Below are 57671 nucleotides of genomic sequence, written 5' to 3'. Positions count from 1 at the left end.
TCCCGGACCTTGTAAGACAGGTCATAAAGGACGCTCAGGGAGACAAGAATTCCTGATTGCTGAGCAAAGCAGTCAGGATTGAGTGCGTTCTGTGACCGCGGTCACAGAGCAAAAACGAGAGAAACAAACGAGGAAAGGACAGACCAGACAAAAAGAAAGACCCCCCGAAATCCGGTTTTCCGAACTCCGAAGGGTCCTGCGGTAGTCTTGTAGCAAACTCTACCTAGGACATTTTCGAATCATTTTCAACACCGATTTCGGTGAACGGTCTCCGTTTGTCTTCTGAGAATCGAGCATGATGACAAAAATGTCCGCGAATGAGCAGCGCGGGCACTGGACTTCCTGTGGCCAAGCGACCGGGGCGCTCAGCTCCGGAATCGACCGCTGGGACCTTCTGGAGTGCGTAGCAGAACTCCGGAAGCCTCTTGGTGTCTCCGATCGCGATCTCAGGATTCTCCAGGCCCACCTGTCTGTTCTGCCGAAGGGCCCCCTTCTGGCAGCCAATCCCAACGTCAGCTTCATGAGCGGGGCAGAAGTTTGTCGCCGCGCCGTGGGGGTTGAGGAACACACACGTCTGAGGGCGGAGCAGCGCCTAGAGAAGGCCGGTCTCGTAACCCGACGCATGAGCGCCAACCGGCGTCGCTTCGCCGTGCGAGATGGTGAGGGCAAGGTACGTTCCGGCTACGGCATCGACCTTTCCCCTCTTGTCGAGCGTGCGGATGAACTGATGCAACTCCGCGAAAGATTCCGCGCGGCAGAAGCACATAAGGCTGAAATGCGCTCTTCCTTGCGAGCCAAGCTACGAGAGCTCGAGGACCTCACTCTCGCAGCGGTGAACGACACGCACGCGCTTATTGAGCGCATTAAAGCATGGCGCACGGTCCTTCGCCGCCGAACTCTGGCTTTGTTGGATCTCAAATCTATGGCTGCAGAGATCGAAGCCATCGAAGCCAAGATCAAACCCGAAGAACAAGAAGCTACAGCGCTGGCCAGAACAGAGACTCTGTACCGCTGTTCCGACGCGCAGTCCGACAAAAAGGCGGTCGATGACGAGCAAAATGTCGGACACATAGAGTCTGACCAAAAAGATTCTAACAAAAGAAACTCAGTGCATTCGGGCCGAAGCAATACGCAGACGCCAACGCTGCATCATTGCAACGAATGGAACGAGCTGAAGGAACTCCAGGCTTTCTATCCACGCCCCCCAACAAGTGTCCGCGATCTCCTCAGCAAGATCTTTGAGTTCGGAGGCTTCCTTGGTCTCAGAGAACCAGTCCTGTCAAACACCGTCGCTCGCCTCGGACCCGATGGCACTGCCATCCTTCTCGATTACATCGCTGGGCAGATCGGCCGGGTCCCAAATCCGGAGGGGTATCTGAAAAGCCTTCTTCGCGCCAATGCGCGTGGGGAGACAATCGCTGGCGGCAGACTACACAGCGGTAGAGCGTCGATATGAGTGCGGTCTCTCAAATCGACGCTCCACGTGAAGGACCCCGCTCTCTCGCTCTGTGGTACTGATCGCAGTGCGAAGGGGACCGTACGAGTATGCCTTGAGGATTTGTGACCGCGGTCACAGTTCAACGGATTTAAGATTCACGAGTGGGTTGCTTGCCAGAGAGGCGTTTGTGACCGCGGTCACAAATCGGTCTGGGATCCCTACCCTTGCTCCCGGCATCTGCCTTGAACCTTTTGAGCTACGGCCACAACAGTCCATCTGTGACCGCGGTCACAGTATTTTGCCCTTCTCGTAAAACTGCGATTTTTTCCCATGCAGCCCATCGGACTTCCTGTTCGTTTCATAAAAATTCTGGGGTGCCTCTGCCCAAAAGAGCGCGGATCACGGACGAGTCGCACATCGATCCCACTCCGATCTCTTGACGCCAGCCTGAAACCTCGGTCTCGAGACGCAACGCAAAAGAAAGGTCTAAGTACGCACCTCAGTGCGCCGTGGCACTGTTCGTGTACGTAAGTGAAAGACCTTGACCTTCATCTTCCAGGAATTAGAGAAGCGGGCCGCGATGATCTGCCCTAGCTTCCTCCTGTCGCACGCTGTCCCTTCCCGACCCAAGAGACGACCCAGCTATCGAGTCAATAACTCCTGTGGCAACAGCGCGTGCCTAATGCGTCAGCGAAACAGATGAATGAGAATGGCTGGAAGGCTGGAATTGGCGCCGGTCGGGGCCGATGCGATCCTCCTTCTTCAGAACGTCCATCAGGGTATGGACGAGTATGTGGCGCTTGATCTTTCGACCGTATGGGATGTACGCGCAATCGAAGTAGACCACCATGTGAACCGCGGTACTCCCTGAGAATTCTGGAGTTGGGCTCGCAGTGCCGACACTTCGAATTCACTATCCGAACATCAGCCTCTACGGCTCACTCACGACAATGTCCCCGACGTCCGTACTTGCAAGGACCGCTGGCTATGTGCCGTTGGAACGAGGCCACCGAAAGGGTCACGCTGTTCCGATCGAAGGCCGTAGCGACGGCCGCAATGTATATGCCCATCAGTTGCGGCGACGGGGCAGGGGCCCCGCATGCGGTCCCAGCGAAAAATATGCGCCCAGCGTAGGCCCTCAACATGTCCTCCGAGACCGCGCCGTGTGCACAGTACCACGCCGTGTCGACCTGCCGGTCTATGTGGCCGAATTCTGCCACCTAGACGGCACGGAGATCACCAAGATACTCTCGCCCCCCTGACTGACGGGCAAGGGGCCTGCAGCTCTGAGAGCGAATGCGGGATGTTATACACACTTCTTTCGGGGCTATTTTAACTGACCAAAACTAGAACGTTTTGGGGCAAGCCAACTCTGATCGCGAACACGACTTTCAAGCCCAGAGATTTGGCAATCGTCATTCCTTTCATTCTCCGCGATGTCCGGCCCTCTCTGAGGACATGCGGGCCGGCGTAAGACCCAAGGAGAAGGGGCTGTGATCATCTCGGCGATCCCAGGGCCCGTCTCCTGCCGCTAATTGATTTATCTAAGTATCTGAAATATAGTTAATTAGTTAAGAAATTTCGCGACTTCATGCCACTAATTTGTGCCACTAATCCGGGCCATGCCGCCGGACCTCTTGAAGTCCCGAGGGCGCCGGAACCGTTGCATGAGATTAACAGAGACCGGGCAGTGCTGTGGCGGCGGGTCGCGCGCACGGATCAAGGGACCGCGATCGGTGCAAGACTTCGCATAATGCAGTTGTAGATACAAATGGCCCTACGTGAGATTCTGTTCGACAAACGCAGCATGGCCGACTGACACTCCCTCCGGGTCGTGAGCCAAGGAAAGGGGTGGCAGAGATTGGCCGCCATTGGCGCGCCAGGCATTGTTCATCGCTTGGAAGCTGGCCGCGGGCGTCTTATCTGCGAACGGGGCCGGGCAGGGAGCTCGGTCCGGTGAAAGGACGACAATGCAGCGCTGCGACCCGGCCTTCGGAGCCCGAGGACTACTTCACCGAGGCGCGGGCGCGCATCGAGAGTCATGTCGCGTCGACCTTCTCCTTCGCGGGATCGGCCCGTCTGCATCGCAGGGCCCTGGGCCTTGATATCCTCTGTGTCCCGCTCAACGTCGTCCTGGCGCCCCTGCATGCGGTCCTCCGCCTCGTCGCGCTCCTGATGCGGGTGGTGCGCCTGAGACGCGCTTCATGCCTTCTGGGGCGCATCCACCTGATCCTGCCCACGCGCACGGCTCGCGCGGTGGAGGAGGGGCTTCTCGAGCATGTCTTTGCCCTGACGGGCGGTCCGGGGCGCTCCATCGTGGATCGCGTCGCCGAGGCTCCTCCGCTTCGCGATGACGCGTCCCTCAGCGAGGCAGAGACGCGCAGGCGGGCAGAACGCGCCGCCGCGACCATCAAGACCTACACCGGCACCCGGTCGGCCGTGGCCGAAATGACCACGGTGCTGCTGACAATCTGCTTCGGGGCCTGGCTCTTCCATCGCCTGACCCCGGGCATGCAGTCCCTGGCGCCTGCGCTGGCCGATACCTACGCCATGGACGCCGCGATCGGGAACTTCCCGCTCGGGCGTGGACTGGGCGGTCTCTGGTACGGCGCCTTCCCAGTCGGCGCCTCGCCCCTGGCCATTGTCACGGTCGCCCTGATGCCCATCGTCACGGCGGCCGTCGTCACGGCCTTTGCGGGCATCCTGGCCGATCCCGTCCAGACCCGGCTCGGTGTCCATCAGGCACGTCTGCTCCGGTTGGTCACCGCCGTGGAGCGGGACATGACAGGGTCGGATACCGCTCCCTTCGCGGCGCGCGAGCACCTCTATGCGCGGGTCTTCGACATCGCCGATATCGCCGGTGGGCTGTTCAGGCACTTCCGGTGAGGACAGTCTGGACTATCCCTGGACGAGCGTCATGGCCCGAGTGCCAAGAGTACCAGGCGCACGGCATGGGTCTATACCTCGTTTGATCGAGCGGCAGCGTTGTATGCACTCTCCTTGCGAGCATCTTTTGGGCGGAATCGCAGCCCTCAACCGTGATGCTGGTAACCTTCCCCCCACCGCAGCTCGAGTAGGGGTACCCGCGCTTGGTCGCGAGCTCATTCCTAGACCTGATGATTGCGGAGTGAGCTGACTTGGCACGGCAGACCGCGTTACATACTTCAGCGTTATCCGACCGGGCACTCCTTTGGGCATGAGACAGACGCAGAAGAGGGCTCGAAAAATTCAAGAACCACATACTGTTAACCCACAGGCCGCGTACGCACCTGGAGTCATTTGTCGCTTCGTAAAATTTGGGAGGCTTCCCTGTTCAAAGGTGTATTATCTTGGGAAGGGCCGCCGACCCAGTCAGCCCACTCCGCGATCATGGGGTCTATGGGACGCGGGCCTCTGAGGAACCACGGGGACGTGGTTCTGGCGATGCGCCGGGACCGACTGATGCCAGTCCAGACAGCGAGCACGCAATTGCGATGGGCACGTCTTGATTCTATTGAATCAGCATCGTGTTGGCAGCTGCCGCGCTGACCACCGACCGAAACACGCATCCCAGCGGCCCTAGCAGTGAGGCCGCGCTCTAGGGAAGGACGGCGACCTAACTGGACTTAAACCCCACTCCGACGGACCAAGCCGCTTGTGCCGAAGGCGATCGACGAAGATGGCCCCGTGACCGAATTCAGAGCCAAAGTTCGCTGCCGACAATGGGGCTGGCTCAGATGCTCAGCACCTCGAAGTCCAAAATTCAGGAGGGCGTGTTTGGACCAATGTCATCCGCGTCCGGCACGGCCACTTGTGTTCTGTCGATGGTCTTGAAGCGCGGCTTGTGCGGCGGAAACTTGGCGCGGTCCTCTTCGAGCAGGCCCGCGTCCGTGATGATGAGGTCGATGGAATTGATCGGCACCGTGCGGTGCAGGGCGCAGGACATGAACCTGCTGCTGTCGGCGATGAGCACGACCTCTCTTGCGGCGGCGGCCATGGCTCGCTTCATGTGCCCCAGTTCCAGATTGGTTTCCGACGTGCCATTCTCGTCGATTGCGGTGGCCGAGGTGAAGAAGATGTCGCAGTGGATATTCTTCAGGAAGCCCAGCCCGGGCTCTCCCAGCAGGCTGAACGAGCCGACACGACACGCGCCTCCCGGCACGATCAGGGTGATGTTGTCGCGGTAGGTCAGCTGCTTGGCCACGTAGAGATCGTTGGTGATAACGGTAAGCGGAAACTCGATCTTTGCGATCTCGTCGGCCAGGCGATGACAAATGACGGCGCCGGTATCGATCAGGAGGGACTGGCCCGGTTCGATGAGCGTGAGCGCCTCGCGCACTATGGCCAGCTTTTCCTCGACCGCTGTTCGCTGCGACAGGTCGGTGGACGGCTCGTAGCTCGAGCGGGACCGGATCGCCACCGCGCCGCCATGGGTGCGCCGCACGAGCCCCTCGCCTGCCAGGACGTCCAGGTCCCGGCGAATGGTCGATACTGAAATCCCCAGCATCCGAGCAAGATCCTGACCGGATCCCGCCTGGTTCTGCTTGAACCAGTCGATGAGATGTTGCCGCCGCTCTGCCGGCAGCATCTCTTCATTCAATGTGTCCTCTGACTTGCGCAAGGGGACCTCCTAATCTGGCATTGGGTCGGTTTGACCTGACTATCGGTAACTAAGTGCGTCAAAGCAGGCTAGGTAACCAAAGGACGATCTGCGGGAAAACCGCGAGAATGACCGTTCCGAGACACAGCAGCAGGAAGAAAGGCATCGTCGCGCGCACGGTTTCCCCAAGCGATCGCTGCGTGAGGCCCTGCAGGACAAAGAGGTTCAGTCCCACTGGCGGTGTCAGGGCGCTCATCTCTATCATGATGACGAGGTAGATGCCAAACCACAGCGGGTCGAAACCGGCCTGCACGATGAGCGGGACCGCGATGGGTACCGTCATCACGGTCATCGAGGTGCCGTCGAGGAACATGCCCAGCACGATGTAGAGACCGGCGAGGATCAGCAGAACGCCATAGGGCGACAGATCGAGCGACGAGATTGCCTGCGTGATCTGATTGGGCAACTGCAGGAAGGCGATTGCTGCCGACAGGAAAGAGGATGCGGCGATCAGCATCAGGATCATGGCCGAGACGCGGATGGTCGCGGCAAGGCTGTCACGCATGAGTTTGAGCGTGAACTGACCGGTGACGATGGTGATCACGATGGCCCCGAACACGCCGACCGCGGCGGCCTCGGACGGCGTGGCGATGCCCGAGTAGATCGACCCGAGCACGACGAACATGAGCAGCATGATCGGCAACAGTTCGACAAAGCCGCGCGCGATCGCGCGGGCGTCCACCTTGCCTTCGTAGCGCGGGGCACGTTCGGGGTGCAGCAGCGAGACAAGCGCGATGTAACCCGCGTAAAGTCCTGCCATCATCAGGCCGGGCAGCAGGCCGCCGGCAAAGAGCTTGGCAATCGAGACTTCGGCCAGGACCCCGTAGACGATCATGGCAATCGAAGGCGGGATCAGCAGCCCGAAGGAGCCGGCACCGGCCAGCGAGCCTGCGGCAAGGCGCAGGTCGTAGCCGCGCGCCTGCAGTTCGGGGATGGTGATCTTGCCCACCGTCGCCGTGGTTGCTGTGGACGAGCCCGAGATCGCGGCGAAGACCGTGCAGCCGAAGACGTTGGTGTGCAGCAGGCCGCCCGGGATGCGCGCCACCATGGGCGCAAGGCCACGGAACAGCCGCTGCGAGATGTCGGTGCGGAAGATGATGTCCCCCATCCACATGAAGATCGGGATGGCTGCAAGCTCCCACGAGATGGCGGAGGAAGAGATCACCTTGGTGGCAATGGTCCCGATGCGGGCAGCGCTGAAGTCGAGGACAAAGTACATCGCCGAGGCCCCGACCAGCATCAGGCCGGAGAAGATCCACGCGCCGGAGCCGAGAAAGAGAACGAGCAGCAGCAGGATGACCGTGGCGGAAAACGTGATGGACATGGAAATCTCCCGATCAGAGGGTCAGGGCGCGTTCTTCGGCGTGACCGACCACGATGAGTCGGAGCGCCCGTACGAGCATTTGCAGGAGCAGCAGGATGAGGCCCACGAAGAAGAAGCTCTCGGGGATCCAGAGCGGGATCGGGATCAGGTGTTCGCTGACCGAACCGCGCTCGAAAAGCTTCGCCACCGACTTCCACTGGTGCATGGCGAGGAACCCCATGATGGCCGCGGAAGAGCCGAGGGCGAAGGCCTCCACGATCCAGCGCAGCGGACCGGAGAGCGTGTCGGTTAGGGCTGTCACGCGGATCATTGCGCCTTCCTCCAGCGCCCAGGGCGCGGCGAGGAACGTGATCGCGGCAACGCCGAAGCCCACCAGAACATCGGCCATATAGGTCGAGGTGGAGAACATCCGCATGCAGATCTCGAGCAGGATGAGAAGGGTCATCGCGACCAGAAGGGCCGCCGAGATGACGGCCGCGGTCCTGTTGAGGATCGTCGACAGCCGAGCGATGGAGGCAAGCCAGGCCGGATCGTCGTTGCGGTCGGGGTGGTGGTGCTCTTCGATCTCGGGGAGTTCAGGCTTCTCTACGGGACTCACTGCACGCTCCATGGTTTGTCATTCCTAGGGGCTCCGCGCCCCGCTGTGCAGGGCGCGGAGGATAGCAAGGATCAACCCTGCTGGGACTTCAGTTCCTCAAAGCGGGCCAGGATGCGTTCGCCGCGCTCGCCTGTCTCGGCCAGCCAGGTCTCGCGCACCTGAACACCGGCCGCTTTCAGGAAGTCGAAGACCTCTTGCGGCACGTCCGCGCTGCGGGTGATGTTCATGCCGTTCTCGGCCATCTTGGTGTAGGCCTTGTCGATCGAGGCGCGGATGATATCCCAGTTGTAGGCGTCGCAGGTCTCGATGGTCTCGAGCATGGCGGCCTGAACGTCCTCGGGCAGGGCGTCGAACTCGTCCTTGTTCACGTGGCACATGAACAGGCCCATGGCGTAGCTGAGTTCGGTGAAGTCGCTCAGGTAGTCCCAGATCGACAGCTGGATCGCGCCGTCCGCAGAGGTGAGTACCGCGTCGAGACCGCCGGTCGACAGCTGCGGGATCAGGTCGGACCAGGCAACCTGCAACGGCGCAGCGCCCGCGTTCTTGAGGGTCTGGGTGCCGTTCACGTCATAGGTGCGCACGCGCAGGCCCTTGAGGGCATCTTCCGAGGTGATCGGCATCTTTGCGTGGATGCCGGAGGGCGCGTTCGGCATGGCCCAGAGCAGCACCATGTTGTTCTCTTCGAAGACCTTCGCATATTCTTCGCGGGCGGCCTGCCAAAGCAAGTAGGCTTCGTCGAGATCGGAGGCGATGAAGGGTAGCGACGACAGGTTGAACAGGGGATCGATGCCGCCTAGTTGCGTCATCAGCGTGACCGCCGCTTGCACGCCGCCATCCTGCACGGCATCGAAATGGTCAATCGACTTGTAACCGAGGGCGCCGCCGCCCTGGTAGTTGATGCTAAGCTTGTCGCCGACCTTCTTGCTGACTTCCTTCACAAAGAAATTGCACGCCTGGCCAGAGAGGGACGTGGCGCCGTACTCATCGGACATGTCCCAGCGGACGTTGGCGAGGGCGGGGCCGGTCAACGCGACGAGCGCGCCGGTAGCGGTGGCGGTGCGCATGAACGCGCGACGAGTGAATGTCATGGTAAAGCTCCCTGCGATTGCTTTCGTTTCGGGCGGATACGTTCGCCGCACCGATCATTGAGGCGTGCACAATGATGCGTGTATGCAGGCACATTTGGACCCTATTCGTCAAGAAAGTTTCACTTACCGCCATAGAATCTGATGGATGATGCTCATATTTGACTTTTTTTCTGTAAAATTCGGCATGCCTTAGCCAGTATCCCGACATTCTGTCATCGCTGAAAACTTTTTCGTTCACTTTCGACCACAAATGAGCAACGGTAGGCTCCGTAGCGGGGATGATCGCGATTCTCCGGTACCACCTAGGAGCAAGGTAGTGATTCATGTCGTCGAATACCCAAATCCTGCTATTTCTGCGTGGCGCGAGTTTGAGCTCTATGCCAAATGCACTCGGCGCCTTGCTCCGCTTGGGAGCAAGCGCGGTGCAGGGGCGCCGCCGGAACTGCGGCTGACTTGATCTTACCTTGATGCTTCTTGATCGTTTCTATTGCGCGTTTTTCCCAACGTTCAATTTTGGGGTGAGCGGGAACGAACCGACTTTTCGTGTACATCGAGAGCGGAGGTCTTTCCCTCGAGAGCAGCAAAGGACGTCGTCGCGTGTCGCGCGGTGGCGCGACATATTCCAGAAAGCGGCCGCGCGCGCGGCCTGAACAAAAGGTAGGAAGGCAGAAATGGCCTGGAGAATTGGCGTAGATTCCGGAGGCACGTTCACCGATGTGTGTCTCTTCGATGAAGACAGTGGCAAGGTCGAAATCTGGAAGGTCTCGTCCACGCCAGACGATCCTTCGCGCGGCATCACCACGGGTGTGGTCGAGGGCCTCGACCAGGTCGGCAAGACCGCCAAGGACCTGTCCTTCCTCGGTCACGGAACCACGGTTGCCACCAACGCGCTGATCGAGCTGCGCGGCGTGAAGACCGGTCTCATCGTCTCCGACGGCTTTCGCGACCTGCTGGAAATCGGCCGTCAGAAACGCCCGAATCTCTATGACATGAACGCCGAGAAGCCCGAGCAGCTGGTCTCGCGGGATCTGCGTCGCGAAGTGCCCGAGCGCATGAAGTACGACGGCACCATTGATGTGCCGCTCGACGAGGCCGCGCTTCGCGCCGAGCTGCGCGAACTTGCCGGTCAGGACATCAAGTCGCTGGCCGTGTGCTTCCTCTACGGCTTTCTCAACACTGAACATGAAGAGCTCGCCAAGCGCGTGATCGCCGAGGAGCTGCCGGATGTCTTCGTGTCGACCTCGCATGATGTCGCGCCCGAGTTCCGCGAGTTCGAGCGTCTGTCGACCACCGTGGTCAATGCCTACCTCGGGCCGGTCATGCAGCGCTACATCCGACGCCTGAAGGAAAACCTCGCAGAGATCGGTCTGGAAATCGCGCCGCAGCTCACCCAGTCGAACGGCGGCGTGATCGGCTTCGACACCGCCGCGAACCTGCCGGTGCGCACCGTGCTCTCCGGTCCCTCCACCGGCGTGGTTGCTGCGCAGGCCATCGGCAAGATGTCGGGCTTTGACAACATTATCACCTTCGACGTGGGCGGCACCTCTTCCGACGTGGCGCTGCTGCAGAACGGTGTCTGCCAGCTTACCGGCGAGGCCGACGTCCACGGTTACCCGATCAAGGCGCCGATGCTCGACATCCACACGGTCGGCGCTGGCGGCGGCTCCATCGCCCATGTCGATAGCGGCGGCCTGCTGAAGGTCGGCCCGCGCTCGGCTGGCGCTCATCCGGGGCCGGTCTGCTATGGCCTGGGCTCGACAGAACCGACCGTGACCGACGCCAACATCGTGCTTCAGACGCTGAACCCCGTCGAGATCCTCGGAGGCCGCATGAAGGTGCGCCGCGATCTGGCTGTTGCGTCCGTACAGCGCCTCGCCGACAAGCTCGGCCTGGGCGTGATGGAAAGCGCGCAGGGCATCATCTCGGTGGTGACCGCAAACATGGCGAAGGCGATCCGGGTGATCTCGGTGCAGCGCGGCCACGACCCGCGCGACTACGCGCTGATGGCCTTCGGCGGGGCGGGCCCGCTCCACGCCGCACGTCTGGCCCGAGAGCTCGACATGGGCAAGGTGATCGTGCCGCTGACCCCGGGAACGCTCTGCGCGCTCGGACTGCTGCTCACTGACCTGCGTGCCGACTTCGCGATCTCGCGCCTGCTGCCGCTAGACGACAGCGCGCTTGCCTCCATCGATGCAGGCTTTGCCGACCTCATGGGGCAGGCGGGCGCATGGTTCGATGCCGAGGAGATCTCCGAGGACCGCCGCGTGATGACGCGGACCGCGGACATGCGCTACATGGGCCAGAACTACGAGCTTTCCGTCGCTGTGCCTGCCGGTCCGATCACCCCGGAGACCTTCAAGGCACTTGAGGAAGGCTTCGAGGCGGCGCACCGCCAACGCTTCGGCTTCGTCGCGGAAGGCGAGCAGATTCAACTCGTCACCCTGCGTCTCGAGGCGGCCGGCGTCGTGAACAAGGCCCAGTTCAAGCCGCAGCCGGTCGAGGGGCACGATGCCTCTGCCGCGCAGATCGACACCCGCGATGTCTATATGGCCGAAGCTGGCGACTTCGTGTCCTGCGCGGTCTATGCGCGGGACAGGCTGCGCCCCGGAAACGTCATCCAGGGCCCTGCAATCGTTGAACAAATGGATACCACCACGGTTATCCTGCCAGACATGTCGGGCACCGTGGACACCTATCTCAACCTGATCCTGGAGGTGAAGGCATGACCGCGACCGAAAAAATGACCATCGATCCGATCACGGTCGAGGTGATCGGCTCGGCACTTCAGAGCATCGTCGAGGAGATGGGCGAGGCGCTGGTGCGCGCGTCCTACTCCACCAACATCAAAGAGCGGCGCGACTGCTCCACCGCGCTCTTCGACCATCGCGGCAACACGCTGTGCCAGGCCGAGCACATCCCGATGCACCTCGGCTCATTCCTTGGCGTGATCCCTGCGATTCAGGCCCGCTTCGACATGGCCGACATCAAGCCCGGCGACGTGTTCATGGCCAACGACGCCTATGCGGGCGGCGCCACGCACTTGCCCGACATCGTGCTGGCGGAACCGATCTTCGTCGAAGGCACGCTGGTCGCATGGGCGGTCAACACCGCGCACCACTCCGACTTCGCCGACCGTGGCCACGAGCACATCTATCAGGAAGGCATCCGCATCCCGCCGGTCCGCCTCTACCGGGAGGGCGTGCTCAACAACGACCTGCAGGAGATGTTCCTGCTCAACTGCCAGGTCCCGCGCGAGCGCATCTCGGACCTGCGCGCCCAGATGTCCGCGAACCGCCTCTGCGTGCAGCGGATGAGCGACCTCTGCGTCAAATACGGCACCGCAAAGGTGCTCGCCGCCGGGGACGCGCTGCAGGACTACGCCGAGCGCAAGATGCGTGCTGCAATCGAGGCGATCCCCGACGGCACCTACAGCTTCGAAGACCAGTTCGACAGCAACCAATGGTCCGGCGCGATGACCTTCAAGGTCGACATCACCGTCACCGGCGACGAGATGCTGCTGGCCTTCGATGGCCCGCCGCAGGTTCGCGGCGGCCTGAACCTGATCTACACCTCGCTTCTGGCGGCGGCCTATTTCACGGTGAAATCCGTGCTTGATCCGACCGTCCTGCCAAACGCGGGTCTGGCGCGGCCGCTTACCGTGACGGCGCCCAAGGGATCGATCCTCAACTGTGCCCATCCGGCGGCGGTCGAGGGACGGATCGCGGCCTCGCAGCGGGTGACCGATCTGGTCTACGGCGCGCTCGCCAAGGCGCTTCCGGGAAAGGTCATGGCTGCCGGCAACGGCTGCTGCACCGGCGCGATCTTCAACGGGGCGGACGACGACGGCAACATGTGGGTCTACCTCGAGACGATCGGTGGCGGTGGCGGCGCTCGCCCCGGCGCGGACGGGCTCTCGGGCATCCATGTCGGCCTGACCAACACCTCGAACCTGCCGGTCGAGGCGCTGGAGCTGGAATACCCGCTCACGCTGCTGCGCTACGAACTCGTGGACGACAGCGCAGGCCTGGGCCAGTTCCGCGGTGGCATGGGAGTCAGGCGCGTCTACCGTGCCGAGAAGGCCTGCCGCTTCACCGTCGAGAGCTCCCGCGTGGGGTCGCAGCCCTGGGGCCTCGACGGCGGCCATAGTGCCAAGGGCACCACGCTCGACTTCGGCGACGGGCGCACGACTTTCGCGGGGATGGTCGACCTGAAGCCCGGGCAGATCGTGTCGATCACCACCCCGGGTGGCGGTGGCTACGGTGATCCGGCGAAACGCCCCGAAGAGTCCGTCCTGCGCGACATCGCGGAGGGCCGCGTCAGCGCCGCGGCCGCCAAGGCGACCTTCGGTCTCGGCGCCTGACGGACCTAGCAGCGCATCGAGGGACGGTCACGGAACATGATCCGTGGCCGTCCCGCAGACACGCCGCGAACAAACTCCTCCTGAGCAAAGAATTTATGATGATTAACAGTGAAACCAGAGGGTTCGTCCCCTCGCTGAACACGGTCGCGAGCGAGTCCGAGCTTCCGGCCGAAACTGATGTGGTGGTCATCGGCGGCGGCACGGCGGGCGTGTCGACCGCGCTTTTCCTCGCGGAGAAGGGCGTCCGTGTCACCCTGTGCGAAAAGGGTGAAATTGCCGCCGAGCAGTCGTCGCGCAACTGGGGCTGGACCCGCCAGATGGGCCGTGATCCGCTCGAGATGCCGCTGACAATCCAGAGCCTCAACCTCTGGCGCACGCTCAAGGATCGTTTCGGCATCGAAGCGGGCTACAAGGAAACCGGCATCGTCTACGTCTGCAAGAAGGACTGGGAAGTCAAACAGGCCGAGGGCTGGGCGAGGACCGGCAAGGAATACGGCCTGCCCCTGCGTGAACTGACCGCCCGCGAAATCGAGGAGATCGTGCCGGGAATCGCGCCGGGTCAAAGCTACGGCCTGCACACGGCGACGGACGGGCGCGCGGAACCGGCGCTTGCCGTCCCTGCCTTTGCCGACGCCGCCCGCCGGCTGGGGGCAAAGATCGTCACGCAATGTGCGGTGCGCGGCTTCGAGAAGTCCGGCGGCGCCGTCTCTGCGGTGGTCACCGAAAAGGGCACGATCAAATGTTCTGCCGTGGTGGTTGCCGGAGGCGTCTGGACCCGCCCCTTCCTGCTGAACATGGGTGTGCACCTGCCGCAACTGAACATCATTGCCGCCGCCGCGCGCGTTGAACCCGTCTCGGGAAATCTTCACAACGGCCCTGATTTCCCCATGGGTGGCGCAGCCTTTGGCCTGCGCAAGCGGATGGACGGCGGCTATACCGTGGGTCCGCGCAATATCAACATCGCGCCGATCACGCCGGATAGCTTCCGCCTGTTCACCGACTATCTGCCTGTCTTCCTCAAGAGCTGGCGTGAACTGAGCCTTCGCTTCGGCAAGGACTTCTTCGAAGAGCTCATGTCGCGCAAGCGCTGGAGCCTCGACCAGATGACCCCCTTCGAGGCGGTGCGGGTGTTGAACCCCGAACCTTCGGACTGGATGCTCGACCGCGCCCTGAAAGGGATGCGCGAGACCTTGCCCGCCCTGCGCGATGCGCGGGTGACGCATGCCTGGGGTGGTGCGATTGACGCCACGGCGGACGGCGTGCCGGTGATTGACGGGGTCGAACAGATCCCGGGCCTTTATATCGCGGCGGGCCTCTCGGGTCATGGCTTCGGTGCGGGTCCCGCGGTTGGCCAGCTGATGGCGGAACTGGTGGCGGGGGACCGTCCGACCGTTGATCCGACCCCCTTCAAATACAACCGCTTCCGCTCCACGAAGCGCTTTGCCGCATGGGAGCCAAAGCAGGCCTACGCCTGATTGCCAGGCCCGCGCGCTGCGTCCCACACGAACTGACGAGACCAAGGATGGAAGGACAATCCATGACCTATTCGCCAAGCGAAACCCGCTACGAAAACATGATCTACAACACCTGCGGCGCAAGCGGGCTGAAACTTCCGGCGATCTCGCTGGGTCTTTGGCACAACTTCGGCCACGACACGCCGCACGACACCAAGCGCGCGATTTGCCAGACCGCCTTTGACCTCGGGATCACCCACTTCGATCTCGCCAACAACTACGGCCCGCCCGCAGGTTCCGCCGAAGAGGCGTTCGGGGAAATCCTGCGCACCGACTTCAAGGGCTACAGGGACGAGCTGTTGATTTCGTCGAAGGCGGGTTGGGACATGTGGCCCGGGCCATATGGTGACGGCGGTTCGCGCAAATACCTCATGGCGTCCTGTGACCAGTCGCTGAAGCGTCTCGGCGTCGATTACGTCGATATCTTCTACTCGCACCGCTTCGATGCGAACACGCCGCTCGAGGAAACCATGGGCGCTCTCGACAGCATCGTGCGGCAGGGCAAGGCGCTCTATGTCGGGATCTCGAGCTACAACTCCGAGATGACTCGCAAGGCCGCCGCCATCCTACAGGAGCTCGGGACGCCCTGCCTCATTCACCAGCCCAGTTACAACATGCTCAACCGTTGGATCGAGCGCGACGGCCTGAAGGATACGCTGGCCGAACTCGGCATGGGTTCCATCGTGTTCACGCCGCTGGCGCAGGGCATGCTGACCAGCAAATATCTCAACGGTGTTCCCTCCAACAGCCGTGGCGCCCGTGGCACAACGTTGAGCGAGGGCTTCCTCTCGGAAGAGAATATCGAAAACATTCGTCAGCTGAACCGCGTTGCTGAAGGGCGTGGCCAAACACTGGCGCAAATGGCGATCGCGTGGTGCCTGCGAGGCGGGGAGATTACCTCTGCCCTGATTGGCGCGTCCAAGGCACAGCAGGTCATCGACTGTGTCGGCGCGCTGGAAAACCTCGAATTCACCGCCGAGGAATTGGCCGAGATCGACTGCTACGCCGTCGAGGGTGACATCAACCTCTGGGCCGGTGCCACCAGCAGCTGACCGGAAATTTCCCGATCCGGGTCCGCCCCCTCCAATCGAGGGGGCGGGCCATCATGCGGACTGGACGTCCGCCCAGGCACCGTTGGCCTGGCTCACAAAGGTCGCGTCAAGGACTGTTGACCTGCTCGTGACGCTCACCGCAAAAATGGTAGGGTCAACTCTTGCATCAATGGGACAGAGACGGCGCATACGATTTACCTAGTTCGGCAGGATATGCATTTTGCTAGCGGGGCCATTGATGCGCCGGCCTTCTGAGTCGAAGAGGTGCAGCACAGTTGATGCTGCGCCGAGCTTGATCTGGGCGCCGCGAATTAAAGGAATCTCACCTGGCAACTTGGCCACGAGTAGATCCGAATGTTCACCAATTTTGCTGTGGACAAGCTGCACCTCGCCCAGATGCTCCACATGGTCGATTGTGGCGTCAATCAGCGCATCCTGCGCGTGTGCGAGCGTGAGATCCTCAGGGCGGACGCCCACCTGAACCGCTTCCCCGACCTGCATCTCACCCCGCTCGATAGCAACCTTTGCTCCGTTGAAGAGGCGGACCGAAATGGTTCCGTCGGACTGGTCGGCAACTTCTCCAGAGAGGATGTTCATAGCGGGGGAGCCGATGAAGCGCGCGACAAATACGTTGGCAGGATTGCGGTAAAGGTCCTGCGGACTGCCGACTTGCTCGATCCGTCCATCCTTCAGAACCACGATACGATCCGCCAGGGTCATGGCCTCGACCTGATCATGGGTCACGTAGATCATTGTTGTGTCGGGCATCGACTCTTTCAGTTTAGCGATCTCGATCCGGGTCGCGACACGCAAGGCGGCGTCAAGGTTCGACAGTGGCTCGTCGAACAGAAACACACGAGGATCGCGCACGATGGCGCGACCAATGGCGACACGTTGGCGCTGTCCACCGGAAAGCGCCCTTGGATAGCGATCAAGATATGGTGTCAGCTTGAGGACTTCGGCTGCGCGAGAAACGCGCGTCTTTATCTCAGCCTTGGGAACGCCCGCGATTTTCAGACCGAAGGCCATATTGTCGAAAAGGGTCATGTGTGGATAGAGCGCGTAGCTCTGAAATACTTTCGCGATGCCGCGCTTGGATGGCGGCACGTCGTTCATAAGTTGGTTTTCTATGCGCAATTCGCCAGCGCTGATGTCCTCCAGCCCCGCAATGCACCGCAGAAGTGTCGACTTGCCACAGCCGGAAGGTCCTACAAAGACCATGAATTCCCCTGTGTGAACATCGAGATCGATGCTGTGGAGCACATCGAATGTGCCATAGGATTTCTTGAGCTGTCGAATGGTCATCTCGGCCATTTTGGGGCACTCCGGTGTCGTTCGGATTTTTGCTCGTGGCCGGGGACAAGGTCCGACAGGTAACGCACGAGTGGATTGGGTTGCCGATTGCGGATTTCCGCGGCATTGCGACGTCTGACCGCCGCGCGTACAATACGGGCGCCAATGTAGCGGATCGGTTCCGGTGGCAGTGTCCTTCGCTGTGCTAGGCCGACAAGCCCGCTCCGGCTCCATTCGTCGCTACGGCCCAACGCCATACTGGCCAGAATACGCGCGACGACGGGAGCCTGCGCGATCCCGGTCCCGTTCAGGCCAAGCCCAAAGATAATGTTCCTGTGCCCTGTAAGACTGCCACACGCAGGCACGTGGTCCGGGGTGCAATCGATGGGTCCCGCCCAGTCATGGGTGATGCGGGTATCCCGAAGGTCGGGGTAGAGCCTCTTGAGTTCTTCCCGGTTATCGCGACCGCCCTCCTTGCTTCGATTGAATTCGGCGCCGAAAGCATCGTTGTAGCAGATCCGTCCGCTGCCATGACCGAAGATCAGCCGGCCGTTTCGATCGCGCTGATAGTAAATCACCTGTCTTTGGGAATCGCAGACGGCGACACCTTCCTGCAATCCGAGACGATCCAGAAAAAGTCCTGTCGGCTCAGTAGCGATAACCTGGCTCTGCACCGTGAACATGTGGCGGTGAAGCTCCGGGATACAAGACAGCCAAGCGTTAGTGGCAAGCACGAGCGTGTCCGCCGTTAGCGTCCCAATCCCGGTTTGCAACTCGCAAGGAGAGCCAGGAACAATGGTTCTTACTACCGAGCCTTCATGGATCTTGACGCCGCGGGAGATCGCAAGATCGCGGAGCCCGAGCGCAAGTTTGGCCGGTTGAAGCGAGCCGGCGCGTTCCTCCGAAACGCCGAGATAGGAGGCTGGGGAGCCGGTCCGTTGCAGGATTTCTTCCGCGCTAAGCGGCCGGAACGTGTTGGTGGCACACTTCTCCGTCATCTCGACAGCGCTGTCCCAGGCACCTTCCTGGGCCGTCGAGCTTGCCGTCCATAGCCATCCGCGCAGTCGCAGGTCCATGTCGATCGTACCGCTCGCCTGCAATTCCGCGAGTTCCTCGATGGCTTCGGCTGTCGCCGCGCAAAGCCGTTGGGCCTCTTCGATCCCGACTACTGATGTCAATGCGTCGATTTCGGCGTACCACGAATGCACTTGCCCTCCGTTGCGCCCCGAGGCGCCGCTTCCGCAGGTGCCCGCTTCTAGAACGGTGACTGAGCGCTCCGGCGCCAACGCCCGCAGGCGGAGTGCGGTCCAGAGGCCGGTATATCCACCTCCGACGATGGCGATGTCCGTCCTGTGGGCACCCTCCAGTGGCTTTGTGACCGGCTTCGCACCGATATCCTGAAGCCAGAAGGACCGGTCTCCGGGGGCCGCGAGAACAGGTGTGCGCAGAGGAATGGCGGTCATCTGGAGGTCTCCTTCGTGCCCGCAATCAAGTCTTTGTATTTCGAAGGCAACCAGCCGGGCACCTTTCGCAATGGCTGAGGGAAGCCTCCGGCATGCTGACAGGTGAGCGCGGCTGCTTCTGTTGCGGCCGCCATTGCAATTTCAGGATCCAGGCCTGCGACGGCAAAGTCGGCAAGGAAGCGTGCAATGAAGCTGTCGCCTGCGCCGCAGGTATCGACGACCTGCACGGGATGGGCGGGTGCAGAGCGTCTCAGACCGCCCTTCGAGAAGAAAGCACCTCGTGGGCCACAGGTCAGAACCACAGTCTCGGCACCGTCGGCGTGCAGGCGATCCAGGATCGGAGACACTGGTTGTGCCTTGTCCTCAGGTCCAGAGGCAAAGACGATGCTGACGCCGGCAAGAGAGAACCCGGTACGCTCCGTAGAGATGTCGATACTGAACGGAATAGCGTCGGCAACCAGTCGGTTTACAAGTCTCGGGCTCGAATGGGTGCCCAAGTGAACCCACCCAGCCTGCTGAAGTGCCGCGTAGCTTTCCGGGATGGGCTCGTAACATTCGCCTACGCCAAGGTCTTCTAGGAGGAAACGTCGATCACCGTCACGCTCACGGATCAGGGTGACGGCCGTGCCGCCTGTTCGACGCTCGATCCCGTCGGTGGATAGGCCGGTGCGGGAGATCTGCTCAAACATGATGTCGCCTTCGGGATCGTTTCCGATCGCTCCGAGGTACAGGGCAGGATGCCCTGCTCGGGCCCATTGCACGGCCACGTTGAGTGCATTGCCGCCTACTGCCATCAGGTTCTTGTCCACGTACACGTCGAGACAGTTATCCCCGACCGTGATCAATGGAGCGCTTAGGGAATTGCTTACGGAAGGTCTCATGCAGCGTCCTCCGTGCGATCCATGAAGGGCGTAATCGCAGTCAGGTTGCGCTGCCAAGCCCCCATCGGATCAAGTGCGTAGGATGGTGCTCCGATAGCTTCGAAGGTCAGCGTTCCGGCGTATTTCGCCTGCGTCAATTCAGTGATCACGCTGCCGAGCGGTAGCGTGCCATCGCCCCATACGAGATGGCCCGAAGGCGTACCATCGACGATATGGACATGGGCAAGGCGATTCCCGAACCGAGAGAGATAGTCCGCGACGGAGTCTCCAGCTACCGCGATCGCAACGGTATCGAGCACGACGTCGAAATTGTCGCCGGGAAGCTCGCCGAGAAGTTCTTCCAGTTCGGCCGCACTATTGGCGACGTTCGACTCCACCCGTTGTAACGGCTCGAGAAGGCACCGTAGCCCAAGCTCGGATGCGCGGGCTGCAATTCGTGCCAGGGCGTCGCTCGAGCGGCTCCAGGCGTCCTTGGCAGGCGCATTTTCGTATCCGCGTCCCGGCGTGAGAAACAGATAGTCAGCTTCTAGTTCGGCCGCGAACTCGGCAGCGCGAAGGAAATGCGCGATGCTTGCGTCTCGCCAGCTCGGGTCGCCGCTGGCGATGTTGACCGGATAGGCAACTTGTTCTGGCGTCAGGCAGCGCACGCCGATCTTGGCCGCCCTAAGAACCCGGTTCAGCCGGGTCACGTCGGACCCGGTGGCGCGCGAGACATCCAAGTGGGGAGCAATGCCCCATAGTTCGATGCGGGTGAAGCCAAACTTGTGCATCGCGTCTAGACAGGCATCGAAAGTGTGGTGCTGGAAGGTGAAGTTCGCTCCGATCAGCTGAGAAGAGGCGAGGGTTGTCATTTCGGTCCTATTTTCAGGGCTCATTTTCCGATGCCTTCGGTCAGGCCGCGGATGAAGTATTTCTGCATCGCGAAGAAGAGGAGCACGATCGGCATTGCAGAAATGGTCATGGCAGCGAAGACTTGGGCGTAGTTCGTCCCATGCTTGGCCATGAGCGAGGTCAATCCGACGGGCAGGGTTTGCACGTCTTGCGCGCTCGTGAAGATCATCGCGAAGAGATATTCGTTCCACGCGAAAAGCACGTGCAGGATAACGCTGGAAACGATGATCGGCGCACAGAGTGGCAGGATGATCCGCCAGAAGATTTGTCCCTCCGACGCTCCGTCCATGCGCGCGGCCTCGTCCAGATCAGAAGGAAGATCTAGCATATAGGCCCTGATCAGGAAGGTCGTGAAGGGAATACGGAACGCGGTGTAAAGGAGAATCAGTGCCCAGTGGGTGTTGTAGAGCCCGAGGGACTGCATCATGCGGACTAGGGGAATGAGCGCGACCGTCGGGCTCAACATCATGCCGCCGAGTATCATCGCGGTGACCAGTGGTTTTCCGGGCATGCGAGAGCGACTCAGCCCGTACGCCGTCCATGCGCTGATGAACACCGTGCAAGCAGCTGAGGCCGATGTCACCACGAGGCTCGAGACAAGGAAGCTCTGAACGCCCTGGTTCCACGCGGCCACGTAGTTTTCGAGCCCCCATGACCGAGGGAACGCGAAAGGTTCGTTGAAGATTTGCGCGTTGGACTTGAAGCCACTGAGCGCCATCCACAGAAGTGGATAGATCACCACGATGGCGAGGCAAACCAGAAACGACAAGATGAACGTCTTGCCAAGAGCGTTCCAGAAACGGTCGCCATCGGTCTGGGTCGAACTAGGAGAAACGGTCATAATTTGACCCTCCGCTTACTTGTGTACCAGACCTGCAAGGCGCCGGTGAGCATGGTGACCGCGAATATCACCGCCGCGATTGCTGCTCCGTAGCCGAACTCGTTCTGGATAAATGCCTGTTGGTAGAGCCATGTTCCGAGCACCTGGCTGCTGTTGTTCGGTCCTCCGGCGGTCATAACCATGATTTCGTTAAACACCTGAAAGGCCCCGGTGATCGTCACGATGACCATTAAACCGGTCATTTCGCGGGACATCGGGAAGGTGATGGAAAACAGGCGCCTGATCGGTCCTGCCCCATCCATGATCGCCGCGTCATAGAGCTCGCGCGGGATCTTTTGGATCGCGATGGAGAACAGAAGCGTCGAGTATCCGAAGCCCTGCCACTGACTCATTGCAATGATCCCAAAGATCGCGGTGTTCTCGAGCGCTAGCCATGGTTTCGAGAGTGCCCCGAGACCCATAGCGTTTAGGCCGGCGTCGAGTAGTCCGACCTCGGGCTGGTAAAGGAAGTAAAACAAGAGCCCCGTGACTGTGGTCGAGATCGCGGAAGGGACGAAGTAGATTGCCCGGCAAAGGTTGCGGGCGCGCCGGCTCTTTAACCCCTCGATCATCGCTGCAAGGAGGAAAGCGCCGAACACCTGAAAGACAATGGAAAGCCCGGCGTAGAGCGTATTGTTGAGCAGAGCTCGCCAGACCACCGGGTCGTCAAGCAAGCGTTGGTAGTTCTTCAGTCCTACCTGACTGATCTCGCCGGTAAAGATGTCGCGGTTCGTCATGCTGACCCGAAAATTGTCGACGATGGGCACGTAGATAAAGGCACCGATAATAAGGACAGCCAGCACGACCCAGCGCAGCGACAGGGTGCGGATGACTACCCGCCGCAGCAGAGTAGAGCGACGGATCTCGTGGGTGGTGCCGCCTGAAGCGGCGGCACCGGGGAAATGGGGATCGGTTGGAACCATCTTGTGCGGCCTAGTTCTTTGCCGCTGCAGAAGTCTCGCGCACCGCGGCTATCAGTTCCTCGGAGCTCATCGATCCGCCGACCAGAGCCTGAAGGCCTGACAGCCAGGTTGCCGCAACCCGCGGATGGTGGACGGTATCGAGCCAAGGCATGAGATAGCTTGCCTCGTCGATATCGGCCATGCCGGCCACGACGCTGGCGTTCATCGCCTGCGGATCCGAACCGCCGATAACAGCGCTCGGCTGCCCGTAGGGACTGGCCGAAAGCACCTTGCCCATCTTCTGCGTTGTGAGGAACTTCAGAAAGTCGATTGCTAACGGGATCTGATCAGAGGTCGCACTGACCATGTAACCTTCGGGCGCACCTTCGATCGCGTGCGGATCTCCCTGCGCATCCTCAGGTGCCGGGAGAACGAAGTAGCCAAATTCCTCGGGCTGAAGCTCGGTGTCGGAATTGGCCGAGCCATCGAACTCGATGATCTCCTGATAGTACATGGCGGCCTTTTCATCGCTGAAGGCCTGAACCGCAGCTTCATAGGAGGTGCCGTTGGGCGCGCCGCTGGTGCAATGCTCGATGAAGGCCCTGAACTGGTCGAGGGCGGTCACGTAGCCTGGGTGATCAAACTTGGAGATCTTCGGATCGAAATCCTGCTCCAGTGTGTCGACGGGTACGTTGTAGACGAGAAGCTGACCAGCATAGTGCACTGCGGGCCAGGCCTCCTTGTTGCCGAAGGAGACAGGAACGATGCCGGCCGCGTTGATGGTGTCGCAGGCGTCCAGAAGTGCGTCGAAGGTCGTCGGGCGCTCAATGCCGAGATCTGCAAATATAGTCTTATTGTACCCCATGAATTTCGCGTCAAGATAGAGCGGTACACCGAAATTCTTGCCGCCGTAGCTGAACGCGTTCAGCGCGGCGGGAGTGAAGGTTGCGCCCCACTCGGTCCCAGACCCGACCACCGGGGTGAGGTCAACGGCGCGGTTCCCGCGGATGAAATTGCCTCCCCAGGTGCCGGTCCAACTGAAAAAGATGTCGGGCATTGAGTTGGTGGCAACCAGCGTCTTGGTCTTTCCCTTGACGCTGTCATCGGTCTCCTGGATCAGCTCAAAGGAGACCGAGGGGTGCAACCCAGAGTATTGTTCGGCAACTTTCTCAAAGAAGGGTGAATGCTGTTGCGAACCGAACTTGGTAAGGATTGAAAGGGTGCCATTGTAATCGACTTCGGCCTCTGGATTAGCGGTGACGAGGTTTGAGCCCGCCGCGAGCATTTGCGGGGCGGCGAAGCTCAGGGCCGACGTCATGGTCAAAGCCGAAGTAATTATTTTTGCGAGCTTTTTCATTTTTTATCTCCCTGTTGGTTTCTGGATCAGCGCATCAGTATTCGACGCGCTTGTAGTATCGACGGGTAGTCAGCGGGTGGTTGCGGAGCACCTCGAGATGCGCACTCAGTCGCTCGAGGAGCGTTGCAAGCACCACCGGCGAGATCATCGATCGGGTGGTGTCGCTGATGCCGGGAAGGCTGACGGCCTTGGTGTCCAGAATCCGCAGCTTATCGGTATAACGTGGTGCGAATTTCTCGACCCTATCTCCGAGCGGACGGTAGGGATCTTCGCCCTTGAACAAAAAGACGCTGACACCCGGTTCCACCAGTTCGAGCGTACCGTGGAAGAAATCTGCAGCGTGTACCGGACGGGTGCGGATCCACTGCATTTCCTCGAGGATGCACATCCCATAGTAGTGCGCTTCCGGCCAGGCTGACCCGGCTCCAGTAAAGATGTGGTAGGGCTCGTCCTTGATCGCCTCGGCCAGCTTTGCCGCCTCAGGCTCGAAAGCCTCCTTGGCGTCGCACAGCAAGCCGGGCAGGAGCTGCAGTTCGGCAACCAGCGCGTCATAATTTCCGATTTCGCCCCGGGCGTCGAGGATCGACAGAACCAGAAGCAGGGTTTGCAGATAGAACATCTCCGAGGAGGTGTCGTCTTCAGCGAAATTTGTGAAGTTGTGGTCGGCGTCCCGAGCCAACGGAGTGTCGGCATGCCCGGTGAGTGACAGGGTCTTGGCGCCCGTGCCCTTGAGGAATTCCAGAAGTTCGACGCTTTCCTTGGTGGTGCCCGAGAGTGAGGGGAGCACGACAAGGGCTTTTTCGTTGAGCCCGGCGGGCGGGGCGATCACGGTCTGAGCGGGGTATTGAGCGCCAATAGGGAAGGTGGAGTAGCGTCCGGCAAGTTCGATCGCCGGCAGTGTCAGTAATTGCACGCCTCCGGTGCCCATAAAGAATACCCGCTCAATCCCCGAGGCGAGCAGGTCACGGATCAGTGCGCGCATCTCTCCGGCAATCCCGAGCGCGCCGCCCTGAATGGAAAGAAACCGGTCCTTGTCGAAATTTAACATCGTTTTTTCGTCCCTTAATTTAGGCACAGGATGCCCGGCCGGATGCGGCGCTATGCCGAAGCCGCTGGCGAGCACCGCCTTGGAAGAGTTTGAAAGGAGATCGATCTCAAAAAAGAAACGGCACGCGTCTGTGGTGATGTGATACCGATCTCATAATCACGTTGTCACAGCTTCAGAATCTTCGCAACAAAAACATGAAAAAATTTCTAACATCCTGTTAATATTGAATTTATAGAGAAGAGGCGCGGCTTCTCGTTGCGCCAGTCAGGGATACGGAAGACCCGACTCCAATGGAGAGGGTGCTGCGCACCATGGATCAGGAGCCGTCGACATAGGGGGCCTTCTTTCCGCTAACCGCACTGGCAGCGCTGTCGGGAACATGCCAGAAGGACTGAACCCAATCGTCGAAGGGAGTGAACTGAGTGTCGCGCAAGCCGGTCACGATCAAGGATGTCGCCGCCGAAGCGAAGGTGTCGAGGGCGACCGCAGCGCGGGCGCTGAACAATTACGGCTACGTCGGCGGCTCCGCCGCCGAGCGGGTGCGCGAGGCGGCGGACAGGCTCGGGTATCGCCATAACCGCATCGCACAGGCCTTGCGCCGGGGTGATTTGCCGCTCGTCGGTTTCATTCCCGGTGATATCCAGAACCCTTTCTTCGCGCGTATTGCACATGATCTGGACAAGAGACTGCGCCAGCAAGGTCACAACCTTCTCATCGCAAGCAGCGAAGAGGACCTCGAACAGGAGCGCGAGCTCGTGGAGAGCTTGCGTTCCCTTAGCGTGCGCGGGCTTATCGTGGCACCGACCTCGACTCTCGATACGGTGCATTTCCAGTCTCTGGCCAAAGACAACTTGCCGCTGGTGGTAATCGACCGCTACTCCGGCAACGTAGCCTGCGACAGTATCGTGGTGGATAACGAGGGGGGCGCGCGCAAGGGAGTTGATCTGCTCGTTTCCAAGGGACACAGGCGCATCGCTTTCCTCGGCGATGAGGGGCAGATCTTCACGGTTCAACAACGTCTTGCAGGTTACCGATCAGCGTTGAAGGCGCATGGGCTGGCGGTGGACGAACGGATGATAGCGCTTTCAGGCTCCACCACCAAACTCGCTGTCGAGGCCGTGATACGCCTGTTCCGCCAAACGCCAGCACCAACCGCCATCTTCACCGTCGACAGTCTGATGACCACCGGTGCGATGATTGCGATGCGCAGCATGGGCCTACGGGTTCCGCGCGACGTTTCGCTCGTGGGCTTTGACGATTTTGATCTCGCAACTTTCACCGATCCGCAAATTACCGTCGTATCCCAACCGATCGAGCGTATCGGGCCCCTCGCAGCTGAGATCATGCTACAGAGGGTTTCTGGAGACCGGAGCGAGCCAAAGCATCATGTTTTTCCGACAGAACTGATTGTGAGAGGATCTGTGGCCGCGACTTAGATCGCGGCCACTAAGGTCCGGCCAGCCTCGCGGATCAGTTCGCGAAGCGCTCGGGACGGAAGGGGTCGAGGAGCGGGTGGCGCAGCTCCAGTGCCATTTCCTCGGCCAGAAGTTCGCCGGCGAGCAGGCCCAGAGTCGCGCCGCTGTGCGAAAACGCCACGAAACAGCCTGGCAGTTTTTCGAGCTCGCCGAACACCGGCTCACCGCCGCCGGGTATCGGCTTTGGGCCAAGGTGCACAGCCTTAACTTTGAGTTCCGGCGCGCCGCTGAGAACCTTGCGGGCTTCGTCGACTAGCTCCGAAACGGTCGAATCCAGCGCTTGGTAGCTGCCGTCTTCGTGCACGACCACCTCTTCTTCGGACCAGCCGGAATCGAGGAAGAAGGCCCCGTCGGGGGTTGGGCGGATGGCGACACGAGGAGTGTTGAGCACGGCCTGGAGCGGATGCGCGACTGGATGGGTTTCAACGAGCAGCGCCACAGGCGTGTCGTCACCGATGGTGATGCCCTGTCCAGCCAGCATGGCGGGAACGGCGGGGCCAGTCGCAACCAGCACTCTATCGGCATGGAAGCTGCGACCGTTGGCGCAGACCGCGCCGGTGCACCGGCCGTCTTCCACGGTCAGCTTCGCCGTTCCAGCATCGGTGATGATAGTCCCGCCCGAGGCAGTGATCTCGGAGGCGAGCTGCGCGATCAGCGACGGCAAGTCGACCCAGCCTTCGTTGCCGTTGAATATCGCGCCAGCGCTGGTCACTTGGCTGCCATCAACACCCTCGATCCGCGCGCTGACTTCCTCTCCCGAAAGTAGCTCGGAAAGGTAACCCAGCTCGCGTTCGTAGCGGTGAACATCTACGATCTCGTTGCTGTTGTCTTCGGCGTCCCAGGTAAGTCCGCCGGCGAAGGAGAGCCAGCTGACACCGGGATTGCGGTCAGCCAGCACGCGATAACGTTCGATGCCGGCCTGGCGGAGGCGATGGTAGGGCAGGCTGCGCCGCCGCGCCGTGTTGAGCCAGGCCAGAGAGCGCCCGGAGGCCCCGTTGCCAAGCGGACCGTCGTTGATCAGGGTCACTTGCACGCCCATGCGGGTGAGCTGCGCGGCGGTCGAGACGCCGAAGATGCCGCCGCCGATGATCAGCGCGGTGGAGATGGAGGGTTTTGGGCACTGCATGTCAGTCTCCTGCTTGTCCCGTTGTCGAGGTAATGGCTTCCCAGCGGTGGCTCTGTGCGGCGCGTGTCAGCGCCTCGAGCGCGGCGGCGTTGCCAAGGATGTCCGTGGCCGCATCGGCGGCGACCCCGCCCTGATGCACCGCCCGGGCAAAGCTCTCGGCCTGCAGGCGGTACTGGTCGGCGGGCGGGCAGGTCAGCTGCTCGCGCCCGCCGCCAAGCAGGTCTGCGCCGCTGTCCAGCACCAACCGCGCGGCGTGATCGGCCGGGCAGTTGAAGGGCGCGTCGAGCACGAGGTAGCCCTCGGTGCCGAGCAGCGTGAGCTGCTGCACCAGCGCGGACTGGGTCGAGACGGTGAAGCTCAGCTGGCCGCCACCCGGAAAACGCGCCGCCCCGGTGGTCAGCCGGTCGGTGCCGAACGCGGGGTCGAGGTCCTTGGTACAGCTCACCGCCTCGGGCTCGGCGCCGAAGAAGAACCGCGCGGTGTCGACTGCGTAGCAGCCGACGTCATAGAGCCCGCCACCGCCGATGTCCTTCTGGTTGCGCACGTTTTGCGGATCGTCGTTGCAGTAGCTGAACAGCGCCTGCACGCCGGTGAGCCGGCCGATCCGGCCCGCGCTCACCAGCTCGCGGGCTTTGATCCATTGCGGGTGGCGGCGGGTCATGAAGGCCTCGGCCACCACGCGCTCCGCGGCTTGCGCCGCTGCGGTGATTTCGCGGGCCTCGGCGAGGCTCAGGGCGAGGGGTTTCTCGCACAGCACGTGCTTGCCGGCGGCCAGGGCCTGCAAGGTTAGGGGCACGTGCAGGTGGTTCGGCAGGGGGATGTAAATCACGTCGATCTCGGGGTCCGCGAGCAGCGCCTCGTAGCTGCCGTAAGCGCGCGGGATGCCGAACTCGCCGGCCATGGCCTCAGCCCGGGCGACATCGCGCGAGGCGATCGCGGCGAGGCGGCAGCCCTCGGCATCCCGCAGCGCGGGCAGCATCGCCTTGCGCGCGATGCCGGCGGTGCCGAGGATGCCCCATGATAGGTCTTTCATCGGATGTTCCTTAGGTTTTCCGTGTCACAGGACCTCGGCGAAGAACTTCTTCAGCCGGTCGGTCTGCGGGTTGTCGAAGAGCGCGTCGGGCGTGCCGGCTTCGACGATCTTGCCCTCGTCCATGAAGACGATCTGGTCAGCGACCTGCCGCGCGAAGCCCATCTCGTGGGTGACCACGACCATGGTCATGCCGCGCCGCCCGAGATCGGCCATGAGGTTGAGCACGCCCTTCACAAGTTCGGGGTCGAGCGCGCTGGTGACCTCGTCGAAGAGCACCACTTCGGGGTCCATCGCCAGGGCCCGGGCGATGGCGACGCGCTGCTGCTGCCCGCCCGACAGGTTCGACGGCCGGTGATCGCCGCGCCCCTGCAGGCCGACCTCGGCGAGGCGGGCGTCGGCGATGGCGCGGGCCTCGGCGTGCGGCAGCCCCTTAATCCGGGTGAGCGAGAGCATGATGTTCTCGCGCGCCGTGTGATCGGGGAACAGGTTGAAGTGCTGGAACACCATGCCGACGCGGGCGCGCAGGGTCTCGGGCTTCATGCCGCGGATGTCGGTGTCGTCGAGCAGGACCTGGCCGCCGTTCATCTCGACGAGCCGGTTGAGGCTGCGCAGCAGCGTCGACTTGCCCGAGCCGGAGGGCCCGACGATGCAGGTGACCGACCCCTTGGGGATCTCGAGATCGATCCCGCGCAGCACTTCGAGGTGGCCATAGCTGAGCCGCAGGTCGCGGATCGACAGGCTGCCGCCGTTGAAGCGGGTCTGCTCGGCGTTGCGCGTCGCCGCGCCAAGCTCGTCGACCTCATCGAGGCCGCTGCTGGGCTGGGCCCCGGTTGTGCGCTTGCCGGAGCGCAGGCGGTGGTCGATGTGGTTGACCAGGTGGGTCAGCGGCACGGTGATCACCAGATAGAAGATCCCCGCCAGAAGCAGCGGCGAGAGGTTGCCGGTGACCACGGCGGCGTCCTGGCCGACGCGGAAGATCTCGCGTTCCGAGGCCAGCAGGCCGAGGAAGTAGATCAGCGAGCTGTCCTTCACGTTCGAGATGAACTGGTTGACCAGCGCCGGCAGCACGCGGCGGATGCCCTGCGGCACGACGATCAGGCGCATGCCCTGGCTGTAGCTCATCGAGAGGGCGCGGCAGGCCTCCATCTGGCCGGTCGGCACGCTCTGGATGCCGGCCCGGAAGATCTCGCCGATGTAGGCCCCGGCGATCAGGCTCAGCGCGAGGATGCCGAGAGGGTAGGGGGAGGGACCGAAGAGCTCACGCCCGAGCCCGGCGAAGCCCTGTCCGATGAGCAGGATGGTGACGATGGCCGGCAGGCCGCGAAAGATGTCGGTGTAGATGCGCGCGGGCACCCGCAGCCAGGCGGCGCGCGAAATGCCCATAACGGCAAGGATGATACCGATGATGATGCCGATGATTGTCGAGGCAGCCGCGAGGATCAGCGTGTTCTTCAGGCCGGTCGACAGCATGATCGGCAAGATCTCGGCCATGGCGTCCCAGTCGAGGAACGTCCGTTGGAGGTTTTCCAACCACATGAGGGGTCTCCAGGGGGCGGGGCAGGGCGCCGCCCGACGTCTTGGGAATTGGGCTGCCGGCCTGGCCGGCAGCCGGAAGGTCGGGCGGGATCAGCTGCCGCTCGGCAGATACTGCTTGGGCATCGGCGAGCCGGGGAACCACTTCTCGTAGAGGTCGCGCCAGGTGCCGTCTTCCATCGCCGCGTGCAACGCTTCGTTCAGCGCGTTGCGCAGCGCGTCATTGCCCGGTTTCACCGCGAAGCCGGCGGGCGCATCGAAGGAGGGGATGTTGACCTTGATGTCGAGGTCGTAGCGCTCGCCGTAGGTCTTGGCGGCCTCGTAATCGAGGAAATGCGCGTCGATCGTGCCGTTGTTCAGCGCCGCGACACCGGTGTTGTTGTCGGGGAACTGGACGATGTCGGTGTCGGTGAAGGTCTTCTTGGCGTACATCTCCTGCAGCGTGCCCTGCACGACGCCGAGCCGCTTGCCCGCGAGGCTGGCGGGGTCATCGGTGATCGCCTCCTCGCCGGAGAGGACCGAGAGGTAGCCGGCCAGGTAGCCGTCCGAAAAATCGACGACCTCTTCGCGTTGTTCGGTGATGCCGATGGCGGCGGCTGCGATGTCGAAACGGCCGTTGGAGACCGACGGCAGCAGGGCCGCGAACTCCTGCCCGGTAAAGAGGATCTGGTCCTCCTCGAAGCCGAGCCGCCCGAGCACGTTGCGCAGGAACTCCACGTCGAAGCCGGTGAATTCGCCGGCTGCAGTTGTGAAGGCATAGGGCTTGGCATCGCCGAGCGATCCGACGCTGACCGTGTCGGCGTCGAGCAGGTTGTAAGGGTTGTCCTGCGCCTGGACGGCGCCGGCGGCGGCAAGTGCAACCAGCAAGCCGGTCAGGGGGGCTTTCACCCGGTCAAGAAGGCCGTTGGACATGTCGTGTCTCCGCTGTTGACGGGTCGATCCTCTCGGCACCCAAGCACCGCCCAATCGACCTCATTTTGAGGTGATACCGGTGTCACTTCCAATGAGACCGGTATCAGTAGTTGCATGGTTCATGTATGTTTTGATTCGCGTCAACAGGCTTGATAAGGATTTCGAGCCGTGAAAATCGAAGTGGCAGGAATGAGCGGAAAAAAGAGTTCACTGACCGTCGCGGACGTCGCCCGGGCAGCCAAAGTATCAAAGGCCACAGCGGCCCGGGTCCTCGGGGGCTATGGCATCGCAAGCGAGACCGCGCGCAAGGCGGTGTTGGAGGCCGCGGAAACGCTTGGCTACCAGCCGAACGACCTGGCGCGATCGATGAGCACCGGGCGCAGCGGCCTGGTCGGCGTGATCGTCGGCGACATCGAGAACGCCTTCTTCAGCCAAGCAGTCCGGGGCATCAGCGATATGCTGCGCGCCGCTGACCTGAACCTGATCATCAGCAACTCGAGCGAACGGCTTTCGGAAGAGATTGAAATGGTCTCGGTCCTGCTGCGTCAGCGAGTCGCTGGGCTCATCGTCGCACCGACGGACGCGCGTTACCTGGATCATCTGAAAGCAGCTCTGGCAGCGGGCACGCCGGTGGTCACACTTGACCGCCATGTTCCGGAGTTGGAAGCTGATGCGATTTGCGGCGACGACCGTGAGAGCGTCGGACGCGTGCTGCGGCGGCTGCACGAGGTCGGACATCGGCAGATCGCCTATGTTACCGCCATGGAGACAACTGACGGAAAGCTCGGCAAGCTCGAAGACATCGGCATCTCGGCGGTCCGGGAGCGGATCACGGGCTTTCTGACGCACATGCGTGAGGCGGGCGTGGAGAAACCCGCCAATCTTGTTTTCGTCGGAGCGACTGGGGACGATGAAACGAGCTTGGTCGTAACAAGCATCCTTGAGCGATCCCCGCCAATTACAGCGATTCTGGCCTCGGACAGTCTCATCGGAGCGCGGATCTTCCGCGAACTGTCAGACCGGGGTCTCAAGTTGCCGCAGGAAATGTCCCTGGTTTCCTGGTTCGATGCCGACTGGACGCGGGTGACCTCGCCGCGGATCTGCGTGGTGGATCAGCCGACCTATCGGTTCGGACAGGAGGCGGCCGAGCGGTTGATCGCTCGGCTAAAGGGCGATGCGTCACCGCCCCAAGTGTTTGTTATACCGACGCCTCTCCTAGAACGTGGCTCGATTGGAGCGGCAAGGTCCGACTGACTTCTTACAAAGGTGGGTGCGGGGCGCCGCACCGCTGCAAAAGCCAGTCGGGTTGCAGCGCTGGTTCAGAGGCTCAAGTGTCGAGCCGCGCCATCAGTGCCTCTGCTGAGAAGAGGTCGAGGTGTCCGCCGCCAACGTTCTTGCAGACTGTGATCTCCGTATCGCTGGTTCGACCGGGGTGCGTGCCTTGCGCGAGTTCGAAATGGTCCGCCCGAATGGCATCCCAGCCGATCACACCGGCAGCGATGGGTTGGCAGAGATCGCCCGCACTCTCCATTCCGCCGCGCGTATCCACGAAGAGTGTGCCTCGCGTCATGCAGGTGTCGTCGCATTCACGCATCTCCGGGCGATAGGCCCCGACCAAGTCGAGATGCACGCCGGGCTTCAGCAGCGCGCCCTTGACCAGTGGCGCACGGGACATGGTCACGCAGGAGATGACATCGGCGCATGCAACAGCGGCATCGAGGTCGGAGACGACCTCCACGGAGACTCCCCTGCCGGCAAGCGTGGCTTGCAGTGCCCGGGCGCGCGCTGGCGTCCGGTTCCAGACGAGGACGCGGGAGATGGAGGGCCGTGCCGCGCAATGGGCCGCAATGACGTGCGGCGCGAGGCCCCCTGCACCGACGACAAGAAGGATTTCAGCATCCTCACGCGCCAGAAAAAGGGCGCCTAGGCCGCTGTCGGCAGCGGTCTTTCGGAATGTCATCGCCTCCCCGTCTGTCACCAGCTTCGGGGTTCCAGTGTCTGGATCGAAGACGGCGACGAGGCCCTGGACGCTGGCCTGTGGCGGGTCGAGTTTCAGGTTTCCGGGAAAGACGCCAACCAGTTTGGCTGCGATCGCCCCGTGGCCGTTCCAGCCGAGCAGGCTGACGAACTGGTTGCCAGTGCCTGCCGGATCGTCCGCAACGATATTGGCTCCGAAGGGCGGCGGTCCGAGATGTGCCCGGCGCAGGGCGTCGATCAGATAGGGGTAGTCCAAGAGGCGATGGACCTCTTCGGCGGTGACGAGTTGCATCGTGGCTCCTCCGCGTCAGGTGCGCAGCGAATAGGTTATTAGGTGGGTAGGGGTAACGAGGCGGGAAAAAGCTATGGGCTCGTCACCGGCGGCAAGCACGGTTTTGTCGATGCGCCAGACCGGATCGGTGGGCCCGACGCCTAGATGACGGCGCTCGGCGGGCGTGGCGAAACCGACTGCCAGCGTCCGTTCGGCGGCGAGGGGCTGTGGCCCACCGGTATCCCGCAAGGTTTCGAAGAAGGAGGCGCCTTGGCTGACGGGACCGACGACCCGCGGCAGCGCCTCGGAGTCGATGAACAGGCTCTCGAGAGTGAGGGGGCGTCCGTCGACGCAGATAAGGCGGTTGATGCGAAGCAACGGCGCGTCTCGCAGCACGGAAGCCTTGTCGTCGCGCACTTCCTTGACGTCGAGGACTTGGTGCGTGACCGCGCCCTCCGCCTTGAATGCTTCCGAAAACCCGGTGAGCGTCACAAGCTGCTGAGCGATGGGGCGCCGGGAGACCACCGTGCCGCGGCCCTGCTGGCGAAGAAGATAGCCTTCTTCGCATAGCTCCTTGACCGCGCGGCGCAGAGTGATCCGGCTGACGCCGAACTCAGCACACAGTTCCGGCTCCGAGGGGAGGAAGTCCCCCTCTGCCAGCGCGCCTGAGGTGACCCTGTTCTTCAAGTCCTGTTTCACGCGAGCATAGAGGGGGGCAATCTTGTTCATATGGTTGGTGTGTCTCGCTCGACCGGTTCCGATCAGTAATCGTGAAGCTTTTTCATGTAGCGCCGCGCTTCCAGCATTTCCTGGTCGCGAAGGTCTGCAATCTTGTACGCGAAACGCCACAACGTGTCGAAGAAGATCAGGGGCACGAGGTTGCCTGCCAAACCGGCGTCGATGCCGGAGAGATCGAGTTCAGCCGCGTCGAGCACCAAGATGTTTTCCGTCGCACCGAAGCGGTGGAGGAAAGTTTCCGCGCGCTCGGTGAGTGGGCGCGTGCTGTCGAGGCCCTTGAACAACACAAAGCTGGCATTTTCGTCCAGAACCTCAAACGGGCCATGGAAGAACTCGTTGGCATGTATTGCGTGCGAATTGATCCACTGCATTTCCATCAACACGCAAATCGCAAAGGAGTAAGCCGCGCCATAGTCCGCGCCCGAGGCCATGGTATAGATGACGTCCTTCTTTGCGAGTCGAGGTGCGTAGTCGGCGAAGAGGGGGGCGAAGTGGGTATGCGCCCGGTCAATTGCCGGCTGCAGGGCTTCCAGCGAGTCCATTAGCGCGCCTAGTTTGTCGGAACCGTCGAAGATTTTCGCCAAGCCAAGCACAAGCTGGTAGATTCGAGCATAGTTGCTGTTCTTCGCATCGATCGGCACACCGGTGGTGTAGGGGGCCTCGAACCCAATGGCGTGATCTCCTGCCTCGGCAAGTGGAGACGCGGGATCGGTAGTCAGGACGAGCGTCAGCGCACCTGCGGACTGGGCAAATTTTGTCGCCGCAACGGTCTCTTTGGTCGTGCCAGTCATAGAGCACAGGACCACCAGCGATTTCTTCGTCAACCGCTTCGGGGCGCGGGCAACGAATTCAGCGGCATTTAGGACATCGCTCGGCAGCGCGGCTGAGTGTTGGTCGAGCATGAACTTCGCGGGATGCATGATCGAGAGAGAGCCGCCGCAGGCGACGAAAAAGACCTGATCGATTTCGCGCTCGGCCACGGCGGCAAGCGCGGCGGAAGCACCTGGATCGAGGCGGGGGTCAATTGGGGTGAGCGGCATTTTCTAGCTCCATATGATAGTAATACGTCATATAACGTCATACTATCTGACATTGGAACCGTCAATGCCTTGAATGACAGTTGACAGGATGAGAGTGTAAATGAGAAGGTTCTCACAAAATTGCAGGACTGGCGAAATGAACAAGTGCAACAAGCGACCTTGGGTCGTGGCCTTCGGAGACAACGTGGTGGATTGCTACGCCGACCGAGGAGAGATGTATCCGGGTGGCAACACCCTCAACCTGAGTGTCTTCGTCCGCCGTTCGGGTGGACGTGCGAGCTATGTCGGAGCGGTTGCGGACGACGCTGCCGGGCGGCACATCCGAAACAGCCTGGCCGCCGAGGGCGTCGACATCTCCGGCTTGAGAACACTTCCCGGTAGCACGGCCTTTTGTGTAATCGGAAATAGTAACGGCGATCGGGAGTTCCTGGGCGCGGATCTCGGAGTCTCAATGATTTCTCCGGAGCCAGCGGATCTAAAAATGATCGCCGCCGCTGATGCCGTTCATACTGGACGTTCCAGCCACGCAGACAGGTTTCTAGAAGGCTTTTCCGCGCGCGCGAAGCTTTCCTTCGACTTTGCCGTGATCCGAGATCCCGGCCGCATTGCCAGGATTGCGCCGCACTGCTTCTTGGCAAGCTTTTCCGGAGGTGACCTGACTAAGGACGGCGCCGAGGCGCTGCTCCAGAACGCGCGCGCCGCAGGGGCTACTTGGGTCTTGGTGACGCGCGGCGGTGATGGCGCGCTGCTGGCCGGACCGGACGGAACCTTTGCAACTCCTGCGGCCTCTGCGACCCTGACTGATACACTTGGAGCAGGAGATACGTTCATCGCACGCACGCTGCTCGGCCTCTTGCGGGAAGAAGAACCTGGTACTGTTCTCACATCAGCCGCGAGGATGTCCGCAGAAACTTGCGGCCAGCGCGGTGGCTTTGGCCATCCAGCGCCGCTTGAGGTCGACCAGTCCCTCGCGAAACCACTTTCTGAGATTTACCTGGTCGAGGAAGCTCAGGAAGCCGCGCGAGCGTGAGTTTCGAAAACTTCAACCAAGCGACCCCCGAAACGTGGGGCGTATAATCCAACGGGAGAGAGAACCATGTCTTACATCACAAAAGCCGGAGTTGCCGCTGCGGCCCTTTTCGGTGCCACGCTATCCGCTCAAGCGGCCGAAATCACTCTGCGCATCGCGTCGGTCAACCCGCCGACCGCACTGTCGGTGCAGATCGCCGAGGAAGTGGCCGCCCGTATCACTGAGCGCACCGAAGGTCGTATCGCCTTTCAGGTCTTCCCGTCGGCACAGCTGGGCACAACGACGGATTCCCTTGAGCAAGCGAGCCAGGGCTTGCCAATCATCACCTTCACCTCCGCCAGCTTCATGAGCCAGTTCGGGGTGCCGGAACTCGCCACGGTCGAGGGCCCGTTCGCGATTTCGGGCGCCGAAGAGGGCCAGAGGCTTGCCTTTTCGCCGCTTATGCAGGGCTACTATGATACCCTAGCGGAAAAGGCCGGTGTGCGCGTCCTGGCGCTGAACTGGTTCGACGGCGCACGCCATATGATCGGTACAGCGCCCTATCCGGAACCGGCGGCTCTCGAAGGCGTGAAAATGCGGGTCCCTCCGGTCGAGACCTGGCTGAACACCTTTGAGCCGTTGGGAGTAGTGGCCACAACGGTCGAGGCCGCCGAGACCTATTCGGCATTGCAGCAAGGCGTTGTCACCGCAGCAGAGGCACCGATCACGGGTCTGCAGGCGTCGAAATGGTATGAGCCAGCGAAGAAGATCACACTTACCGGACACTTCAATCTCTTTCTGGGTTGGGTCACCAGCGAAGCGGTCATGCAGTCCTTGCCCGAAGCGGACCGTAGCATCCTCATGGAGGAGTTCCGCAAAGGGGGAGAGGAACTAACGCAGCAATCGATCGAGAAGGAAGCCAGGATTAAAGCTGAGTTCGAGGCCGCGGGCGTTACCTTCCACGAGGCGAACCTGCCGGCCTATCGGGAGGCGACCGCGAGCTTTTGGGAGAACTGGCCCGCTGGGACTTATGACGCCATCCGCGCTGCCGCGACTGGCAAATGAACCATGTTTCGGACGACCTGGGTTGGACATTCGCCCCGGTCGTCCCCTTCCATTGGCTGCACGACGTTTCCTGTAGCCTCTATTTGGGAAATGCTCATGCGCATATTATCGGGTTTCCTGACCCTTCTAGGTGCAGCTGTGCCGGCGACATTGCTCGGGATCGTCCTGTTGATCGTCAGCGCTGACGTGTTCGCGCGGTTATTCCTGTCTACATCGATCCACGTCGCCCATGACCTTGCCATCGTCGCGCTCGCCGGAGTCGTCTGGTTTGGAATGGTCGATACGGCGCGGCAGGGCGAACTGTTCGGTATCCGGTTCTTCAGCGACCGACTCCCCACCATTGTGCGCTACTGGGTGCAGGTGCTGGTCCACGTTGCGGTAATTGTCATCGCCTTCGAGATCGCCCGCTCTGGCATCTCGCAGGTGCAGGGCTCACGCTTCACCCGCTTCGTATCTCTCGGTTGGCCGAAGTGGATCGTCTCCGCCGGATTGGTTGGGGCCATGGGCGCACTAATGCTGGTCGAAAGCCAGCGCCTGTGGCGGCTGCTCACGACCCATCGCCCGACACCCTTGGACTGAATTCCCATGATGACTGCTGCCCTGACCTTCCTGCTCCTACTCGCGGTGGGCGTACCGATCGCCTTCGTGATCCTTGGCGCCTCCACCATCTACTTCATCCTGAACCCCCTTATGGCATCAATCGTGGCCCAGAGAATGGGCTCGGCGCTCGAGAGCTTTCCTTTGCTGGCTGTGCCCTTCTTCATCGTTGCCGGTGCCGCCATGGCTCGCGGGGGTATCGCGCGGCGGCTCTACCATCTCGCCGATGGCCTGGTAGGCCACTGGTGGGGGGGGCTGGCGCAGGTAGCGGTGATGAATTCACTGTTCCTTGGCGCGATGTCCGGCTCCTCCAACGCCGATGCCGCCATCGATGCCCGAACGATTGCGCCGATCATGCGCGAACGCGGATATTCGAACGGGTTCGCGTCCGTGGTGAGTGCTGCCTCGGGGGCAATTGCCCCGATCATGCCGCCATCGATCGGCCTGATCATCTATGGCTTGTTGACCGATACCTCGATTGGAAAACTCTTCACCGCCGGCGTGATTCCGGCAATGCTCATAACCGCTGCGCTTCTCGTAACGGTTCGGATTGTGTCAAAGCGCCGCGGCTACGCGCCCGAACGCGCCACCCGCCTGCCTGGGCCGGAAATCGCGGCCCGCGCCAAAAGCGCGGGATGGGCGTTGGCCATGCCAGTCCTCCTGCTCGTGGGACTTCGTGGCGGCTGGTTCACTCCCACCGAACTGGGCGCGATCGCGGCGCTCTATGCCTTCGTCGTGGGGTTGGTGATCTATCGCGGCTTTCATTGGAGCGAAACCTACGACCTACTCCGGGAATCCGCGCGCACCACTGCCAACGTACTGTTCATAATAGCAGCTGCTGCCGTCTTCTCGATGATCCTCGCATTGGAGCAAGCGCCGCAGAAACTGATTGCCGTTCTTCTAGGAGTTTCTGACAACAAGTGGGTCGTGTTGCTAGTTATAAATCTGCTGTTGCTGGTGCTGGGCACGTTGCTCGAAGGCCTGGCGCTGATGATTATCCTGGTGCCTGTCTTGTTGGAAGTGACCCGTACCCTCGGGATTGATCCGGTACACTTCGGAATTGTGCTGGTTTTCAACACCACCATTGGGTCGATCACGCCGCCGGTGGGGACGGTGCTGTTTACCGTTTGCTCGATCACTAAATGCTCGATCGAGGAGTTCACCCGTGAAGCCTTGCCATTCCTCGCGGCGCTGGTGGCGGTACTTTTATTGCTGACCTTTGTGCCTCCGCTCGTGACCGTGCTGCCAAATCTGCTGTACTGAAGCATTGGAAATGGCCCCGGCGTCGTATCGCTCGGGGCCATTTTTTGCAGTGGACGCCTCACCTCAGGCGGTTTCGAGCACTCGAGAGAGGAATGCGCGGGTGCGTTCCTCGCGTGGGTGGGCCAAAACCTCTCGGGGGTTGCCCTCTTCGACAATCACACCGCCATCCATGAAAATGAGATGCTCCGCAACGTCCCGGGCGAAGCTCATCTCATGCGTCACGACGACCATCGTCGTGCCTTCTCGCGCGAGATCGCGCATTACGGACAGCACTTCTCCGATCAGTTCTGGGTCGAGAGCGGATGTTGGCTCGTCGAAGAGCACGAGCTCGGGCTTCATGGCAAGGGCTCGGGCGATAGCACAGCGCTGCTGCTGTCCGCCCGACAATTGGTGGGGATAATGCCCAGCACGGTCGCCAAGCCCCACCTTGGCCAGAAGTTCCATGGCCTCAGACTCGGCCCTTGCACGCGGCACGCCAGAAACGATCATCGGCGCCTCGCTCACGTTCTGGAGCGCTGTCAGATGCGGAAAGAGATGGAAACCCTGAAACACCATGCCCATTTTCTGCCGCTGCTTGGCAAGTTCGTTGAAACTCATCTCAAAGAGTCGCTCACCCCTCCATTTCAGTCCGATAGGCTCTCCCTTGAGGAAGACGGCGCCCGAACTTGGCTTTTCCAGGTGGTTGAGACAGCGCAGCAAGGTCGATTTGCCCGAACCGGAGGGGCCGACAATGCAGGTTACATCCCCCCGATGCACCTCCATGTCGATGCCCGAAAGCACCTCGTGGTTGCCAAAGCTCTTGCGAAGCCGTTCGACCTTGAGAAGCGGCGTAGTCATGCGAGATCCTCCTTTCGGCGCAGCGCGAAAGGCGCCTTGAGATTGCTTACCAAAGCCCGGGAAAGGCTGGGACGGCTGCGCGTCACATCGAAGTGTGCCTCAACGGCGTGCTCGATTAAGGTGAATGCGGTGGTCAGAACCAGGTACCAGATCGTGGCGACGATCAGCAGGGGGATCGTCTGGTAGGTTCGGGCATAGATCATCTGCGCCGAATACAGCAAGTCGGGCAGGGCCAGGATACTCACGAGACTGGAAAACTTGAGCATAGAGATGGTGTCGTTCCCAATCGGCGGTATCACGATGCGCAGCGCCTGCGGCAAAACGATCCGGCGCAGCGATTGCCAGCGGGTCATACCGAGCGTGGCGCACGCCTCTGTCTGACCGCCGCTCACGGCGCGAATGCCTGCGCGCAGCATTTCGGCTGCATATGCGCTCTCAGTAAAGGCCAGTCCCATTATAGCCGCGCTAAAAGGGGTGATGAGGTCGTTGACGTCCCAGTTCACCAGCGTCGGGCCGAAGGGTACAGAGATGGTGATCCGTGGGATCAGCAGCGCCATATTGTACCAGAAGATTAGTTGAACGAGCGGCGGTACCCCACGGAAGAACCAGATCCAGCCCCATGCGACCGACTGGAAGACCCGCGAGGAACTGAGCCGCATGACGGCCAGGATGACGCCGAGAAACAGACCCAGCAGCATCGCCAATATGGTGAGCATGAGGGTGATACCCAGCCCCTTCAGGATATCGGCAGAAAAGAGGTATTCGAACACGACGGTCCATTGCATGTTCGGGTTGTTCACCAGCACTTCGAGGAAGAGCAAGGCGACGACCAGCAAGACTGCCCCGGCCAACCACTGGCCCATGTGGCGGACTGGAACGGGAGTAGCCGCATGAATATCTCGGCTCGGCGTGGGTTTCGTTTTGGTTTCAGGCATGACGCTTTCCTGGCTTGGCGCCTGGCTGCGGCGCGGCGGAAACATTTCCCCGGCGCGATTGGCGCGCCGAGGTGAAGCGGACCGACCTCATGGCGTCGGGTTTGTCTCGGTGATCAGCACCGCTTCAGAGAGCATAGAGTCGTTGTTGAGACCCCAGTTCCCCATGATTTGTTCGTAGGTGCCGTCCTCGATCAGGGCCTGAATTACAGCGGTAAAGAGTGGGCCGATCTCGCTATCTTTCGGAACGCCGATGCAGGAGTGAGTCGCGGCGGCCTCAAGCCCACCAACCTCGAAGACCGGGTTGTTCTTCGCCATGTAGACCAGCTTAGCCCGAGCGGCGGCGGTCATGTCGACACGACCAGACTGCACAGCAAGTTCCGCTGCGGATTGGCTCGAGAAGGTCTGGATGTCGATCGGCTCGAGACCTTGGGCGCTACAGACCTCGGCGTTCAGCGTCTCCATCAGATCGTGATCCCAGGAGCCATTGATGATTGCGGAGGAATGTCCGCAGACATCTTCGCGTTCTTCGATCTTCAGGCCGGAAGATTTCAGGAAGGCAAACCCGGTGCCGGCCGTACGTTGGGACACGAAGTCAAGAGATTTTAGGCGCTCTTCGGTCGCGCCCATCGAGGCGAAGGCGGCATCGAATCGCCCAGATATCAGCCCAGGTATGATCGCGTCCCAACCGGTCGGGACGTAGTTAAATGACACGCCCAACCGGTCCGAAATCGCCTGAGACAGTTCGACACTCCAGCCTTTCAGTTGGCCGTCTTCGAGGAATTCGTCGGGTGCCCAATCGTTGAAGACCGCGATGTCGATTCCGTTTTCGATAAGGTCCTGGGGTACCTGCGCGTGCAGCTCTTCGATCACGGCGGCGCTAGCAGGCAAGGCCCCATGAAGAGCGGCTGAAAAGGCAACTGCCAGGAGCAGTTTGCCGTTGGCGACGTTTGGTTGCATGACGAGTTTCCCTATTGTCCAGAAGATGGCTTGCGAATTTCATACGCTTTTGTGTGAACGTTCTCACATGAATTCACAGGTTCGCATTGCGGTCAAGTGATCAGCGCGGCATCATGGGCGCCGGACAATTTTTTAATTCGGGGATCACCGCGGGATGCGGAAGGCGACAACGACAATCGCAGACGTCGCCCGGAAGGCGAACGTCAGTACCGCGACCGCCGGCAGGGTGCTAGGAAACTATGGCTATGCCAGCGAAACGGTGCGCAAAAAGGTACAAAAGGCGGCGCGCGAGCTCGGCTATCGCCCCAACCACCTCGCAAGGAGCCTGATCCGTGGTGAAACACGCACGATTGGCGTAGTCGTGGGTGACATTCAAAGCCCGTTCTACGCAAGGATCATTCGAGGGATCTCCGATGTCGCGCGGGCATCGGACATGGGCCTGATCATAACCAACAGCGACGAAGCCACTGATCTAGAAGAACAGTCTGTCGAGCTCCTTATGGACAAGAAGGTCGATGGAATGATCGTCTCGCCTTGCGACACCATCAATGCCGCTCATCTTAGAGCGGCCCACGAAGCTGGGATACCGATGGTCCTCATCGATCGCAGAGTGAAGGGGCTTGAGGTCGATTCTATCAGCCTGGACAGCGTCGGGAGCGCCCGAGCAGGAGTGGGGGACCTATTGCGCGCCGGGCATCGCAGGATCGCTCTTGTGGCAGAATTGGCGGGCACCGGCGGGATGACGATCGAGCGTATCATGTCGTCGAGTCCGCCGGGGCCGCCGGACATCAATTACCACTATCCGAGTTGGCAGCGGCTACTGGGTTACCTGCTCGCACACCACGACGCGGGGATTGCGCCGCAGAGCGACCTGATTTGCCAGGTAAAGAGCTATTCATCCAAAGTTGCGGCGAAGAAAGCTGTGGAAATTCTCAGATCGGACACGCCGCCGACTGCGCTGTTCACTGCTGATGGCGTTATGTCCGCTGGTGTCATGGCAGCGGTCAAGGAAGTCGGGGCGCGGATCCCGGACGATATTTCGCTGCTATGCTTCGATGACATGGACTGGATGGAATTCATGGTCCCCGGGATCGACGCGATCTCGCAACCTCGCAAGCAAATGGGCCAAATGGCCGCACGCCTGCTGATGGAGCGGATAGCCGACCCGACGAGCGAACCGCGCGTTTTGGATCTGGTGCCGCGGCACGTGGAGCGCGGATCAATTCGTCAGATCTTGACCACCAAAGGCGTCAATGGTGGCCCCGACGCCTGACATTGATAAGGTTCTCATTGCTTTGCTGCGACTCGAGAGTATGCGATTCACTTTATGCGCCTCTTAGGGCACTCTTCATGCAACAGTGGACGCAAAGGATCGGGTAGGGCGTTGCGACCGGATCGTGCCACGTTCCCGTAGAAACTCGATCAATAGTTGCAGTTCTGGCGTCGGTTCGGCCTCCTGTGGCCAGACAAGGAAGTAGGAGTTCCCTGAGTCCTGAAATGACGGCCCCATCCGTATTAGGCGGCCAGCGTCAAGTTGCCCATCTGTGAGGAAGTCTGGTAGCAGCGCCACCCCCTGTCCGGCCAATGCCGCGTCGCAAAGCGATAGAAACTGGTCGAAAAGGGGGCCCCGCAGAGTACCGGGCACAACTTCCTGTTGCAAAAACCAGCTTTCCCAGGCCCCCGGCCGACTGGCCAAGTGCAGAAGCGGCATGTCGAGGAGATCCCGAGGCGTCGCCTCGGGTGGAAACCCTGCATTGGGGCTCGCGACGGGCACTAATCGGTTCTGCGCGAGCGGGAGGAACTCGACGCCCGGCCAATCGGGCGCCCCGAAATGAACCGCAGCGTCGAATTTCTCCGCCGCGAAGTCAAAGGCGGAGTTTCGGGTGGATTGATTGAGGTGAACGGTCGGGTTTTCCACGAGAAAAGCCCGCAGATGCGGGGCGAGCCAATACAATCCGAAGGTTAGCGGAACAGCTAGGTTCAGCCCATTCCGGTCTCCCGCGGCTCGCAACTGCAAGCTGGCCCGTGCCAGGTCGTCGAGGCAATGCCGAACCGAGCGCGCATATCTGCGCCCCGCGGAGGTCAGGCGCAGCCCCTTACCTTCGCGAGTCAGCAAGTTCACGCCCAGCTGTTCCTCTAGACTCTTTAGTTGGCGGCTCACCGCGGAATGCGTCAGGTCGAGATCCCGCGCTGCCGCGACAGCGCTTCCCAGTCGATCCACGGCCTCCAGCGCCCGCAGACTGCTGATCGTGGGCAGGAAGCGTCTCGGGATAGACATGTGACAAAAGCTCCAAGGTTTGTGCGGACAAATCGCTTTTCGGGCACGTATCAGTACGGCAGTTTCGCGGAAAATCCCATGATAGATTGACGCCAATGCAGAATGCCCCGAATTTTCGCCGCGCTCAGAGAATCCAGTCGTTGGAGATTTCTGAAATCGTCCAGCTTTCGGAGCGCGCCGCCTCCCTGCGAGCCGAGGGACAGGACATAGTCGCTCTCTCGACAGGCGAACCTGACTTTCCGACTCCCCCGCATGTTGTCGCGGCGGCGCATTCCGCTGCCTTGGCGGGAAAGACGAAGTACCCGGCGACCCTGGGCACGCCCGAGCTTCGGGACGAAATCGCCCGTCAGGCGGGCGTCAGCCGGGCTCGGGTCATCGTGAGCACCGGCGCAAAGCAGGTGCTCGCGAATGCCATGCTCGCGACGCTCGACCCGGGTGAGGAGGTGATCATGCCTGCCCCGTTCTGGACCAGTTACTCGGACATTGTCCTTCTGGCCAGCGGCACCCCCGTGGTCCTGCCTTGCCCTGTGGAGGACGGTTTTCGCCTTACAGCCGAACGGCTCGAAGCCGCGATCACGCCACGCACCCGATGGCTCATGCTGAACTCACCCTGCAACCCAACTGGCACCAACTATTCCGAAACCGACTTGCGCGCCCTCGCGGAGGTACTGCGGCGTTACTCCCAGGTGCAGATCCTGATAGACGAGATCTACGATCAGCTATCGTACGTGCCCTTCACCTCGTTCGCCACGGTTGCACCGGACCTGTCAGAACGGACGCTGATCGTGAACGGGGTCAGCAAAGCCTATGCGATGACCGGATGGCGCATCGGATGGGGTATCGGCCCAGCCGCCATGATCTCCGCCATGGGTGCGGTGCAGGGACAGTCGACGTCTGGCGCGAGCTCGGTCGCGCAAGCCGCGGCCTTGGCGGCGCTCTCCGGGCCGCAAGAGTTCCTTCTGGAAAGACGCGAGGTGTTCCGGTCACGCCGCGACATGGTCGTGGCGCGCCTGAATGCGATGCCCGGCGTAACGTGCTCGCGGCCCGATGGCGCCTTCTACGTGTTCCCCGACATCCGGCGCGCGATGGCGACGAACGGCTTCGAGAGCTGCGCGCGCTTTTGCGAGGATCTACTTGAGCAGGTCGGCCTCGCACTGGTGCCGGGACGCGCGTTCGGAATGCCCGGGCATTTGCGCCTGTCCTACGCCTATTCCGAAGCCGAGCTTCTGGCCGGCCTTGACCGCCTGGAGCGATTCATCACCCACGTGCGGCCTGCCGCGCAAGAGGATTCGCAGCCGAACAGGGCAACCGTATGAGCAAGATGAGCAACCTTTGGGAGCACACGAATGCCGAAGACCTATCGGTGACCCGGCTTTCTGCAGACAGGACGGTCGATCTTGTCGTAATTGGTGCCGGTTTCACCGGCTGCTCGGCTGCGCTCGAAGCAGCGCGCACCGGCGCATCTACTGTCGTGCTGGAAGCCGAAACCATTGCCCACGGCGGTTCGGGCCGAAATGTCGGTCTGGTGAATGCGGGACTGTGGCTGCCCCCGGATGACGTCGTCGCGGTCATGGGCGAGGCTGAGGGCACGCGGCTGGTCGAGGCTCTTGGCAAGGGCCCCTCGGCGGTTTTTTCCCTCGTTCGGGACTTCGGGATCGCGTGTGAAGCGGTGCAGAACGGCACGCTGCACCTGGCCCATTCCCCCGCCGGCTTTCGCGATCTCGAGAAGCGCTTCACCCAAGGCATCCAACTCGGCGCGCCGCTTCAACTCCTGGACCGAGAAGAGGCAAGCCGGCGGACTGGTAGCACCCAGTTTCACGGTGCGCTTCTGGACCCCCGCGCGGGCACCGTGCAACCCCGGTCGTATTGCGGTGGCCTCGCTCGCTCGGCCGTCGGGCTGGGTGCCGAGATCTACCAGAACAGCCCTGTCACCAGGATCGAGCGCGAGGGGGGAGACTGGCGGGTTCACGCCAACGGCCAGGTTGTTACGGCGCAACGTCTGCTTCTAGCCACCAACGCGTACCACCAACTCGCGGAGGGCGCCTGCGCGCCGGAATATGTAGTGGTGAACTTCTGTCAATTCGCCACAGCGCCGCTGACGGAAGCGCAGCGTGCGAAAATTCTGCCGGGGCGCGAGGGATGCTGGGATACTGCGCTGGTCATGTCCTCGATTCGAATGGACGAAAGCGGTCGACTCATTGTCGGAGGAATGGGAGACTCCGAAGGCTTGGGGGCACGGATCCACGGCCGATGGGCCCGCCGCAAGTTGAGGCGTCTCTACCCTGAGATCGGCGACATTCCTTTCGAGCATCGCTGGCGCGGTAGGATCGCGATGACACAGGATCACATTCCGAAAGTTGTCGAATTCGGCCCTGGAGCCTACGCCCTCTTTGGTTACTCCGGGCGGGGAATCTGCCCTGGAACCGTCCTCGGCACCGCTGCTGCCAAAGCGCTCCTGGAGGAATGCCCGGAAACAATGCCGCTGCCGGTAGTTCGGAAGTACGCGGAGCGCTTCAAGAGGATGAAGCGGGCCTACTACGAATTCGGCGCATCGCTTACCCATGCAGCCAGGCCCGGCCCCTTGGGCTGAATGCTCTGCCAAGTGCGTACTTCCCTATTGACATCTTCAAGGTGCGACGGGGGAGGCAACCATGGCTTGCAGCAACGAAAAGTTAAACGCTCACAATCTGGCGGGGTCCCGAAAATGACGACACTTTCAAGGCGTGATCTTCCCGATATGCGCCTGTTGCAGACATTCGAAAGTGCGGCGCGCCACGGTAATTTCACCCGTGCCGGAGATGAACTCGCATTGACGCAAAGCGCGGTCAGTCGGCAGGTCCGCGAATTGGAAGACCAGCTCGGGCATCCATTGTTTGAACGGGTCCGTGGCCGGGTCATCACGACCCCGAAGGGCGAGGCGTTTCTTCAGGGCGCCTCAAGGCTTCTCCACATGGCCGAGGTCACCATGCGACATGCGAAGACCGCCGACGACGGTCAGAGGTTGTTGTCCATCAACGTGCTCCCGACCTTTGCCCAACGGTGGTTTGCGCCGCGCCTCGCAGGCTACCTCAAAAGGGATGCGAACACGACTTTCGACATCACCACGATCAAGGGCGTGTTCAACCTCACTGCCGAACAATGCGATCTCTCGATACACTTTGGCGACCCAAGCTGGCCCGGAGCAAAAAGTGTCTACCTATGCAGCGAAATCGTCGTGCCGATCGCGGGTGGCTTGCTTGGGAGTGAGCGGATCACGGGCCCAAAAGACCTGATAGATGCGCCAAAACTGGTACTGTCGGAACGCCCAAACCTATGGTCGGACTGGTTCGATCGCTGTGGTGTTGACGCGCCGTTCAGGCGAATTTCTCATACTTTCGATCAGTTCACACTGACAATCGAGGCAGCGAAGGCCGGCCTTGGGTACGCGCTTCTCCCCCGCTACCTTATCGAGAAGGAGCTTGCCGCCGGCGAGCTGAATGTCGTTCTGGATGCTCCCCATTCTACACAGAAAGCCTACTACATGGTGATCCCGGACGGGCGCGAGACGAAGGTGAAGCCCTTCTGTGACTGGCTGGTCCAACAGGTGCGGTACCGGCCGCTCGCTCCAGCGCAATGAAATCGCGTCAGCACGGCTGAGAGGCCAAGCGACCCCCATGTTACGATCAGCGTGCTGCGAGCCTTTATTGCTTTGCCACGCACTGCGTGAAAGCCCGCTCAAAGATTTTTGCCGTAGGGCTAGGCGCGCGGCGGGCTGGGGTCAGTAGGTAGAGTTTTCTCTCGAGTACAAGATCGCTCAATGGCACGAAAGCGATACCCGGATCGTTGAACAGCAGCACGGCATTGCGCGGCAGCAACGCCACGCCGATCCCGGCGCGTACGAGGCAGAGCTGGGCAATCGTTGAATGGCTGCGGAGCGGGCCGGTTCTTAGCGCGAGCGGCAAGGCCGCGTGAGAGGCAAGCAACCTCGAAGAACCGGTTTTTGCTCCGAGATGAATGAGTTGCTGCGGATCGATGTCTGAAAGGCGGACCTGCTCGGCGGATCGCGCCAGCGGGTGGTCAATCGCGCATGCCAGGCCGAAGGGGTCAGCGCTGATCTCGTTTTGCAGCAAATCGGGCGAGCTGCGGGCACGACCCGCAATGGCAAGATCTAGCCTAGCATCCGCGACCATTCCGGCGAGCGTTTCGGCCACGTCGTCATGCACGGTGAGGATCACCTCGGGGTGTGCCGCGCGAAAGGTGGCAATCGCCGGGGCCACATGCGGGGTGATCGCCGAGGGCGTGGCGCCGATCCGCAGTGTGCCGCGCAGCCCACGCGCATGATCGCGCAGGCGATTGAGTGATTTGTCGAGCGCGGCGAGCAGTGGTTCGGTCTCTTTCAGGAAGTCCAGCCCAAGCGTTGTCGGGGCCGGCGGACGGCTGCGGCGGTCGAAAAGTGCGCCGCCCGCGATCTCTTCGATTTGCCGCACAGTTTCGGTTAGCGCCGAGGGCACCACCCCGAGCCGGTCCGCGGCGCGGGCAAAACTGCCCTCCGCCCAGATCGCGTGAATGGCCCGCAGGTGGCGCAGGTTAAAGTTCGTAATTTCTGAATCAATCTTCATATGTTTCAATTTCAAAGAATACGCGTCTTCGGTCAATATGCCGCCAGACAGGAGACCCAGATGACCGCCACCGACCGCAACCTTTCCGACGCCATCGACCGACTTCCCCGCGCCCTGAAGGACGCAGGCTTTCGCGGAGAGGTCACGCGTGACAGCGCGCTGAGGGCGGCCATGTCCACCGACAATTCGGTCTATCGCATCCTGCCCGACCTCATCGTCGCGCCGCGCGATGCCGCGGATGTGGTGGCCTGCATGTCGGTGCTGGAGCGGCCCGAGTTTGCCCATGTCCCGCTGACTGCGCGCGGCGGCGGCACCGGCACCAATGGCCAGAGCCTCAACCGCGGCATCATCCTCGACATGCGCCGCCATATGCACCGGCTCCTGGAGGTCGATCCCGAGGGACAATGGGCCGACGTGGAGCCGGGCATCGTGCTTGATGATCTGAACGCGCAGCTGCGGCCCAAGGGGCTATTCTTTGCGCCCGAAACCTCGACCTCGACCCGCTGCGTCGTCGGCGGCATGGTGTCGACCGATGCCTCAGGGAAGGGCTCGCGCATCTACGGCAAGACCTCGGACAACCTCTTGGGTGTCGAGATCGCGCGGGGGCAGGGGCTGGTCTCCAGCCTCGGCGACGCGCCAGACTGGGCCGCGCCGATGCTGGCGGCGGCAGAAACCGCAGCGCGGGCCGGGCGCACGGCCTTCATCGCAAACACCCCGCGGCTCAACCGTCGCTTCACCGGCTACGACCTCGAGCGCGCCTGTACAGAAGAGGGCGGCTTTCAGTGGTGGCGGCTGTTCCCCGGATCCGAAGGCACGCTTGGGCCGATCACCCGCATCCGGGTGAAGCTTTGCCCGCTGCCCAAGGAAAAGCGCCTCGTGGTCGCCGGGTTTGCCAGTTTCCGCGACTCGCTGGCCGCCGCGATGCCGTTGCTGCGGGACAACCCGACCGCCATCGAAGTGATGGACGAGCGGGTGCAGGCGCTGGCCGAAGAGGCCGGTCTGCTTGGCCGCCTGCCCGAAACCCTGCGTCCGCAGGGCGGTGAGGCGCTGGCCTATACGTTCGTTGAGTTCAATGGCGATGATGCCGCGGAACTTGCGGCACGCATCGCGGCTTGCGAGGCGCGTCTGCAGGGCTTGCCCGGCATCCGGGCGGTGCATGTCGCGGCAGGCAGCGATGACATTCGCGACCTTTGGGCGGTCCGCTCGGCCGGTGTCGGGCTCTTGGGCAAGATCGATGGCCGGGCGCGCCCCGTTGCCTTCGTCGAAGATTGTGTTGTGCCGCCCGAGACGCTGCCGGAGTTCCTCGACGGTTTTCTAGACATTCTCACCCGGCATGGGCTGAGTTTTGGCATCTACGGCCATGTGGACGTGGGCTGTCTGCACATCCGCCCGGCGCTCGACATCGACGCAGAGGAGGGCCGCGCGCGGCTGGTGCAGGTCTCTGACGAGATCTTCGAACTGGTCAACCGCCATGGCGGCATCTTCTGGGGCGAGCACGGCAAAGGGGTGCGCGGCGCCTATCTCGAAGGCTGGATCGGGCCGGAGGCCTATGCCGCGTTGCAGGGGGTCAAGGCCGCCTTCGATCCTTCGGGACGCTTCAATCCCGGCAAGCTGGTCGGCGCCGGAGCGCCGGTCATGGGGATTGCCACGACACCCTTCCGTCCGTTCAACGCGCCCGAGGGCGACCCGCTGGAAAAGGCCTTCCGCTGCAACGGCAATGCGCAATGCCTCAGCTATGCGGCGAGCATGCCCATGTGCCCGTCCTTCAAGGCGACCGGGGATGTCCGCCACTCACCCAAGGGACGCGCCGATGCGCTGCGCACATGGCACGGGGACCGGCGGACTGGAGAGGCGACCATTGACGAGGCGGATCTTCTCGGCACGCTCGACACCTGCCTCGGTTGCAAGGCCTGCGCCTCGACCTGCCCGGTGCAGGTGGACATTCCGGCGATGCGCGCGACATTCTACGCCGATGTATATGGCCGCAAGCGGCGCCCGCTGACCGACCGGGCGATGCTGCTGGCCGAACGTCTGAGCCCGCTCATGTTGCGCGCGGCACCCGTGATACGCCCGTTCTGGCCGCTCGCGCGGCGCGTGGCAGAGGTGGTGCTGGGCGTGACGGACCTGCCCGCTGATCTGGCGCACCCCTTGCCTCCTACGGCACGGATCTCAGTGGCCGAGCTCAAACAGCGCGAGCTTCCGGAGCGTGCAGTTCTTGTGTGGATGGATTGGTTCTCGGCGCTCTATGACGGCGCGACGCAGCGCGATGTCTATCAAGGCCTTACGGCGCTCGGCTATGCGCCGCTCTTTGTCGAGATGCTGCCAGCGGGCAAGGTGGCGGGCGATCTTGGCGACCGGGCGGGGTTTGCGAAGATGGCGGGGCGTTTGGTGGCGGCGCTCAGCGACGGTGCGGCCAGCGGCGCGCCGATGATCGGTCTCGACCCGGCCTTCGTCATGGCGCTGCGGCAGGACTATCGCAAGGCGGGGCTCGACGTGCCGATGGTGCTCTTGCCGCAGGAATTTCTTGCGGCGGAGGTCCGGCGCGGGGCGAGGATGCCACAGGTGCCCGGCGGGGCGCTGAGCCTCTTCACCCATTGCACCGAAAGCACCGGATCGCCGGCGGCGCGTAAAGACTGGCAGGAGGTTTTTGCCGCGCTTGGGCTGCAGATCGACACGCCCGCAACCGGCTGCTGCGGCATGGCCGGCATGTTTGGGCACAAAGAACGGCACCAGAAGATGTCTCGCAAGCTGTTCGATATGTCCTGGGCGGAGCCTTTGGCTAAGGCCGAGGAGGCGGTGGCCACGGGGTTTTCCTGCCGTTGCCAGACGGAGCGGCTCTCTGGCATGCCGATGCGCCACCCGTTGGGCCTGATTGCGGACCGGCTGGGGACGCGGAACTAGTGCCGATCCTTTCCCGTGCATGAGACCCGACGGTCGATGGTACTTTGCGTCTGCGAGAATTCGGGCAGCTGAGTTCTGCGCCAGGACCCCAATACTGAGTGGGGCTGCAGAACGGCACATCGTGCGTCGAAAGCACTTGGATAGAGAAAAGGGCCATCAAAGCGTCTAAGGAACGACCGGAACAGCCCTTGGCGTCCGAGTGCGCAGGACCGGTATCGGCCCTGCGCACACACGGCATCAGTCGATGTCGAACACCACGCCCTGCGCCAGCGGCAGTTCAGACGAGTAGTTGATCGTGTTGGTTGCGCGCCGCATGTAGGCGCGCCAGGCGTCCGACCCGCTCTCGCGGCCGCCGCCGGTCTCCTTCTCGCCGCCGAAGGCCCCGCCGATCTCGGCCCCCGAGGTGCCGATGTTGACGTTGGCAATGCCGCAGTCCGAGCCGCGCGCCGACAGGAAGGTCTCCATCTCGCGCAGATCGGTGGTGAAGATCGACGAGCTGAGCCCACCGCCCACGTCGTTGTGCAGCTCCAGAACCTCGTCGAAGTCACTGTATTTCATCACGTAGAGGATCGGTGCGAAGGTCTCGCGGAGCACTGGGCCGGCCTGTTCGGGCATCTCCACCAGCGCGGGTTTGACGTAATAGGCTTTCTCGCCCCCCACCGGTTCGCGCTGGCCGCCATGCACGGTGCCTCCAAGCGCGGCGGCCTCCTTCAGCGCCGCTTGCATGCCTTCGAAGGCCGCCGCGTCGATCAGCGGGCCGACCAGCGCCTGGGTCTCCAGCGGGTTGCCGACGGTGACGCTGGCGTAGGCCTTGCGCAGGGCGGGCACGAGTTGGTCGTAGACGCTCTCGTGCACGAAGAGCCGGCGCATGGTGGTGCAGCGCTGGCCCGCGGTGCCCATGGCCCCGAAGGCGATGGCACGCAGGGCCATGTCCATGTCGGCCGAGGGGCAGACGATGCCGGCATTGTTGCCGCCGAGCTCGAGGATGCACTTGCCGAAGCGCGCCGCCACCTTTGGCCCGACGATGCGCCCCATGCGGGTCGAGCCGGTGGCCGAGATCAGCGCCACCTTCGGGCTGTCCACCAGGGCCGCGCCGAGCTCCGGCCCGCCGACCAGAACCTGGCTCAGCCCCTCGGGGGCATCGCCGAAGCGGGCGATGGCTCGCTCCAGCACCGCCTGGCAGGCGAGCGCGGTGAGCGGGGTTTTCTCCGAGGGCTTCCAGAGCACCGGGTCGCCGCAGACCAGCGCCAGCGCTGCGTTCCAGCACCACGGCGCGCAGGGGAAGTTGAAGGCGGTGATGATGCCGACCACGCCCAGCGGGTGCCAGGTCTCCATCATCCGGTGGCCGGGGCGCTCGGTGGCGATGGTCAGCCCGTAGAGCTGGCGCGAGAGACCGACGGCGAAGTCACAGATGTCGATCATCTCCTGCACCTCGCCGAGCCCTTCGGAGGGCGACTTGCCCGCCTCGATCGAGACCATGCGGCCGAGCTCGTCCTTGGACTTACGCAGTTCCTCGGCAAAGAGTCGCACTAGCTCACCGCGGCGCGGTGCAGGTACCAGGCGCCAGCCGCGGAAGGCCTCGTTGGCCTTGACGATGGCGGCATCGGCATCAGCGACGCCGTGTTCGTCCAGCGTCGCCACGATCTCGCCGGTGATTGGAGAGACCACGACCATGCCTCCGTCCACGTTGAGCGCAGCGGTAACATTGCAGGCACCCATAGTTTCGGCGGTGATGGCGGACAGTGGCTTGGTGAGCATGTTGAATCCTTTCGGTAGATCAGGCGTGTGCATGAGCGAGAACGGCGCGTGCGTGGGCCAGCGAGGCCGCTTCGGCCTCGGCATAGCGTTGGTGAAGGTCAATGACGGGCGCTCCCAGGTCTTCTTCGAAGCGGGCCCGGTTTGGGTTGGCTGCGAAGCCCTGACTAGCTTCGTCGCCGAGGTTAGACTGAAAGATCCCGGCGGCCGAGATCGGCAGGAAGTCCTCGTAGATGATCGGGTCGGCGCGCAAGACACCTGCGGTCACCAGCGTGGCAGGGTCGCGCGCCAGATCCTCAGTCGAGCTCCCTTTGCCGGTAGCGCTGTAGCGGAAATAGCCCAGCCCCTCGGTACGGATCGTCTCCAAGTCGTCGGGGAAATCGGCGAAGGTGCGCTCCAGCGTCTCCATGTACTCCGCCGCGTTAGAGCCATCTGCGGCAGGGCGCACGAGGCCCCGTGTGTGCGCTAGAAGCCGGTCGTAAAGTGCCTGGCCCTTTGGGGTCAAAGCCAGGCCGCGTTGTTCGATCTCCCCAAAGCGGGCGGTGTGGCTGCCGTCGACAGTGGTGACCCCGTCGCTGTAGGAAACCGGCTCCTCCAGTGCCTTGAACGATGTCTGGCGCAGCAGGATGGGGACGGCGCGGGCCGGGGGACCCTCGATCACGGCCTTAGGCGCAATGCCGCGTTCGGGCATAAGGCGCTGCACTGCATCGATGTCCAGTGTACGAGGTGTTAGGTGGTTGATGTGCGGCCCTTTGAAAGCCACCACGTCGGCAACCAACCGGTGCGCTTCGTGCAGGCGCTTGTAGAGCGCGTGCTCCACGTTAGCCTCCGGGTGCCATCGGAACGTCTCGAGCGCTTCCGCAACAAAGGATTCCGCCTCCTCGGATGTAAGACCTCCGTCCGCCTCGGCGCGCGCGATGAGGTCTAGGCAGCCCTGAGTAAAAATCTTGCGCTGCGAGAGAACCTCGTCGGCCTCGGCGCGCAGTTCGGCATCCTCGATCAGATCGAGCCGCAGGAGCGAGGTGAAAACACGGAATGGGTTTGCGTTCAGCGCCGATTGCTCCAGCGGGCGGAAAGCGGTGGAATGAACCGGCACTCCTGCTACGGAAAGGTCATAGTAACCGACCGGGTACATTCCCATGACTGCGAAGAGACGACGCATGGTGGAAAGTTCCTGTGGCGTGCCGAGACGGATCGCGCCATGGCGCTCTTCGCTTACGCGGTCCAGCTCACCCAGCTCTTGTAGGCGTGCACGCTCGGAGGGCTCTGCTTCCAGTCGCGCTTCGTTGACCAGCCGCACCAAGTCGAGCAGCGTGCCGTAGGCAGGGACCTCGTCGCGGTACATGCCGGACATGGCGCGGGAAAACAGGGTTCGGATGGCGTTTGGGTCGATGGGGCACATGCGTTCGGATCTCCGCTGGGTATAGAGCCGGATGCCAGCTTAGTCTTCCAGCAGGGAAAACCCCAACGACGGTTCGGACTGCACCTATTCTGCCTCCGCATGCAGGAGCTTCGCTCTAGATCAGGAGGTTACATGGTCAGTTATCAATCTCGCGACCTGCTCCCCTGAAAAGTCAGCGGTTTGAAGTTGGCCTGTTCTTCAAACGAGGAGACAGACGATGCGGAAGAGCCGGTCTCAAAAAAGACCAACGTATATCACATAATTTCAAATTATCCGATCCCAGTCACCAGTCACCAGTCAGAGGCAAGCGCGGCCCAGTCTCCGAAATTCCGGGCCGAGGGGAATGCGGCCTGCAATCCTGAGGACCACGCGCATGCGGACGCTCTTGCGGGCCGCGCTCGACAAAAGGAACAGACGTGCCTGAGATATGTTCCAGAGATGTCTCAGACCAACAGATCGGGAGCGCTTCTTCAAGTGGCGGGCTGGCAGCAGTGCGCTGTGGCGGCATGCGATCGGGAACATAGTTGCACTCGCATTGTTAAGGACCCTGAACTGGAATGGGATAGAAAACATGGCAAACGCGGATCGGAAATCGTATGGCCCTGGGCAACAGGATCAGGGGAAGGGGAGTGGAGAAGGCGGGATGTCTCCCGCCGAGGTGGAGCAGCGCAGGAAGAGCGAGGTGTTGTCGAACCGCGACACCTCTCGGCATTCCGAGCAGCGCGGATTGGACAGCCGCCATGTTCACACCCGTCAATTGCATGAGCACGTCGATAATCATGCGGAAGGCAAAGGTGAACCGGGCAAGGCAGCCGCCGGTGAGAAGCTGGCTGATGAGCGTCCAGGTCCTGAGGACAGGGTCACCGGGGGCGACCGGGAATAGCGAAACGTTTCATAGGGCAAAATCAAGCGCTCTTGGGAAAGAGAGATTTCTCAACCCGAGCTGCGCCGTCGGACTTTCAGGTGATCAGTAGGCGGATAGAGAATTACGCGCATGCAGTGGGCAAACATGTTTTTCCAAAGTTGGGATGGCATCATCCGCACCCTCATCGTGGGAACATTGGCTTACGCGTTCCTCGTGGTCTCGCTGCGAATCTCGGGAAAGAGGACCCTTGCGAAACTAAACGCCTTCGATCTTGTAATAACAGTGGCTTTCGGCTCGACGCTGGCGTCGATCCTGCTGAGCGACGGTGTTGCCCTTGCGGAAGGTGCTGTGGCTTTGCTGCTTCTGATATTCCTGCAATATGGGGTGACCTACACGTCGGTGCGTTCAAAGTCCTTCGCGCGTGCGGTTCGCTCCGAACCTACTCTCCTTCTGCATGACGGTGTCCCATTGACCGAAGCCTTGCGCCGCGCCCGCGTCACAGAAGTTGAATTGGAGACCGTGGTGCGTACGCAGGGACAGGACGGTTTCGGCGCGCTGTCGGCAGTCATTTTGGAGTCTGACGGGTCCTTCTCTGTCATCAAGAAAACTCAAAAGGGTGGGTCAAACGATGACGAGCCACGCGCCCGGGCCTTCCGGAACGGGCTCTGACTGGGGGCCTAGGGTCAGTCAGATAGCAGGGTGAGTCAGACCCGCCTCTGTGCTCTCACCCTTGAGTGCCGCCTATGATCCATATGCCGATGCCAGCCAACAGGATCACTGCATATCCCGCCGCGACGATTACGCCGTCCCGTGCCAATAGTCCAACTGCGAATAGCGTAACCGGTATACCGACCAGTGGCACAGCTATCGGTATCGCTCCGAGCACTAGGAGCGATGTGCCTGTTGCTATCAAAAAAAGTGCGATGAGCGAGATTGAGAGATTCCCGCCGGACAGGCGCTCCCATCTTGGATGCAAATGCCACCTTAACCAATCCGCGACCGGCCGCACTTTGTGCGCCACCGCTTTTACGCGGCGCGCCTGAATCTCGCGTTTTCCTAGAAATGGCGGAACCCACAGGCCGGTGCGGCCTAGCAGCATCTGCAGGCCGATGACTGCCCTGATTGCGCCTAGGGCTCCGCCGATGCCCGGTATCATCCCGATGGGCAAGATGAGAAAGGTGGCGACGATCAAGAGAAGGGGTGCGTGGCCCTGCGCGCCGATCTCCTTTGCCAAACTTTGGAGCGTCACCGTGTCCTGACTCTCGGCCAGCCCCCGCAACCGCTCGACCAGCCTTGGCACCGCCTCTGGTCCCGGATCCACAGCGAGTGTGCAATCCTTCCGGCCCATTTACCTGCTGTCCGACTGCGAGGAGATCTGCGCAAGAGATTGCCCGAATTCACGAAACTCCTCGGCGATGCAAAGCGGGAGCGCGGCCATTGCAGTGGGGACCGCGCCCGGATCTTCTTGACCATCGCGGAGCACTTCCCGTACCGAAAGCCATTCCTTCAGATGCTGCAGCTGCGAGCTGTCCAAGGTCGTGATGATTTCCAGGAGCAGCCGTCGATGCGCGATGCTGCGCGCCTCGAGCATCACAAGCACGGACTCAAGTTCTCTAGGATTTGACCCATCCATGATAAGTCCTTCCAAATCAGTATCTCCGGATTCGTCCTTGGGGAAGCGCTCGTGCTCCCGGGTCAGGGCCATTTTTCCCCTGGGCAGGAAACGGCTGGCGAGCGTGTGTCTGCCTCACGAATAAATGGACGTCGTTCAATTGTGCCTGTCTCCCGGCTGTGCGACCTCGGCGAGTGCCTCACCGGCCGCGAGGGCATCTCCCCGTCCGGCGAGATCACCAAGTGAGAGGACGCCTACAAGGCGCTTCTCCCGATTGACCACTGGAATCCGGCGGATTTGCTGATCGCCCATGTTCTGAGCGACGGTCGTCACGTCGTCGTCTTCGAAGCAATAGCAGACATCTTGCGTCATTGCCTCGCCCACCATGGCATCCGGCCCCCTGCCTGCGCCGATCCCTCGGATAGCAATATCGCGGTCGGTGAGCATACCGACGAGCTTGTCGTCTTCGCCAACAGGGAGGAAGCCGGCGTCAATCTGTGCCATGAGGGCGGCCGCTTCGGCCAATGTCTGGCGCGGCGAAACCGTGACCGGATCGTTCGACATGATTTCCGAAACTCTCATTTTTACCTCCTAGGTTTTATAACTCATCGGATGCGTCTCGCGGCAGGATGCCCGCGCAATCGACGCGGAGGGAAAACTTTCAACAGGCGGCGCATCGCAATGTTCCAGCTTTTCAAGCTTTCCTGGGTCCATTCTGCAGATTGGGGAATTCGACTCTTGGCATAGGGCGTGGTTGTCGTGCG

The 57671-nt window shown here is 61.7% G+C and carries 50 protein-coding genes (2 of these 50 running past the window's edge); 20 read left to right on the top strand and 30 right to left on the bottom strand.

Annotation, left to right across the window (positions count from 1 at the left end):
• From G0D83_RS07095 to G0D83_RS07085, 3 genes are all read left to right on the top strand, one after another.
• Positions 1 to 56, top strand: partial view of a ParB/RepB/Spo0J family partition protein gene (locus tag G0D83_RS07095; protein ID WP_164191143.1) — the 3' end only. The gene continues 1114 nt to the left of window position 1, outside the view; the window shows 56 of its 1170 coding nt (coding positions 1115–1170); its start codon lies beyond the left edge, outside the window; it ends in the stop codon at positions 54 to 56.
• A 239-nt stretch (positions 57 to 295) separates the two neighbouring features.
• Positions 296 to 1456: a helix-turn-helix domain-containing protein gene (locus G0D83_RS07090; protein ID WP_164191124.1), complete on the top strand. Its 1161-nt coding sequence runs from the start codon at positions 296 to 298 to the stop codon at positions 1454 to 1456.
• A 1938-nt stretch (positions 1457 to 3394) separates the two neighbouring features.
• Positions 3395 to 4324, top strand: a complete 930-nt coding sequence (locus tag G0D83_RS07085) for a DUF6635 family protein (RefSeq protein ID WP_164191121.1) — start codon at positions 3395 to 3397, stop codon at positions 4322 to 4324.
• Positions 4325 to 5180: 856 nt separating this feature from the next.
• Here the strand turns inward: G0D83_RS07085 and G0D83_RS07080 are convergent.
• From G0D83_RS07080 to G0D83_RS07065, 4 genes are all read right to left on the bottom strand, one after another.
• Complete coding sequence (locus G0D83_RS07080) at positions 5181 to 6038, bottom strand: DeoR/GlpR family DNA-binding transcription regulator (RefSeq protein ID WP_235958008.1); 858 nt, start codon at positions 6036 to 6038, stop codon at positions 5181 to 5183.
• A 58-nt stretch (positions 6039 to 6096) separates the two neighbouring features.
• Positions 6097 to 7401, bottom strand: a complete 1305-nt coding sequence (locus tag G0D83_RS07075) for a TRAP transporter large permease (protein ID WP_092430683.1) — start codon at positions 7399 to 7401, stop codon at positions 6097 to 6099.
• Between the two features lie 13 nt (positions 7402 to 7414).
• A complete protein-coding gene (locus tag G0D83_RS32095; protein WP_370457183.1) occupies positions 7415 to 7999 on the bottom strand; it encodes a TRAP transporter small permease in 585 nt (194 codons plus the stop codon).
• A gap of 71 nt (positions 8000 to 8070) precedes the next feature.
• On the bottom strand, positions 8071 to 9087 hold the full coding sequence (locus G0D83_RS07065; RefSeq protein ID WP_164191113.1) for a TRAP transporter substrate-binding protein: 1017 nt from the start codon (positions 9085 to 9087) through the stop codon (positions 8071 to 8073).
• Between the two features lie 671 nt (positions 9088 to 9758).
• Between G0D83_RS07065 and G0D83_RS07060 the strand changes: the two genes are divergently transcribed.
• From G0D83_RS07060 to mgrA, 4 genes are all read left to right on the top strand, one after another.
• The gene (locus G0D83_RS07060) at positions 9759 to 11813 is read left to right on the top strand and encodes a hydantoinase/oxoprolinase family protein (RefSeq protein WP_164191110.1); all 2055 of its coding nucleotides are present in this window, start codon (positions 9759 to 9761) and stop codon (positions 11811 to 11813) included.
• A complete protein-coding gene (locus tag G0D83_RS07055) occupies positions 11810 to 13447 on the top strand; it encodes a hydantoinase B/oxoprolinase family protein (protein WP_092430691.1) in 1638 nt (545 codons plus the stop codon). The genes G0D83_RS07060 and G0D83_RS07055 overlap by 4 nt, the downstream gene beginning before the upstream one ends.
• A 98-nt stretch (positions 13448 to 13545) precedes the next feature.
• On the top strand, positions 13546 to 14922 hold the full coding sequence (locus tag G0D83_RS07050) for an FAD-binding oxidoreductase (RefSeq protein ID WP_164191107.1): 1377 nt from the start codon (positions 13546 to 13548) through the stop codon (positions 14920 to 14922).
• Positions 14923 to 14984: 62 nt separating this feature from the next.
• The gene (mgrA, locus tag G0D83_RS07045; protein WP_164191103.1) at positions 14985 to 16013 is read left to right on the top strand and encodes an L-glyceraldehyde 3-phosphate reductase; all 1029 of its coding nucleotides are present in this window, start codon (positions 14985 to 14987) and stop codon (positions 16011 to 16013) included.
• A 198-nt stretch (positions 16014 to 16211) separates the two neighbouring features.
• Here the strand turns inward: mgrA and G0D83_RS07040 are convergent, their stop codons facing one another.
• From G0D83_RS07040 to G0D83_RS07005, 8 genes are read right to left on the bottom strand one after another with little or no spacing between them, the layout of a single operon-like run.
• On the bottom strand, positions 16212 to 17327 hold the full coding sequence (locus tag G0D83_RS07040; protein WP_164191099.1) for an ABC transporter ATP-binding protein: 1116 nt from the start codon (positions 17325 to 17327) through the stop codon (positions 16212 to 16214).
• Positions 17315 to 18769, bottom strand: a complete 1455-nt coding sequence (locus tag G0D83_RS07035; protein WP_164191096.1) for an FAD-binding oxidoreductase — start codon at positions 18767 to 18769, stop codon at positions 17315 to 17317. The genes G0D83_RS07040 and G0D83_RS07035 overlap by 13 nt, the downstream gene beginning before the upstream one ends.
• Positions 18766 to 19650, bottom strand: coding sequence for a PfkB family carbohydrate kinase (locus G0D83_RS07030; RefSeq protein ID WP_164191079.1), 885 nt, complete (start codon positions 19648 to 19650; stop codon positions 18766 to 18768). Before G0D83_RS07030 ends, G0D83_RS07035 begins: the two co-directional genes overlap by 4 nt.
• Positions 19647 to 20501 (bottom strand): TIM barrel protein, encoded by an 855-nt coding sequence (locus tag G0D83_RS07025; protein ID WP_164191076.1) that lies wholly within the window; start codon positions 20499 to 20501, stop codon positions 19647 to 19649. The genes G0D83_RS07030 and G0D83_RS07025 overlap by 4 nt, the downstream gene beginning before the upstream one ends.
• 20 nt (positions 20502 to 20521) lie before the next feature.
• Positions 20522 to 21382: a carbohydrate ABC transporter permease gene (locus tag G0D83_RS07020; protein ID WP_164191073.1), complete on the bottom strand. Its 861-nt coding sequence runs from the start codon at positions 21380 to 21382 to the stop codon at positions 20522 to 20524.
• Positions 21379 to 22344, bottom strand: coding sequence for a carbohydrate ABC transporter permease (locus G0D83_RS07015; RefSeq protein WP_164191070.1), 966 nt, complete (start codon positions 22342 to 22344; stop codon positions 21379 to 21381). The genes G0D83_RS07020 and G0D83_RS07015 overlap by 4 nt, the downstream gene beginning before the upstream one ends.
• A gap of 10 nt (positions 22345 to 22354) precedes the next feature.
• On the bottom strand, positions 22355 to 23680 hold the full coding sequence (locus tag G0D83_RS07010) for an ABC transporter substrate-binding protein (RefSeq protein ID WP_164191066.1): 1326 nt from the start codon (positions 23678 to 23680) through the stop codon (positions 22355 to 22357).
• Positions 23681 to 23714: 34 nt separating this feature from the next.
• Entirely contained in the window at positions 23715 to 24728 is a 1014-nt protein-coding gene (locus G0D83_RS07005; RefSeq protein WP_164191062.1) for an SIS domain-containing protein, read from the bottom strand.
• Positions 24729 to 25150: 422 nt separating this feature from the next.
• Here G0D83_RS07005 and G0D83_RS07000 point away from each other — a divergent pair, with 422 nt between their 5' ends.
• Positions 25151 to 26164, top strand: a complete 1014-nt coding sequence (locus tag G0D83_RS07000; RefSeq protein WP_164191060.1) for a LacI family DNA-binding transcriptional regulator — start codon at positions 25151 to 25153, stop codon at positions 26162 to 26164.
• 34 nt (positions 26165 to 26198) lie between these two features.
• Here the strand turns inward: G0D83_RS07000 and G0D83_RS06995 are convergent, their stop codons facing one another.
• The 4 genes from G0D83_RS06995 to G0D83_RS06980 all read right to left on the bottom strand — a co-directional run bounded on the left by G0D83_RS06995 (position 26199) and on the right by G0D83_RS06980 (position 30807).
• Entirely contained in the window at positions 26199 to 27329 is a 1131-nt protein-coding gene (locus G0D83_RS06995) for an FAD-binding oxidoreductase (RefSeq protein WP_164191056.1), read from the bottom strand.
• A gap of 1 nt (position 27330) precedes the next feature.
• A complete protein-coding gene (locus G0D83_RS06990) occupies positions 27331 to 28362 on the bottom strand; it encodes a Gfo/Idh/MocA family protein (RefSeq protein WP_164191052.1) in 1032 nt (343 codons plus the stop codon).
• A 24-nt stretch (positions 28363 to 28386) separates the two neighbouring features.
• Positions 28387 to 29898, bottom strand: a complete 1512-nt coding sequence (locus G0D83_RS32645) for an amino acid ABC transporter permease/ATP-binding protein (protein ID WP_164191050.1) — start codon at positions 29896 to 29898, stop codon at positions 28387 to 28389.
• 90 nt (positions 29899 to 29988) lie between these two features.
• Entirely contained in the window at positions 29989 to 30807 is an 819-nt protein-coding gene (locus G0D83_RS06980) for an ABC transporter substrate-binding protein (RefSeq protein ID WP_164191046.1), read from the bottom strand.
• Positions 30808 to 30975: 168 nt separating this feature from the next.
• Here G0D83_RS06980 and G0D83_RS06975 point away from each other — a divergent pair, with 168 nt between their 5' ends.
• Positions 30976 to 32061 (top strand): LacI family DNA-binding transcriptional regulator, encoded by a 1086-nt coding sequence (locus tag G0D83_RS06975; protein ID WP_203595568.1) that lies wholly within the window; start codon positions 30976 to 30978, stop codon positions 32059 to 32061.
• Positions 32062 to 32134: 73 nt separating this feature from the next.
• Here the strand turns inward: G0D83_RS06975 and G0D83_RS06970 are convergent, their stop codons facing one another.
• Genes G0D83_RS06970 through G0D83_RS06960 form a run of 3 tightly spaced genes read right to left on the bottom strand, consistent with a single transcriptional unit; the run spans position 32135 to position 34833 of the window.
• On the bottom strand, positions 32135 to 33076 hold the full coding sequence (locus tag G0D83_RS06970) for an ornithine cyclodeaminase family protein (protein ID WP_164191043.1): 942 nt from the start codon (positions 33074 to 33076) through the stop codon (positions 32135 to 32137).
• Positions 33077 to 33091: 15 nt separating this feature from the next.
• Positions 33092 to 33784 (bottom strand): GntR family transcriptional regulator, encoded by a 693-nt coding sequence (locus tag G0D83_RS06965; RefSeq protein ID WP_164191039.1) that lies wholly within the window; start codon positions 33782 to 33784, stop codon positions 33092 to 33094.
• A gap of 32 nt (positions 33785 to 33816) precedes the next feature.
• Positions 33817 to 34833 carry an SIS domain-containing protein gene (locus G0D83_RS06960; protein WP_164191036.1) on the bottom strand — a complete coding sequence of 339 codons (1017 nt, stop codon included), beginning with the start codon at positions 34831 to 34833 and terminating at the stop codon, positions 33817 to 33819.
• A 136-nt stretch (positions 34834 to 34969) separates the two neighbouring features.
• Here G0D83_RS06960 and G0D83_RS06955 point away from each other — a divergent pair, with 136 nt between their 5' ends.
• The 4 genes from G0D83_RS06955 (at position 34970) to G0D83_RS06940 (ending at position 38767) form a co-directional block, all read left to right on the top strand.
• Positions 34970 to 35863, top strand: a complete 894-nt coding sequence (locus G0D83_RS06955; protein WP_092430317.1) for a PfkB family carbohydrate kinase — start codon at positions 34970 to 34972, stop codon at positions 35861 to 35863.
• Between the two features lie 66 nt (positions 35864 to 35929).
• A complete protein-coding gene (dctP, locus tag G0D83_RS06950; RefSeq protein ID WP_164191033.1) occupies positions 35930 to 36907 on the top strand; it encodes a TRAP transporter substrate-binding protein DctP in 978 nt (325 codons plus the stop codon).
• 96 nt (positions 36908 to 37003) lie between these two features.
• Positions 37004 to 37486, top strand: a complete 483-nt coding sequence (locus tag G0D83_RS06945; RefSeq protein ID WP_164191029.1) for a TRAP transporter small permease — start codon at positions 37004 to 37006, stop codon at positions 37484 to 37486.
• A 6-nt stretch (positions 37487 to 37492) separates the two neighbouring features.
• The gene (locus G0D83_RS06940; RefSeq protein WP_164191026.1) at positions 37493 to 38767 is read left to right on the top strand and encodes a TRAP transporter large permease; all 1275 of its coding nucleotides are present in this window, start codon (positions 37493 to 37495) and stop codon (positions 38765 to 38767) included.
• A gap of 63 nt (positions 38768 to 38830) precedes the next feature.
• Here G0D83_RS06940 and G0D83_RS06935 read toward each other — a convergent pair whose 3' ends face one another.
• From G0D83_RS06935 to G0D83_RS06925, 3 genes are all read right to left on the bottom strand, one after another.
• Positions 38831 to 39604: an amino acid ABC transporter ATP-binding protein gene (locus G0D83_RS06935; RefSeq protein ID WP_092430309.1), complete on the bottom strand. Its 774-nt coding sequence runs from the start codon at positions 39602 to 39604 to the stop codon at positions 38831 to 38833.
• Positions 39601 to 40539, bottom strand: coding sequence for an amino acid ABC transporter permease (locus G0D83_RS06930; RefSeq protein WP_164191022.1), 939 nt, complete (start codon positions 40537 to 40539; stop codon positions 39601 to 39603). The genes G0D83_RS06935 and G0D83_RS06930 overlap by 4 nt, the downstream gene beginning before the upstream one ends.
• Positions 40540 to 40626: 87 nt before the next feature.
• Entirely contained in the window at positions 40627 to 41496 is an 870-nt protein-coding gene (locus G0D83_RS06925; RefSeq protein WP_164191019.1) for a transporter substrate-binding domain-containing protein, read from the bottom strand.
• 154 nt (positions 41497 to 41650) lie between these two features.
• Here G0D83_RS06925 and G0D83_RS06920 point away from each other — a divergent pair, with 154 nt between their 5' ends.
• A complete protein-coding gene (locus G0D83_RS06920) occupies positions 41651 to 42769 on the top strand; it encodes a LacI family DNA-binding transcriptional regulator (RefSeq protein ID WP_164191016.1) in 1119 nt (372 codons plus the stop codon).
• A gap of 75 nt (positions 42770 to 42844) precedes the next feature.
• Here the strand turns inward: G0D83_RS06920 and G0D83_RS06915 are convergent, their stop codons facing one another.
• Positions 42845 to 43774, bottom strand: a complete 930-nt coding sequence (locus tag G0D83_RS06915) for a LysR substrate-binding domain-containing protein (protein WP_164191012.1) — start codon at positions 43772 to 43774, stop codon at positions 42845 to 42847.
• A 95-nt stretch (positions 43775 to 43869) separates the two neighbouring features.
• Between G0D83_RS06915 and G0D83_RS06910 the strand changes: the two genes are divergently transcribed.
• The 3 genes from G0D83_RS06910 to G0D83_RS06900 all read left to right on the top strand — a co-directional run bounded on the left by G0D83_RS06910 (position 43870) and on the right by G0D83_RS06900 (position 47390).
• Positions 43870 to 45090, top strand: a complete 1221-nt coding sequence (locus tag G0D83_RS06910) for a pyridoxal phosphate-dependent aminotransferase (protein ID WP_164191009.1) — start codon at positions 43870 to 43872, stop codon at positions 45088 to 45090.
• Positions 45087 to 46364, top strand: coding sequence for an FAD-binding oxidoreductase (locus G0D83_RS06905; protein ID WP_164191006.1), 1278 nt, complete (start codon positions 45087 to 45089; stop codon positions 46362 to 46364). Before G0D83_RS06910 ends, G0D83_RS06905 begins: the two co-directional genes overlap by 4 nt.
• A gap of 114 nt (positions 46365 to 46478) precedes the next feature.
• Positions 46479 to 47390, top strand: a complete 912-nt coding sequence (locus G0D83_RS06900) for a LysR family transcriptional regulator (RefSeq protein WP_164191002.1) — start codon at positions 46479 to 46481, stop codon at positions 47388 to 47390.
• A gap of 64 nt (positions 47391 to 47454) precedes the next feature.
• On the opposite strand, the gene G0D83_RS06895 is transcribed toward G0D83_RS06900, so the two are convergent.
• A complete protein-coding gene (locus tag G0D83_RS06895; RefSeq protein WP_235958007.1) occupies positions 47455 to 48408 on the bottom strand; it encodes a LysR family transcriptional regulator in 954 nt (317 codons plus the stop codon).
• Between the two features lie 24 nt (positions 48409 to 48432).
• Between G0D83_RS06895 and G0D83_RS06890 the strand changes: the two genes are divergently transcribed.
• Entirely contained in the window at positions 48433 to 51273 is a 2841-nt protein-coding gene (locus G0D83_RS06890; RefSeq protein WP_164190998.1) for an FAD-binding and (Fe-S)-binding domain-containing protein, read from the top strand.
• A 237-nt stretch (positions 51274 to 51510) separates the two neighbouring features.
• On the opposite strand, the gene G0D83_RS06885 is transcribed toward G0D83_RS06890, so the two are convergent.
• Entirely contained in the window at positions 51511 to 53031 is a 1521-nt protein-coding gene (locus tag G0D83_RS06885) for an aldehyde dehydrogenase family protein (protein WP_164190995.1), read from the bottom strand.
• A 19-nt stretch (positions 53032 to 53050) separates the two neighbouring features.
• Complete coding sequence (locus G0D83_RS06880; protein ID WP_164190993.1) at positions 53051 to 54430, bottom strand: VOC family protein; 1380 nt, start codon at positions 54428 to 54430, stop codon at positions 53051 to 53053.
• A gap of 643 nt (positions 54431 to 55073) precedes the next feature.
• Here G0D83_RS06880 and G0D83_RS06875 point away from each other — a divergent pair.
• Positions 55074 to 55313 carry a hypothetical protein gene (locus G0D83_RS06875; protein WP_164190818.1) on the top strand — a complete coding sequence of 80 codons (240 nt, stop codon included), beginning with the start codon at positions 55074 to 55076 and terminating at the stop codon, positions 55311 to 55313.
• Between the two features lie 111 nt (positions 55314 to 55424).
• A complete protein-coding gene (locus tag G0D83_RS06870) occupies positions 55425 to 55964 on the top strand; it encodes a DUF421 domain-containing protein (protein ID WP_164190989.1) in 540 nt (179 codons plus the stop codon).
• A 55-nt stretch (positions 55965 to 56019) separates the two neighbouring features.
• On the opposite strand, the gene G0D83_RS06865 is transcribed toward G0D83_RS06870, so the two are convergent.
• The 4 genes from G0D83_RS06865 to G0D83_RS06850 form a co-directional block, all read right to left on the bottom strand.
• Positions 56020 to 56643, bottom strand: a complete 624-nt coding sequence (locus G0D83_RS06865; protein WP_164190985.1) for an exopolysaccharide biosynthesis protein — start codon at positions 56641 to 56643, stop codon at positions 56020 to 56022.
• A complete protein-coding gene (locus tag G0D83_RS06860) occupies positions 56644 to 57000 on the bottom strand; it encodes a hypothetical protein (RefSeq protein ID WP_164190981.1) in 357 nt (118 codons plus the stop codon).
• A 63-nt stretch (positions 57001 to 57063) separates the two neighbouring features.
• Positions 57064 to 57489 carry a CBS domain-containing protein gene (locus tag G0D83_RS06855; protein WP_164190978.1) on the bottom strand — a complete coding sequence of 142 codons (426 nt, stop codon included), beginning with the start codon at positions 57487 to 57489 and terminating at the stop codon, positions 57064 to 57066.
• 23 nt (positions 57490 to 57512) lie between these two features.
• Positions 57513 to 57671 carry the final stretch of a hypothetical protein gene (locus tag G0D83_RS06850; RefSeq protein WP_164190975.1) on the bottom strand. Its footprint extends 225 nt past the window's final position, so the window shows 159 of its 384 coding nt (coding positions 226–384); its start codon lies off the right edge, out of view; its stop codon occupies positions 57513 to 57515.

This window comes from Salipiger sp. PrR003 (genome assembly GCF_010500785.1).
In the GTDB taxonomy this organism is placed as follows: domain Bacteria; phylum Pseudomonadota; class Alphaproteobacteria; order Rhodobacterales; family Rhodobacteraceae; genus Salipiger; species Salipiger pacificus_A.
Note: the sequence above shows the minus strand (reverse complement) of the source record. Positions and strands in the feature narration are given on the sequence as shown.

Bases quoted from the DNA above. Each gene is read 5' to 3' on its own strand.
- G0D83_RS06970 (WP_164191043.1), bottom strand. From the start codon at position 33,076: ATGCAACTCGTCACCGCCGAAGAGGTCCATCGCCTCTTGGACTACCCC.
- G0D83_RS06930 (WP_164191022.1), bottom strand. From the start codon at position 40,539: ATGCCTGAAACCAAAACGAAACCCACGCCGAGCCGAGATATTCATGCG.
- G0D83_RS07040 (WP_164191099.1), bottom strand. From the start codon at position 17,327: ATGGCCGAGATGACCATTCGACAGCTCAAGAAATCCTATGGCACATTC.
- G0D83_RS06920 (WP_164191016.1), top strand. From the start codon at position 41,651: ATGCGGAAGGCGACAACGACAATCGCAGACGTCGCCCGGAAGGCGAAC.
- G0D83_RS06995 (WP_164191056.1), bottom strand. From the start codon at position 27,329: ATGCAGTGCCCAAAACCCTCCATCTCCACCGCGCTGATCATCGGCGGC.
- G0D83_RS06885 (WP_164190995.1), bottom strand. From the start codon at position 53,031: ATGCTCACCAAGCCACTGTCCGCCATCACCGCCGAAACTATGGGTGCC.
- G0D83_RS07020 (WP_164191073.1), bottom strand. From the start codon at position 21,382: ATGACCGTTTCTCCTAGTTCGACCCAGACCGATGGCGACCGTTTCTGG.
- G0D83_RS07090 (WP_164191124.1), top strand. From the start codon at position 296: ATGATGACAAAAATGTCCGCGAATGAGCAGCGCGGGCACTGGACTTCC.
- G0D83_RS07060 (WP_164191110.1), top strand. From the start codon at position 9,759: ATGGCCTGGAGAATTGGCGTAGATTCCGGAGGCACGTTCACCGATGTG.
- G0D83_RS06870 (WP_164190989.1), top strand. From the start codon at position 55,425: ATGCAGTGGGCAAACATGTTTTTCCAAAGTTGGGATGGCATCATCCGC.
- G0D83_RS07035 (WP_164191096.1), bottom strand. From the start codon at position 18,769: ATGACCGCCATTCCTCTGCGCACACCTGTTCTCGCGGCCCCCGGAGAC.
- G0D83_RS06915 (WP_164191012.1), bottom strand. From the start codon at position 43,774: ATGTCTATCCCGAGACGCTTCCTGCCCACGATCAGCAGTCTGCGGGCG.
- mgrA (WP_164191103.1), top strand. From the start codon at position 14,985: ATGACCTATTCGCCAAGCGAAACCCGCTACGAAAACATGATCTACAAC.
- G0D83_RS06910 (WP_164191009.1), top strand. From the start codon at position 43,870: ATGCAGAATGCCCCGAATTTTCGCCGCGCTCAGAGAATCCAGTCGTTG.
- G0D83_RS06880 (WP_164190993.1), bottom strand. From the start codon at position 54,430: ATGTGCCCCATCGACCCAAACGCCATCCGAACCCTGTTTTCCCGCGCC.
- G0D83_RS07050 (WP_164191107.1), top strand. From the start codon at position 13,546: ATGATTAACAGTGAAACCAGAGGGTTCGTCCCCTCGCTGAACACGGTC.
- dctP (WP_164191033.1), top strand. From the start codon at position 35,930: ATGTCTTACATCACAAAAGCCGGAGTTGCCGCTGCGGCCCTTTTCGGT.
- G0D83_RS06875 (WP_164190818.1), top strand. From the start codon at position 55,074: ATGTCTCCCGCCGAGGTGGAGCAGCGCAGGAAGAGCGAGGTGTTGTCG.
- G0D83_RS07010 (WP_164191066.1), bottom strand. From the start codon at position 23,680: ATGAAAAAGCTCGCAAAAATAATTACTTCGGCTTTGACCATGACGTCG.
- G0D83_RS07025 (WP_164191076.1), bottom strand. From the start codon at position 20,501: ATGACAACCCTCGCCTCTTCTCAGCTGATCGGAGCGAACTTCACCTTC.
- G0D83_RS07005 (WP_164191062.1), bottom strand. From the start codon at position 24,728: ATGTTAAATTTCGACAAGGACCGGTTTCTTTCCATTCAGGGCGGCGCG.
- G0D83_RS06860 (WP_164190981.1), bottom strand. From the start codon at position 57,000: ATGGCCCTGACCCGGGAGCACGAGCGCTTCCCCAAGGACGAATCCGGA.
- G0D83_RS06980 (WP_164191046.1), bottom strand. From the start codon at position 30,807: ATGTCCAACGGCCTTCTTGACCGGGTGAAAGCCCCCCTGACCGGCTTG.
- G0D83_RS06865 (WP_164190985.1), bottom strand. From the start codon at position 56,643: ATGGGCCGGAAGGATTGCACACTCGCTGTGGATCCGGGACCAGAGGCG.
- G0D83_RS07030 (WP_164191079.1), bottom strand. From the start codon at position 19,650: ATGAGACCTTCCGTAAGCAATTCCCTAAGCGCTCCATTGATCACGGTC.
- G0D83_RS06890 (WP_164190998.1), top strand. From the start codon at position 48,433: ATGACCGCCACCGACCGCAACCTTTCCGACGCCATCGACCGACTTCCC.
- G0D83_RS06960 (WP_164191036.1), bottom strand. From the start codon at position 34,833: ATGCCGCTCACCCCAATTGACCCCCGCCTCGATCCAGGTGCTTCCGCC.
- G0D83_RS07075 (WP_092430683.1), bottom strand. From the start codon at position 7,401: ATGTCCATCACGTTTTCCGCCACGGTCATCCTGCTGCTGCTCGTTCTC.
- G0D83_RS06945 (WP_164191029.1), top strand. From the start codon at position 37,004: ATGCGCATATTATCGGGTTTCCTGACCCTTCTAGGTGCAGCTGTGCCG.
- G0D83_RS06990 (WP_164191052.1), bottom strand. From the start codon at position 28,362: ATGAAAGACCTATCATGGGGCATCCTCGGCACCGCCGGCATCGCGCGC.
- G0D83_RS07015 (WP_164191070.1), bottom strand. From the start codon at position 22,344: ATGGTTCCAACCGATCCCCATTTCCCCGGTGCCGCCGCTTCAGGCGGC.
- G0D83_RS06925 (WP_164191019.1), bottom strand. From the start codon at position 41,496: ATGCAACCAAACGTCGCCAACGGCAAACTGCTCCTGGCAGTTGCCTTT.
- G0D83_RS06955 (WP_092430317.1), top strand. From the start codon at position 34,970: ATGAACAAGTGCAACAAGCGACCTTGGGTCGTGGCCTTCGGAGACAAC.
- G0D83_RS06900 (WP_164191002.1), top strand. From the start codon at position 46,479: ATGACGACACTTTCAAGGCGTGATCTTCCCGATATGCGCCTGTTGCAG.
- G0D83_RS07065 (WP_164191113.1), bottom strand. From the start codon at position 9,087: ATGACATTCACTCGTCGCGCGTTCATGCGCACCGCCACCGCTACCGGC.
- G0D83_RS07055 (WP_092430691.1), top strand. From the start codon at position 11,810: ATGACCGCGACCGAAAAAATGACCATCGATCCGATCACGGTCGAGGTG.
- G0D83_RS06935 (WP_092430309.1), bottom strand. From the start codon at position 39,604: ATGACTACGCCGCTTCTCAAGGTCGAACGGCTTCGCAAGAGCTTTGGC.
- G0D83_RS32645 (WP_164191050.1), bottom strand. From the start codon at position 29,898: ATGTGGTTGGAAAACCTCCAACGGACGTTCCTCGACTGGGACGCCATG.
- G0D83_RS06855 (WP_164190978.1), bottom strand. From the start codon at position 57,489: ATGAGAGTTTCGGAAATCATGTCGAACGATCCGGTCACGGTTTCGCCG.
- G0D83_RS06905 (WP_164191006.1), top strand. From the start codon at position 45,087: ATGAGCAAGATGAGCAACCTTTGGGAGCACACGAATGCCGAAGACCTA.
- G0D83_RS06965 (WP_164191039.1), bottom strand. From the start codon at position 33,784: ATGAACAAGATTGCCCCCCTCTATGCTCGCGTGAAACAGGACTTGAAG.
- G0D83_RS06940 (WP_164191026.1), top strand. From the start codon at position 37,493: ATGATGACTGCTGCCCTGACCTTCCTGCTCCTACTCGCGGTGGGCGTA.